45 protein-coding genes, 1 tRNA gene and 1 riboswitch (1 of these 47 running past the window's edge) are annotated in these 56,897 nt (G+C 63.7%); of the genes, 31 read left to right on the forward strand and 15 right to left on the reverse strand.

Annotated elements, in window-relative coordinates; translation table 11 throughout:
* Positions 1 to 185 precede the first annotated feature (185 nt).
* The 7 genes from AB5Y47_RS11695 to cbl all read left to right on the forward strand — a co-directional run bounded on the left by AB5Y47_RS11695 (position 186) and on the right by cbl (position 6,328).
* Positions 186 to 262: transfer RNA gene (locus AB5Y47_RS11695), tRNA-Asp, on the forward strand.
* A gap of 287 nt (positions 263 to 549) precedes the next feature.
* The gene (locus tag AB5Y47_RS11700) at positions 550 to 1,551 is read left to right on the forward strand and encodes a sulfate ABC transporter substrate-binding protein (protein WP_042864432.1); all 1,002 of its coding nucleotides are present in this window, start codon (positions 550 to 552) and stop codon (positions 1,549 to 1,551) included.
* A 39-nt stretch (positions 1,552 to 1,590) separates the two neighbouring features.
* A complete protein-coding gene (locus AB5Y47_RS11705; protein ID WP_039039453.1) occupies positions 1,591 to 2,166 on the forward strand; it encodes an alpha/beta hydrolase in 576 nt (191 codons plus the stop codon).
* A gap of 269 nt (positions 2,167 to 2,435) precedes the next feature.
* Positions 2,436 to 3,275: a sulfate ABC transporter permease subunit CysT gene (gene cysT / locus AB5Y47_RS11710; protein ID WP_049635966.1), complete on the forward strand. Its 840-nt coding sequence runs from the start codon at positions 2,436 to 2,438 to the stop codon at positions 3,273 to 3,275.
* Entirely contained in the window at positions 3,272 to 4,165 is an 894-nt protein-coding gene (cysW, locus tag AB5Y47_RS11715) for a sulfate ABC transporter permease subunit CysW (RefSeq protein ID WP_368220253.1), read from the forward strand. The genes cysT and cysW overlap by 4 nt, the downstream gene beginning before the upstream one ends.
* 31 nt (positions 4,166 to 4,196) lie before the next feature.
* A complete protein-coding gene (locus AB5Y47_RS11720) occupies positions 4,197 to 5,264 on the forward strand; it encodes a sulfate/molybdate ABC transporter ATP-binding protein (RefSeq protein ID WP_010672827.1) in 1,068 nt (355 codons plus the stop codon).
* A gap of 116 nt (positions 5,265 to 5,380) precedes the next feature.
* Positions 5,381 to 6,328, forward strand: a complete 948-nt coding sequence (cbl, locus tag AB5Y47_RS11725; RefSeq protein WP_151028621.1) for an HTH-type transcriptional regulator Cbl — start codon at positions 5,381 to 5,383, stop codon at positions 6,326 to 6,328.
* Between the two features lie 111 nt (positions 6,329 to 6,439).
* Here cbl and gbpA read toward each other — a convergent pair whose 3' ends face one another.
* Both gbpA and AB5Y47_RS11735 read right to left on the reverse strand, forming a co-directional pair.
* A complete protein-coding gene (gene gbpA, locus AB5Y47_RS11730; RefSeq protein WP_368220254.1) occupies positions 6,440 to 7,861 on the reverse strand; it encodes an N-acetylglucosamine-binding protein GbpA in 1,422 nt (473 codons plus the stop codon).
* A 60-nt stretch (positions 7,862 to 7,921) separates the two neighbouring features.
* Positions 7,922 to 8,007, reverse strand: a riboswitch (cyclic di-GMP riboswitch).
* A 229-nt stretch (positions 8,008 to 8,236) separates the two neighbouring features.
* The gene (locus tag AB5Y47_RS11735; RefSeq protein ID WP_010672830.1) at positions 8,237 to 9,916 is read right to left on the reverse strand and encodes a methyl-accepting chemotaxis protein; all 1,680 of its coding nucleotides are present in this window, start codon (positions 9,914 to 9,916) and stop codon (positions 8,237 to 8,239) included.
* Positions 9,917 to 10,210: 294 nt separating this feature from the next.
* Between AB5Y47_RS11735 and AB5Y47_RS11740 the strand changes: the two genes are divergently transcribed.
* The 7 genes from AB5Y47_RS11740 to AB5Y47_RS11770 all read left to right on the forward strand — a co-directional run bounded on the left by AB5Y47_RS11740 (position 10,211) and on the right by AB5Y47_RS11770 (position 17,090).
* Positions 10,211 to 12,061, forward strand: a complete 1,851-nt coding sequence (locus AB5Y47_RS11740; protein WP_247631578.1) for a M3 family metallopeptidase — start codon at positions 10,211 to 10,213, stop codon at positions 12,059 to 12,061.
* Between the two features lie 397 nt (positions 12,062 to 12,458).
* On the forward strand, positions 12,459 to 12,935 hold the full coding sequence (locus AB5Y47_RS11745; RefSeq protein WP_029313677.1) for a murein L,D-transpeptidase family protein: 477 nt from the start codon (positions 12,459 to 12,461) through the stop codon (positions 12,933 to 12,935).
* Positions 12,936 to 13,056: 121 nt separating this feature from the next.
* Positions 13,057 to 13,770 (forward strand): AzlC family ABC transporter permease, encoded by a 714-nt coding sequence (locus tag AB5Y47_RS11750; RefSeq protein WP_049635962.1) that lies wholly within the window; start codon positions 13,057 to 13,059, stop codon positions 13,768 to 13,770.
* Positions 13,771 to 13,772: 2 nt separating this feature from the next.
* Complete coding sequence (locus AB5Y47_RS11755) at positions 13,773 to 14,108, forward strand: AzlD domain-containing protein (RefSeq protein WP_049635961.1); 336 nt, start codon at positions 13,773 to 13,775, stop codon at positions 14,106 to 14,108.
* A gap of 122 nt (positions 14,109 to 14,230) precedes the next feature.
* Complete coding sequence (locus AB5Y47_RS11760) at positions 14,231 to 15,757, forward strand: YjjI family glycine radical enzyme (protein WP_223954152.1); 1,527 nt, start codon at positions 14,231 to 14,233, stop codon at positions 15,755 to 15,757.
* Positions 15,758 to 15,767: 10 nt separating this feature from the next.
* Entirely contained in the window at positions 15,768 to 16,649 is an 882-nt protein-coding gene (locus tag AB5Y47_RS11765) for a YjjW family glycine radical enzyme activase (RefSeq protein WP_201888878.1), read from the forward strand.
* Between the two features lie 117 nt (positions 16,650 to 16,766).
* Positions 16,767 to 17,090, forward strand: coding sequence for a DUF1820 family protein (locus AB5Y47_RS11770; RefSeq protein WP_010672837.1), 324 nt, complete (start codon positions 16,767 to 16,769; stop codon positions 17,088 to 17,090).
* A gap of 16 nt (positions 17,091 to 17,106) precedes the next feature.
* Here the strand turns inward: AB5Y47_RS11770 and AB5Y47_RS11775 are convergent, their stop codons facing one another.
* Both AB5Y47_RS11775 and AB5Y47_RS11780 read right to left on the reverse strand, forming a co-directional pair.
* Positions 17,107 to 18,039, reverse strand: coding sequence for a LysR family transcriptional regulator (locus AB5Y47_RS11775; protein ID WP_368220255.1), 933 nt, complete (start codon positions 18,037 to 18,039; stop codon positions 17,107 to 17,109).
* Between the two features lie 58 nt (positions 18,040 to 18,097).
* Entirely contained in the window at positions 18,098 to 19,294 is a 1,197-nt protein-coding gene (locus tag AB5Y47_RS11780; protein WP_201888879.1) for an amino acid aminotransferase, read from the reverse strand.
* Positions 19,295 to 19,686: 392 nt separating this feature from the next.
* Between AB5Y47_RS11780 and bcsG the strand changes: the two genes are divergently transcribed.
* Genes bcsG through bcsC form a run of 7 tightly spaced genes read left to right on the forward strand, consistent with a single transcriptional unit; the run spans position 19,687 to position 31,555 of the window.
* Positions 19,687 to 21,333, forward strand: a complete 1,647-nt coding sequence (bcsG, locus tag AB5Y47_RS11785) for a cellulose biosynthesis protein BcsG (RefSeq protein WP_368220256.1) — start codon at positions 19,687 to 19,689, stop codon at positions 21,331 to 21,333.
* Between the two features lie 14 nt (positions 21,334 to 21,347).
* The gene (gene bcsR, locus AB5Y47_RS11790) at positions 21,348 to 21,572 is read left to right on the forward strand and encodes a cellulose biosynthesis protein BcsR (protein ID WP_010672842.1); all 225 of its coding nucleotides are present in this window, start codon (positions 21,348 to 21,350) and stop codon (positions 21,570 to 21,572) included.
* Positions 21,569 to 22,231, forward strand: coding sequence for a cellulose biosynthesis protein BcsQ (bcsQ, locus tag AB5Y47_RS11795; RefSeq protein WP_049635956.1), 663 nt, complete (start codon positions 21,569 to 21,571; stop codon positions 22,229 to 22,231). Before bcsR ends, bcsQ begins: the two co-directional genes overlap by 4 nt.
* Complete coding sequence (gene bcsA, locus AB5Y47_RS11800; RefSeq protein WP_049635955.1) at positions 22,228 to 24,795, forward strand: UDP-forming cellulose synthase catalytic subunit; 2,568 nt, start codon at positions 22,228 to 22,230, stop codon at positions 24,793 to 24,795. Before bcsQ ends, bcsA begins: the two co-directional genes overlap by 4 nt.
* Complete coding sequence (gene bcsB / locus AB5Y47_RS11805; RefSeq protein ID WP_368220257.1) at positions 24,795 to 27,017, forward strand: cellulose biosynthesis cyclic di-GMP-binding regulatory protein BcsB; 2,223 nt, start codon at positions 24,795 to 24,797, stop codon at positions 27,015 to 27,017. Before bcsA ends, bcsB begins: the two co-directional genes overlap by 1 nt.
* A gap of 3 nt (positions 27,018 to 27,020) precedes the next feature.
* Positions 27,021 to 28,130: a cellulose synthase complex periplasmic endoglucanase BcsZ gene (gene bcsZ / locus AB5Y47_RS11810; protein ID WP_368220258.1), complete on the forward strand. Its 1,110-nt coding sequence runs from the start codon at positions 27,021 to 27,023 to the stop codon at positions 28,128 to 28,130.
* A complete protein-coding gene (gene bcsC, locus AB5Y47_RS11815) occupies positions 28,115 to 31,555 on the forward strand; it encodes a cellulose synthase complex outer membrane protein BcsC (RefSeq protein ID WP_368220259.1) in 3,441 nt (1,146 codons plus the stop codon). Before bcsZ ends, bcsC begins: the two co-directional genes overlap by 16 nt.
* 28 nt (positions 31,556 to 31,583) lie before the next feature.
* Here the strand turns inward: bcsC and AB5Y47_RS11820 are convergent, their stop codons facing one another.
* Positions 31,584 to 31,859 carry a metal/formaldehyde-sensitive transcriptional repressor gene (locus AB5Y47_RS11820; RefSeq protein ID WP_052814969.1) on the reverse strand — a complete coding sequence of 92 codons (276 nt, stop codon included), beginning with the start codon at positions 31,857 to 31,859 and terminating at the stop codon, positions 31,584 to 31,586.
* A gap of 71 nt (positions 31,860 to 31,930) precedes the next feature.
* Between AB5Y47_RS11820 and dmeF the strand changes: the two genes are divergently transcribed.
* The gene (dmeF, locus tag AB5Y47_RS11825) at positions 31,931 to 32,872 is read left to right on the forward strand and encodes a CDF family Co(II)/Ni(II) efflux transporter DmeF (protein ID WP_368220260.1); all 942 of its coding nucleotides are present in this window, start codon (positions 31,931 to 31,933) and stop codon (positions 32,870 to 32,872) included.
* A 15-nt stretch (positions 32,873 to 32,887) separates the two neighbouring features.
* Here the strand turns inward: dmeF and AB5Y47_RS11830 are convergent, their stop codons facing one another.
* Complete coding sequence (locus AB5Y47_RS11830; RefSeq protein ID WP_042014589.1) at positions 32,888 to 33,289, reverse strand: hypothetical protein; 402 nt, start codon at positions 33,287 to 33,289, stop codon at positions 32,888 to 32,890.
* Between the two features lie 261 nt (positions 33,290 to 33,550).
* On the opposite strand from AB5Y47_RS11830, the gene pulA reads away from it, so the two are divergent.
* Positions 33,551 to 37,603, forward strand: a complete 4,053-nt coding sequence (pulA, locus tag AB5Y47_RS11835; RefSeq protein ID WP_368220261.1) for a pullulanase-type alpha-1,6-glucosidase — start codon at positions 33,551 to 33,553, stop codon at positions 37,601 to 37,603.
* Positions 37,604 to 37,797: 194 nt separating this feature from the next.
* Here the strand turns inward: pulA and AB5Y47_RS11840 are convergent, their stop codons facing one another.
* Positions 37,798 to 40,221: a zinc/cadmium/mercury/lead-transporting ATPase gene (locus AB5Y47_RS11840; protein ID WP_368220262.1), complete on the reverse strand. Its 2,424-nt coding sequence runs from the start codon at positions 40,219 to 40,221 to the stop codon at positions 37,798 to 37,800.
* A gap of 254 nt (positions 40,222 to 40,475) precedes the next feature.
* Here AB5Y47_RS11840 and tpx point away from each other — a divergent pair, with 254 nt between their 5' ends.
* Complete coding sequence (gene tpx, locus AB5Y47_RS11845; RefSeq protein WP_010672853.1) at positions 40,476 to 40,976, forward strand: thiol peroxidase; 501 nt, start codon at positions 40,476 to 40,478, stop codon at positions 40,974 to 40,976.
* A 146-nt stretch (positions 40,977 to 41,122) separates the two neighbouring features.
* On the forward strand, positions 41,123 to 42,343 hold the full coding sequence (locus AB5Y47_RS11850; RefSeq protein WP_210556913.1) for a DEAD/DEAH box helicase: 1,221 nt from the start codon (positions 41,123 to 41,125) through the stop codon (positions 42,341 to 42,343).
* A 96-nt stretch (positions 42,344 to 42,439) separates the two neighbouring features.
* Here the strand turns inward: AB5Y47_RS11850 and AB5Y47_RS11855 are convergent, their stop codons facing one another.
* From AB5Y47_RS11855 to AB5Y47_RS11865, 3 genes are all read right to left on the reverse strand, one after another.
* Entirely contained in the window at positions 42,440 to 43,999 is a 1,560-nt protein-coding gene (locus AB5Y47_RS11855) for a methyl-accepting chemotaxis protein (RefSeq protein ID WP_368220263.1), read from the reverse strand.
* A 152-nt stretch (positions 44,000 to 44,151) separates the two neighbouring features.
* Positions 44,152 to 44,451, reverse strand: a complete 300-nt coding sequence (locus tag AB5Y47_RS11860; protein ID WP_010672856.1) for a hypothetical protein — start codon at positions 44,449 to 44,451, stop codon at positions 44,152 to 44,154.
* 110 nt (positions 44,452 to 44,561) lie between these two features.
* A complete protein-coding gene (locus tag AB5Y47_RS11865; protein WP_128318329.1) occupies positions 44,562 to 46,166 on the reverse strand; it encodes an ABC transporter substrate-binding protein in 1,605 nt (534 codons plus the stop codon).
* A gap of 174 nt (positions 46,167 to 46,340) precedes the next feature.
* Here AB5Y47_RS11865 and AB5Y47_RS11870 point away from each other — a divergent pair, with 174 nt between their 5' ends.
* Positions 46,341 to 47,048 carry a ParB-like protein gene (locus AB5Y47_RS11870; RefSeq protein ID WP_202043344.1) on the forward strand — a complete coding sequence of 236 codons (708 nt, stop codon included), beginning with the start codon at positions 46,341 to 46,343 and terminating at the stop codon, positions 47,046 to 47,048.
* A gap of 49 nt (positions 47,049 to 47,097) precedes the next feature.
* On the opposite strand, the gene AB5Y47_RS11875 is transcribed toward AB5Y47_RS11870, so the two are convergent.
* Complete coding sequence (locus AB5Y47_RS11875) at positions 47,098 to 47,772, reverse strand: CatB-related O-acetyltransferase (RefSeq protein WP_323896150.1); 675 nt, start codon at positions 47,770 to 47,772, stop codon at positions 47,098 to 47,100.
* A gap of 285 nt (positions 47,773 to 48,057) precedes the next feature.
* On the opposite strand from AB5Y47_RS11875, the gene AB5Y47_RS11880 reads away from it, so the two are divergent.
* Complete coding sequence (locus AB5Y47_RS11880) at positions 48,058 to 48,486, forward strand: DUF2753 family protein (protein ID WP_010672859.1); 429 nt, start codon at positions 48,058 to 48,060, stop codon at positions 48,484 to 48,486.
* A gap of 2 nt (positions 48,487 to 48,488) precedes the next feature.
* Here AB5Y47_RS11880 and AB5Y47_RS11885 read toward each other — a convergent pair whose 3' ends face one another.
* Positions 48,489 to 49,238, reverse strand: a complete 750-nt coding sequence (locus AB5Y47_RS11885; RefSeq protein WP_368220264.1) for an enoyl-CoA hydratase — start codon at positions 49,236 to 49,238, stop codon at positions 48,489 to 48,491.
* An 89-nt stretch (positions 49,239 to 49,327) separates the two neighbouring features.
* Here AB5Y47_RS11885 and AB5Y47_RS11890 point away from each other — a divergent pair, with 89 nt between their 5' ends.
* The 3 genes from AB5Y47_RS11890 (at position 49,328) to AB5Y47_RS11900 (ending at position 51,189) form a co-directional block, all read left to right on the forward strand.
* Positions 49,328 to 49,768, forward strand: coding sequence for a copper chaperone PCu(A)C (locus tag AB5Y47_RS11890; protein WP_052814961.1), 441 nt, complete (start codon positions 49,328 to 49,330; stop codon positions 49,766 to 49,768).
* A gap of 92 nt (positions 49,769 to 49,860) precedes the next feature.
* Complete coding sequence (locus tag AB5Y47_RS11895) at positions 49,861 to 50,490, forward strand: TIGR04219 family outer membrane beta-barrel protein (protein WP_043155850.1); 630 nt, start codon at positions 49,861 to 49,863, stop codon at positions 50,488 to 50,490.
* A gap of 18 nt (positions 50,491 to 50,508) precedes the next feature.
* A complete protein-coding gene (locus tag AB5Y47_RS11900; RefSeq protein ID WP_045523363.1) occupies positions 50,509 to 51,189 on the forward strand; it encodes an SDR family oxidoreductase in 681 nt (226 codons plus the stop codon).
* Positions 51,190 to 51,382: 193 nt separating this feature from the next.
* On the opposite strand, the gene AB5Y47_RS11905 is transcribed toward AB5Y47_RS11900, so the two are convergent.
* The 3 genes from AB5Y47_RS11905 to AB5Y47_RS11915 form a co-directional block, all read right to left on the reverse strand.
* Positions 51,383 to 52,012, reverse strand: coding sequence for a PolC-type DNA polymerase III (locus AB5Y47_RS11905; protein ID WP_210557397.1), 630 nt, complete (start codon positions 52,010 to 52,012; stop codon positions 51,383 to 51,385).
* 196 nt (positions 52,013 to 52,208) lie between these two features.
* Positions 52,209 to 53,933 (reverse strand): proline--tRNA ligase, encoded by a 1,725-nt coding sequence (locus tag AB5Y47_RS11910; RefSeq protein WP_128296422.1) that lies wholly within the window; start codon positions 53,931 to 53,933, stop codon positions 52,209 to 52,211.
* 137 nt (positions 53,934 to 54,070) lie between these two features.
* A complete protein-coding gene (locus tag AB5Y47_RS11915; RefSeq protein ID WP_319885393.1) occupies positions 54,071 to 56,080 on the reverse strand; it encodes a methyl-accepting chemotaxis protein in 2,010 nt (669 codons plus the stop codon).
* 232 nt (positions 56,081 to 56,312) lie between these two features.
* On the opposite strand from AB5Y47_RS11915, the gene ruvA reads away from it, so the two are divergent.
* Positions 56,313 to 56,897, forward strand: the 5' portion of a protein-coding gene (gene ruvA, locus AB5Y47_RS11920; protein ID WP_010672867.1) for a Holliday junction branch migration protein RuvA. 30 nt of this gene lie beyond the right edge of the window; 585 of the gene's 615 nt are visible here — the first part of the coding sequence; its start codon is at positions 56,313 to 56,315; the stop codon falls past the right edge of the window.

Consider the following 56,897-nt stretch of genomic DNA (forward strand, 5'->3'; position numbering starts at 1 on the left):
CTGACCCCATGCCGAACTCAGAAGTGAAACGCTGTAGCGCCGATGGTAGTGTGGCATTCGCCATGCGAGAGTAGGACACTGCCAGGCACCCAATTAAACGGTGATGTGAAGAATCACATGGCTGGCTGCGAGGATGACACCTCACAAACAAGCAGCAAAAGATTTAGCGAAAGCTAACCGAATGCGGAGCGGTAGTTCAGTCGGTTAGAATACCGGCCTGTCACGCCGGGGGTCGCGGGTTCGAGTCCCGTCCGCTCCGCCACTAAATTGAAAGGCCTTCCTTCACGGGAAGGCCTTTTTGCTATGCGCCTTCAGCATGCGAGTCAGCAAGCCCAGTCAACAGACTGGGCTTTTTCGTGCCTGCGATCTGACGGTGATGAGGGGAGAGTTGGGCGAGCAGGGGCATAGAGGGGGTTGAGCGAGGCTGTTAACGTGGGTTGGTGGTTGACCTAATATGCGTAAAAGAGATAAGCAAAGCGCTTTTTCTTTCTTCCTGATATATGTGGGAGGCGGCATTCTGTACTCAACCCAACGATATGGAGTATCACCATGAAACTGCGAATGACCGCTCTCACCGTTCTCTCCCTGCTGGCTCTCGGTCAGGTCCAAGCCGCCGAGGTGCGGCTGCTGAATGTCTCCTATGACCCGACGCGGGAGCTGTTCCAGGAGTACAACAGTGCCTTTGCCAAGGAGTGGAAGGCCAAAACCGGCGACGATGTGGTGGTGAGCCAGTCACACGGTGGCTCAGGCAAACAGGCTCGTGCCGTGGTGGACGGACTGGAGGCTGATGTGGTCTCCCTGGCGCTGGCCTATGACGTGGATGCGGTGGCCAAGGCAGGTCTCACCGCCAGCGACTGGGAAGGGCGTTTGGCCAACAATGCATCTCCCTACACCTCCACCATCGTCTTCCTGGTGCGCAAGGGGAATCCCAAGCAGATCAAGGATTGGGGCGACCTGGTGCGCAAGGATGTCGCCATCATCACCCCCAACCCCAAGACCTCCGGCGGTGCGCGCTGGAATTATCTGGCTGCCTGGGGCTATGCGCTGAAGAAAAGCGGCACTGAAGAGGGCGCCAAACAGTTTGTCAGCGATCTGTTCAAGAATGTGAAGGTGCTGGACTCCGGGGCACGTGGCGCCACCACCAGCTTCATCGAACGCGGGCTCGGGGATGTGTTGCTGGCCTGGGAAAATGAAGCGTTGCTGGTGCTCAATCAGCCGGGTACCAGCGACAAGTTCGAACTGGTGGTGCCCTCGGTCTCCATCCTGGCCGAGCCGCCGGTAGCCGTGGTGGACAAGGTAGCCAAGAAGCATGGTACCGAGGCCGTCTCCAAGGCTTACCTCGAGTATCTCTACTCTGACGAAGGGCAGCGCATCATCGCCAAATACCACTATCGTCCGAGCAATCCGGCGATCCTGAAGGAGACAGCGGCCCAGTTCCCCAACCTGACGCTCTTTACTGTCAAGGATCTGGAAGGCGATTGGGACAAGGCACAGAAGAAGCACTTCGCCCAGGGCGGATCGTTTGACCAGATTTACCAACCGGGCCGTTAAGAGACGCAGGCCCCTGTGACAACAGATAGGAGTACCACGATGAACAAGATCCTTCTGGTTCCCGGTCTGCACAACAGTGGGCCGGATCACTGGCAGAGCCGCTGGCACCAGCAATTTCCCCAGTGGCAGAGAATGATGGGTCTGCCCTGGGACAAGCCGGATCTCACGGTCTGGAGCGCCAAGCTGGCGAGCAAGCTCAGGAGCCGGCGCAGCCGGGTCCACTTGGTCGCCCACTCCTTCGGTGCTCTGACGGCCATCGCTGCCGCCAGACTGCAACCAGACAAGGTCTCTTCCATCTTCATCGTTGCCCCTGCCGATCCTGCCCGTTTCGGTATCCCGGATGAGGTGTTGGCGGGGTCCATCAAGGTCTCTGCCCAGTTGATCGCCAGCCGCAATGACCCCTGGATGAGTTTCGAGCGGGCAGAGTTCTGGAGCCGGCAGTGGCAGGTGCCCTTGTTCGATGCGGGGGAGGTGGGCCATATCAATGCCCAGTCCGGCCATGGGGAGTGGCACCAGGGGCTCGCTTTGCTCGGCACCCTATACCGCCGTGCCGAAATGGTGGTGGAGCCTGCTCCTGCCGAGTGGGGCAAGCAGGCTGCACTCAGTTTTCGATGAGGGCGCCTCGGATTGTCTCGGCACGATTTCCAGACAGGCTGGCAACTTGGCCAGCGTGACTGACTTTGCATGTTCCCGGTTTTACCGCTCCGTCTTTTAGGTCTTTTATTTATATAAAAGACCTTTTTTTATGCTTATCGCTCTAAAAGCCTTGTTCCACCATTGTTAGATAAAAAAGTGCTTAGCAAAGGCATTATTGGTGTTTGTTGTCCCTGGCCGCCGTGAGCAAAATCGTCACATCCAAAGTATTTATAACAAACGGATGTGTTATGCGATTAAGTTCTTATTCCGTCCTGCCAGGCCTGGGGCCAACGCTGGGCTTCAGTCTGCTCTATCTGGGCATACTGGTGCTGCTGCCGCTCTCGGCACTGGTGCTGTTTGCGGTGAACAACCTGAGCGCCGCCGAGTTCTGGCAGGTGATCGGCTCCCCCCGGGTGCTCGCCTCCTTTCGCCTGAGCTTTGGCGCCGCCTTCATTGCCGCCCTGCTCAACAGTCTGTTCGGTCTGATACTGGCCTGGGTACTGGTGCGCTATACCTTCCCCGGCCGCAGACTGGTGGATGCGCTGATCGACCTGCCCTTTGCCATGCCGACTGCCGTCTCCGGCATCGCCCTGTGCGCCATCTTTGCCCCCAACGGCTGGATTGGCCAATGGGTCGCTCCGCTGGGCATCGAGCTTGCCTACAACCCCATAGGGGTGGTCATTGCCCTGACCTTTATCGGGCTGCCCTTTGTGGTGCGTACCCTGCAGCCGGTGCTGCGGGAAGCGGAGAGCGAGCAAGAGGAGGCGGCCGCGAGCCTGGGGGCCAACCGCTGGCAGACCTTCATCCGGGTACTGTGGCCGACCCTGGTACCTGCGCTGCTCACCGGTTTTGCCCTGGCGTTTGCTCGTGGCGTGGGGGAGTACGGCTCTGTCATCTTCATTGCCGGCAACCTCCCCATGGTGTCCGAGATTGCCCCCCTGATGATCATGAGTCACCTGGAGGAGTATGACTATGCCGGAGCATCGGCCATTGCGTCCGTCATGCTGCTCATTTCCTTTGTGCTGCTGTTGCTCATTAACAAGTTGCAAGCCTGGAGCTGGGTTCGCATCGGAGGAAGCCGTATATGAACGCCTCTACTGCACATCTCGATCAGGCCCAGGAGTCCGCTCCGGCCACCTCGGCGCGTCATCCCCCGGTGACCCATGAACCGGTCTGGGTCAAATGGCTGCTGGTCACCGTCGGTCTGGGCTGGTTTGCCGCCTTGCTGCTGTTGCCGCTGGCCACCGTCTTCATCCAGGCGCTGAGCCCGGGTCTGGCCTTCTTCTGGCACGCCATCAGCGAGCCGGATGCCCTGAGCGCCCTGGGGCTGACCGCCCTGGTGACGCTCTGCTCGGTGCCCCTGAACCTGCTGTTCGGGCTGGCCGCCGCCTGGGCCATCGCCCGGTTCCGCTTTCCTGGCCGGCAACTGCTTATCACCCTCATCGATCTGCCGTTCTCGGTCTCGCCGGTCATCGCAGGCTTGATGTTCGTGCTGCTGTTCGGCAGTCGCGGCTGGTTCGGCGAGTGGCTCAGCGAGCACGACATCAAGATCATTTTCGCTACCCCGGGGATCATCCTGGCGACCACCTTCATCACTGTGCCCTTCGTGGTACGCGAGCTGCTGCCCCAGATGGAGGCGCGGGGCCCGGAGGAAGAGGAGGCCGCCATCATGCTGGGGGCGAGCGGGTTGCAGATGTTCTGGCGGGTGACCCTGCCCGGCATCCGCTGGAGTCTGATGTATGGCCTGCTGCTCTGTACCGCCCGGGCGGTGGGGGAGTTTGGCGCTGTCTCCGTGGTTTCCGGCCACATTCGCGGCCAGACCAACACGCTGCCGCTGCACATCGAGATCCTTTACAACGAGTACCAGACCGGTGCCGCCTTCGCGGTGGCCAGCCTGCTGGCGCTGTTCGGGATCTTCACCCTGCTGGGTGAGACCCTGCTGGCCAGGCTGCGCGGCCAACCGACCCAGTCCCATTGATCCCGAATTAACGGTTATAGGAGAGGCATTCATGAGCATTCAGGTTCAAGGGCTCAACAAGCATTTCAATCAGTACGCGGCGCTGGCCGACATCAACCTCGATTTTCACGACGGTGAGCTGGTCGCCCTGCTCGGCCCCTCCGGCTGCGGCAAGACCACCTTGCTGCGGATCATCGCCGGGCTGGAGCAGGCGGACAGTGGCAGCGTCATCATCCGCGGCGAGGATGCCTCGGATCTCCATGTGCGCGAGCGCAACGTTGGCTTCGTGTTCCAGCACTACGCCCTGTTTCGCCACATGACGGTGTTCGAGAACGTGGCCTTTGGCCTGAGGGTCAAGCCGCGCAGCGAACGCCCGGACGAGGCGGCCATCCGCACCCGGGTCAAGGAGCTGCTGGATCTGGTGCAGCTTAGCCATGTCGCGGCACGCTACCCGACCCAGCTCTCCGGTGGTCAGCGCCAGCGGGTCGCCCTGGCCCGGGCCCTGGCGGTGCAGCCCAAGGTGCTGCTGCTGGACGAGCCTTTCGGCGCCCTCGATGCCCAGGTGCGCAAGGAGCTGCGCCGTTGGCTGCGTGAGCTTCACGACGAGCTGCATGTCACCAGTCTGTTCGTGACCCACGATCAGGAAGAGGCCCTGGAGGTGGCGGATCGGGTGGTGCTGATGAACGCCGGCAAGGTAGAGCAGATTGGCACCCCTGCCGAAGTGTATGATCAGCCCGCCAGTGCCTTCGTGCACAGCTTCCTTGGCAGCGTGAACCTGTTTCGTGGCAGGGTGGCCGGGCAGGGGCTTGGCATCGGTGAGCAGCAACTGGGTGGCCCCATCCCCTCCCATCTGGCAGAAGGGAGTGCGGCCATCGCCTATGTGCGCCCCCACGAGCTGGAGATCCTGCCCTCGGATGCCCCCGGTGGCATTCGCGCCACCATTACCCGCCTGCTGCCCATGGGGCCGCGCATCCGGGTGGAACTGCGTGGCGATGGGGAGACGGGAGGTGCCCACTACGAGGCCGAACTGAGCAAGGAGGCCGCCCGGGCCTTTGCCCCCGGCCAGGGGGTGCGTCTGGTGGCCAGGCAGGCACAGCTCTATCCCGACTACCAGATCTGAGGTCAAGCCGCGAGGTGCGGCCCTCTTTCAGGCTTGCTGCCGGGCTATGATCCCGGCAATCCATAACAAGAGGACGGTGGCACGAGCCACCGCCACTCAGCGCAGGAGGCGATGAGGTGAACTTTCAGCAATTGCGAATCATTCGGGAGGCGGCACGGCGGGATTACAACTTGACCGACGTGGCCAATGCCCTCTTTACGTCCCAGTCCGGGGTCAGCCGCCACATTCGCGAGTTGGAGGAGGAGCTGGGGCTCGCCCTCTTCATTCGCTATGGCAAGCGTCTGCTCGGCATGACCGAGCCGGGCAAGGAGTTGCTGGTGATCGCCGAGCGTATCCTGGGGGATGCCGAAAACATCCGCAAACTGGCGAGCACCTTTGCCAATCGCGACTCGGGCCGGCTGCTCATCGCGACCACTCATACCCAGGCCCGTTATGCCCTGCCGAGGGTAGTGAAGGCGTTTCGGGAGCAATTTCCTCTGGTACAGCTGGAGCTGCGTCAGGGGAGCCCGGAGGAGATAGTGCGGCTGGTGCAGACCGGCGAGGTGGACATCGGCATCAGCAGCGAGCAGCTCGACAAGAGCGAAGGGGTGGTGGCCTTTCCCTACTACCGCTGGCACCACAATATCGTCGTGCCGGAGCAGCACCCTCTCACCGCCGAGCGGGAGCTGACCCTGGCCGCTCTGGCCCACTGGCCCATCGTCACCTATCAGGCCGGCCTCACCGGTCGGGCACGGGTGGATGATGCCTTTGCCGAGGCGGGCATAGTGCCGCAGATCCTGCTGACCGCCCAGGACTCAGACGTCATCAAGACCTATGTCGAGCTGGAGATGGGGGTGGGCATACTGGCGGACATGGCGTTCGATTCCCAGCGGGACAAGGGACTGGTGCAACTGGACGGCAGTCGGTTGTTTGCGCCGCACACCGCCTGGATTGGCCTCAAGCAGGGGCAGTTCCAGCACAACTTTGCCTGGCAGTTCATCCAGCTCTGCAACCCCGATCTGGCGCTGGCGGAGATCCAGGCCCGCGCCATGAGCAACGAGCCTCTGCTCGACTATCAGATCTGAACCGAGGGATGGATGAAAAACGGGGAGCCATGTGCTCCCCGTTTGTTTGATGTTGACCTGATCTGGCACGGGAAACGCCGAGCGGGTTCCCGCCAGGTCGGATACGTCCCATCACTGCGCTGTCCAGGCCTCCTGCCAGTGGGAGCCTACGCCCGGTTCATACTGGGTGGCCGTGCTCGCCCACTGGCTGCACCAGCCGCTGTAGGGGAAGGGTTTGCACTGATAGACCTTGCCGTTCTTCGGCTGCAGCACCCGGGTTCCGGCGGTGTAGGACTTGAGGCCGTCCGGGAAGGTGAACTGGTAATCGCCCCCGCTTGCAGGATCCTTGAACATGAGGTCCAGGGTCTGCTGCACCGCGTCACCACCGGCCTTGGGTTTGCCCTCGATCACTAGCTGATGGTGGCCTGCACTCAAGCCGGTCAGCGCCATGGAGAAACTCTGGCTGCCGTCCTTGATGTCGGCACTGCTCTGTCCCCTGGCGACACCGCCGTGGTCATAGAGGGTGTTGGTGATGGCGAGATCCCCCTGGGCCGTGACGGTGAACGTCAGGGTGAGCTTGCCGTTGTCGAGGGGGTAGTCGCTCGCCAGACCGCTCACGCTGATCCCGTTCTCAACCGGGGGCTGCTGTTGCTCAAGCTGGATCTCGACCCGTTGCAGGTTGCTGCCAGCCTTGAGGTAGACCGGGTTCTGGCCATAGACGGGGTTGAACTGGCCGTCCGTACCTTGCTGGCCCGCACGGATCTGGCTCTGCTCGGCGTTGATCTTGCTCGCCAGGGCGTGGGCCCAGTTGTTCTTCTGGCCCTGCTCAGTGCTGGCTATGGTCAGCTCGGTCTGGAGATCGGTGCGCTCGCCATTGGCATCGAACACCCGGGTTCTGGCTTTGTCACCCGCCACCAGGTCGATGGAGGGATAGATGGTCCCTCCCTGGTTCCAGGTCAGCGGTGGCTGGGTGCCATCCTTGAACCGGGCGTCGATCAGGTTGTAGAAGCTGTTGGCGGTATCCCCTACCTCCCACACCCCGAGAATGACCTGATAACCGGTACGCGGGGGCAGGGTGCACTGATGGGTCACCTGTTTGGGGGGTTGCACCATGTTGCCATCGATGACGCAGAAGGGATTGAGATCGAACGCATCCCGGGTGAGGGGCTGGTTCGGGTTCCAGTCCTGCTTGGTGAGGTAGTAGCGCCAGTTGCGGGTCACGTGGTTGGCAGTGAAGGTCCAGCTGATGGCGAAGGGGCCGGCCTGCACCTCACGTTTGGTCCAGCGATCGAGGGTCTGGGTGTTGAGCTCGCCGAATTGGGGGTGATCGGCCGAGGCTATCTGGCCGTCGGCGGGGCCGCCATCAGGGAAGCCGGAGGGGGCTTCCAGGCTCTGGGGTTCCCACTGGATGGCGCCACACTGGCTGTTGCCCCCTGTCTTGCACAGGTAGTTGCGCCCTTCGGGCTGGCTGATGTAGCCGTGAGCGAGCACGCCGCCACTGGCCAGCAGCGCCAGCGCTGCCGCGAGATGGGTGAGTCGGATATTTGCTGCCATACATTCCTCTGTTCGGTGATGTGGGCAGTCACGTTGGCAGGGGAGTTCCCCGAAACACGGTGCTGCAACCCCGCTATCCTGGACAGCTTGTCTTTAGACCGGAGGCTTTGCGTCCTGGCCTTTCAACCAGTTTGCCAAATGACTACAGAAAGGATCATGGTGCCGCCTGTGGCGACCACCCATCATGGCTATATTTTGTTAAAAAATTAAGTGTAAAAATTGACAGTGCCGTCTCATCGGAGCAGCGCATCAGCGGCAGATCGCTCCGTCGGGATCTGCGCGCTGGTTCAGTGCGAGAGGGTGGCCCGGGAGAGGCTCCCGTGGCCATGACAGGAAAGGAGCCCCTGCAAGCCTGGCAGGGGCTCATGGGGCCACTCAGTGGCGGGGTTGCATGCCTGCTCGGGAAGAGGACGCCTGGGTCGGTCGCATCATCCTGTCCTGGGCTTGGGCGTTGTCCAGCTTGAACACCGCCAGTCGCTCGTCGAGGCTTCGGGAGAGACCGGCCAGCAGTTCGCTCTCCTGGGCCAACTGGGAGGCCGCCTGGGACATCTCTAGCGCCGAGTCGTTGATGCCGCTGACGTTGCGGTTCATGTCTTCCGCCACCATGCTCTGCTGCTCTGCCGCCGTGGCGATCTGGGTCGCCATGTCGCTCACGTGCTGGATGTGATTGACGATGAGGGAGAGATCCTGCCCCGCCTTCTCGGACTGGTTGACGCTGCTCTCCGCCAGCTTGCGGCTGGCGTCCATGGCGTTGGCGGCGGTGACAGCCCGTTGCTGCAACTGGGTGATGGTACTCTGGATCTCCTCGGTGGAGTGGCGGGTACGACTGGCCAGCTGGCGCACCTCGTCGGCCACCACGGCGAAGCCACGGCCCTGCTCGCCGGCCCGGGCCGCCTCGATGGCGGCGTTGAGGGCCAGCAGGTTGGTCTGCTCCGAGATGGCGCTGATGACCGCCGTCACCTCGCTTATCTGCATCACACCCTCCTTGAGCTGGTTGACCTGCGAGGTGGCCTGATCCACCTCGGTGGCCAGCGCCTGGATGCCGTGCACGCTGGCATGGACATCCTGGTTGCCGAGCCCGGCCTCGCTGGTGGCATCCTGGGTGTCACGGGCTGTGTTTTCGGCGTGACCCGCCACGTCGGCGATGGTGGCGCTCATCTCGTTCATGGCGGTGGCGAGCTGGGCGAGCTGATCCCGCTGACTGTTGACCGCCTGGTTGGTCTGTTCGGCGGAGGCGGCGATGCGCAGGGCGGCATCCGCCACGTTGCGGGCCCCCTGGCTCGCCTCCAGCAGGGCGCGGCGGATGGCATCCAGCCCCTGGTTGGTGGAGCTGGCGACGGCGCCGAGCTCATCCCTGCCCAGCACCGGGATGCTGACCACCAGATCGCCGGCCGCGACCCGGGCCATGGCCTTGTTGATCTCGGCCAGGGGATTGACGATGGAGCGGCTGATGGCGAGTCCCAGCAGCCCCATCAACAGGATCACCAGCAAGGTGGCGCCACCCATCCACTCATATTGCGACCACATGGTAGCCTCAATGTCCTGCAACAACACACCGGAGCCCAGGATCCAGCCCCAGGGCTGGTAGCCCGTCACCAGCGACATCTTCTGGGCCGCCTCGCCGGACGGGGAGACCCACTGATACTCCAGCCTGCCCTGGTGGCCGCCCTTGCCGAGATCCACCATGTGCTGCCAGTGGGACTCGGCAGGGTTGTTGCCCATCTGCTGGCCGACCAGCTCGGGTTTGGCGGGATGCACCACCACCCGACGATCTTCATCCAACACGAACAGGTAGTTGTCCCCGTCAAAGCGCATGCTGTCGAGCATGGCCTTGGCCTGTGCCTTGGCCTGCTCCGGGGGGAGGGTGGCGGCCAGAGCCTGGATCCGGCTCATGGCCAGATCCAGCACCGCCTGCAGCCTGGCTTCCCGTTCACTCATCAGATTGCGGTGCAGGGCACTGGCCGAGATGAGCAGCAGTGCGATGAAGCCGACCAGGGCCAGTGAGAGCAGCAGCATCAGCTTGCGACTCACGGCAATATCACCGAGCTTGAACATAGTCTTATCCTTACTTTCCCATGCGGGTCTGATTGTGGCCGAACTGCCGGCCGGACCTGATTGTTATTATTTTTAACATATCATTAACTTTCAATGGGTTGCGGTGGAAAACAGCCAATTGAGCAGTTTGACAACCAGTATAGCCAGCAGACAGAAACCCTCGCTTTTGATAGCGTGATGGCGCGCATCCCGGCGCACAATTTGTCTACTCAATTTGCAAGAAGTGTGAATGGGTTGGCATTTCACCAAAAAGGAGTGGGCGCCCCGTGGTCGCCCCATAACAAGAGGGAAGTTATGAGTTCCATTGCCAGGAATTATCTCAACCAGCTCAATGCCGATTACCTGCAGGTGCACAGACGCAAGGAGGACCTGTTCTGGTCCACCTACATGGGCACCAGCGACGATCAGGCAGGCTTCACCGCGGCCGAACAGGCCTACAAGGCGTTCTGTGCCGATCCTGCCCGCCTGCCGGTGTTGCGGGAGATGCAGGCCCAGGCCGAAGAGGCGGATCTCAGGCGTGGTCTGGGGGGCTGGATCGCCTTCTTCGAGTGCAACGTCATCGAAGATCCCGGTGCCTCCGCCCTGATGGACGAGCTGGTGGCCGCCGAGGCGGATCTCTTCGCCCGTCGCAAGGGGTTGAAGCTTACCTTGCTGGACGAGCAGGGCCGCCAGGTGCCCGGCAGTCTGCCCGCCGCCAGCACGGCGCTGGCCGCCAGCAGCGACGAGGCGGTGCGCCAGAGCGCGCTCGCCATGTTCCACACCCTGGAGCAGTGGGTGGTCGACAACGGCTATCTGGCCATCGTCGCGCTGCGCAACCGCTTTGCCCGTGCCATGGGCTATCGCGACTACTTCGATTACAAGGTGCACAAGAACGAGCAGATGAGCCCGGAGCAGCTGTTTGCCATTCTTGACGACTTCATCGCCCGCACCGATGCCCGCTTGCACCAGAGTCTGGCGGAGCTGAAAGCGGCCAAGGGGGAAGCAGCCCTGCTGCCCCACAACCTGCGCTACAGCGTGAGTGGTGACGTGACCCGCCAGCTCGACCCTTACGTGCCCTTCTCCCGGGCGCTGAAGGATTGGGTCGAGAGCTTCCGCCGGCTCGGCATCCAGTACCGCGGTGCCACCCTCACCCTGGATCTGCTGACCCGGGAGGGAAAATACGAGAACGGCTTCTGTCACGGCCCGGTGCCGAGCTTCTGGCAGGATGGGGAGTGGGTGCCGGCGGTGGTCAATTTCACCAGCCTGGCCAATCCGGCCCAGGTGGGCAGCGGCTGGAGTGGGCTCAACACCCTGTTCCACGAGGGAGGCCACGCGGCGCACTTTGCCAACGTCACCGGCAACGCGCCCTGCTTCTCCCAGGAGTTTCCGCCCACCTCCATGGCCTATGCCGAGACCCAGTCCATGTTCTGCGACAGCCTGCTGGACGACGCGGACTGGCTCAAGCGCTACGCCAGAAACGCGGCGGGAGAACCCATCCCCGATGCGCTTATCCAGGCCATGATTGAAGCGCGCCAGCCATTTCGCGCCTTCAACGAGCGCCAGATCGCGCTGGTGGCCTACTTCGAGCGGGATCTCTACGCCATGGCAGATAGCGAGCGCACCCCGGCAGCCGTGCTGGCCCTGGCCCGCAAGTGGGAGCGCAAGATCCTGGGGGTGGATAGCCCGCGCCCGCTGCTGGCCATCCCACACCTTCTGAACCAGGAGTCGGCCTGCGCCTATCACGGCTATCTGCTGGCACTGATGGCGGTGGAGCAGACCCGCGCTTATTTCCTGAGGCGCGACGGCTACCTCACCGACAACCCGCGCATCGGGCCGGATCTGGCCGCCCACTATTGGGGACCGGGCAACGGCATGACCCACGACGAGACACTGCAGAGCCTCACCGGCGAGGGTTTCAGTGCGGTGCCGCTGGCAGAGGCGTGCAACCGGAGTGCCGCCGAGGCGTGGCAACAGGCGCAAGCATGCATGGCGGCCGCGCGGCAGCGCCCACCGGCAGGGGAGGGAACGCCCCTCGACGCCCATATCCGGGTGGTACACGGGGCCGAGCTCATCGCCGACAACAGCGAGTCCGAGGCGCGCATGCTGGCAGACTTCGAGGCCTGGATCCGGCGCCTTGAGACCGCCGAACCAGTGACCCTGGCCTGAGCCCTGTGTCGCACTGTCAAAAGAGCCCCATCAGGGGCTCTTTTTTGTGCGTTGAGATGGCCTGACCCCATGGCGCCAGCCTTGGATTGGTGGTGGACAGGCTCAAGTGTCCTTGACGGCGCTGCCCGCTGGTTTTTCTTCCTGCGCCATCTTCTAGGCCTTGACGATCAGCGCTGAGGCGCCCGGTTGCGGGCAATAGGCGACGCCCTGCCCTTGGCAGGGTGTCTGCATGGCGGGCTGACGGCCATTTCCCCCTGCTGGCCACAGATATGTTTCTCCCGATATATTGAGTATTCACGGCGATCCCATATCATGGCGCTCGCTCGCCACCAGAGGGTGGCGGCATTCAGATGATTTGCTAACAAGAGAGCCCAGAAGGCTCGCAGAGGGATGGATAGTGAGAGCCGTATTGCTGTGTTTGCTGGGGCTGTGGCCCGCGTTGAGTTTTGCCACTCTGTCCGCCGATATGGTGGTGGTGAAGAAGTCGAGTTACAGCCTGACCCTGATGAAGGATGGCAAGGAAGTGAAGCGCTACTGGATTGCCCTGGGCCCGGCTCCCAAGGGACACAAGCAGCGTGAAGGGGATCAGCGTACCCCGGAAGGTCGCTATACCCTGGACTACAAGAAGAGCAACTCCGGTTTCTACAAGGCCATTCACATCAACTACCCGAATCTGGACGACATCAAGCGCGCCAACGAGCTGGGTGTGAACCCGGGCGGCATGATCATGATCCACGGCCAGCGCAACAGCCTGGGGGATCGCAGGGTGCAGCCGTCCAACTGGACCAATGGCTGCATCGCGGTGCTGAACCACGAGATGGACGAGATCTGGAACGCCATCGAGCCCGGCACTCCCATCATCATCGAGCCCTGATCCTGTCTGCCAACGCCCGCTCTCATGCGGGCGTTGCATTTGTCGCAGACCATGACGTGACACTGCCTCCTGCGCCGTGCTAGTTTTTCCGGTTCGCATTGGCTGTGACAAGGATGATCCCATGATGTCGGAAACCCGCCTCCCTGTGCCCGAGCGCACGGGGGCGCTCTGGTGGCGTGCCACCCTGGATATGCTCCCGCTCTCCATTTCCGTCATCCCCTGGGGAATACTGTGTGGCGCCCTGGCGCTTCAGGCGGGTATGAGCCCGCTCCAGGCACAGCTGATGTCGCTGCTGGTCTATGCGGGGGCGGCCCAGCTCTCGGCCACCACCTTGTTCGGGGCGGGGACGCCGCTGCTGCCCATCATGGGCTCCACCATGGTGATCACCTCCCAGCATCTGCTCTATGGCTTCACCTTCCGGCGCGACGTGCTGCCGCTCTCCCTGCGCTGGCGGGCCAGCCTCGCCTTCTTCCTGACCGACGAGATGTTTGCGGTGGCGCTGAAAGACAGGGAGCGCAGCGGCGCCTTCAATCCCGCCTATGCGCTCATCGCGGGCTTTGTCTTCTATCTGTTCTGGAACCTGGCGACCCTGCTCGGCATCGCCGCCGGCCAGTACATTGACGGGTTGGACAAGATGGGGCTCGACTTTGCCATCGCCGCCACCTTTATCGCCATGACGCTCCCCGCCATGAAGAACCTGCCCATGGTGGCGGCCACTCTGGTGAGCGGCGGGACGGCGCTCGTCACCAAGCCGCTGCTGGCGGAGATCCATATCATCGTCTCGGCCCTGGCCGGCATGGTGGTGGGCTATGTATTGCACCGGATGAGGAGGTGATCATGGGCTGGCTGATGATAGGGCTGCTGGCCCTGATCACTTTCTTCAACCGTTTTGCCTTCTTCTCGCGGTTGACCCGCTATCAGCCGGGGGCCGAGATGGGGGCTTTCCTCAGCTTCTCGGCCCAGTCGGTGCTGACCGCCATCTGGCTGCCCATCGTCTTCAGCTATGAGCCCGGCCGCGGGCTGGACTGGGATCCGGACTACCTGGCCGCCACCCTGCTGGTGACGGTGCTGACCCTGCTGCGCCTGCCTACCCTGGTGGTGGTGGTCGTCGGCATGGGGGGCTTCTTCCTGCTGCGCTGGCTGGGGGGCGTGGCCCTGTTCTGGCCCTGGTGAAGGGCGTGCCGTGATCCGGTATGGCGGATGTCTTGATGGGATATCCGCCATGTTGGGAATGTCACTTCAAAAAAGGCCTCTCAAGTGTGAGGATTTTGGTTCCACCCGCCACGGAGTGAACCATGTCCTTCACCGAAACCTGCCAGCGCATCGTGCGCGACCCTCTGCTCTCACCGGCCCAGAAGGGTCGGGCCCTGGCGCTCGCCGCCGAAAACGCGTTGCCTTACCCCGAGTTGCCTGCCGCCGTGCAGGATGCCATGGCACAAGGGGTGCTGTGCGACATGTTCGAGGGGCACGCTCCCCACAAGCCGCGCTACGTGCTGCCGGATTACGAGCGGTTTTTGCGACAGGGCTCGGCCTGGCTGGAGCTGGCGCCACCGCGTGACTTCGACGAGGCCCTCGATGCCCTGCGCATCCTCTACCACCACGTGCCCTCCGTCACCAGCATGCCGGTCTGGCTGGGGCGCCTCGATCACCTGCTGCTGCCCTTCGTCGGTGAGCTGGATGATGAAACGCTCCATCGCAAGCTGAAGGCCTTCTGGATCTATCTGGATCGGGTGCTGCCGGATGCCTTCATGCACGTCAACATCGGCCCCGACGACAACCGGATCTGCCGGCTGATCCTGCGCATCGACAGGGAACTCCAGCAGGTGGCGCCGAATCTCAGTCTGTTCCACGACCCGGTGCAGACACCGGACAGCCTGTTGCTGCAAGGGGTCGAGAACATCTCGGCCTGCAGCAAGCCCCACATTGTCAACTATCCGCTGCACAGGGACACCTTCGACGAACGCGGCTTTGGCATCGTCAGTTGCTACAATGCCCTGCCCCTGGGGGGCGGTGCCAATACCCTGGTGCGCCTTTCCCTCAAGGGCGTGGCCGGGCAGAGCGCAGGGGTTGAGGATTTCATGGCGCGCACACTGCCTCACTATTGCGAGCAGGCCTCGCGGCTCATCGAGGCGCGCGCCGCCTTCCTGCACCGGGAGTCGGGTTTCTTCGACAGCTTCCTGGTGGAGGAGGGGCTGATCGAGGAGACGCGCTTCGTCCCCATGTTCGGCATCTTTGGCATGGCGGAGGCGGTGAACCTGCTGATGGAAAAGGGAGGCTTGCCGTGGCGCTATGGCCATGACGATGAGGCCAACCAGCTTGGCTATCGCATCTCGGCCCGCCTCTCCGAGTGGGTGGCCAGGAGGGGCCAGACCCATGCCTGGGGCGGCCGTGCCCTGCTCCACGCCCAGGGGGGACTCAGCGTGGACAGGGGCGTGACCCCGGGGGTACGGATCCCCTATGGCGAGGAGCCGGATCCCGCTAGTCACCTGCTGGCCCTGGCGCCCCACCACGGCTTTTATCACTCCGGGATCAGCGAGATCCTGACCCTGGATCCCACCATACGCCAGAACCCGCAGGCGCTGCTGCAACTCTGCAAGGGGGCCTTCGCCCTCGGCATGCGCGAATTCAGTGCCAACGTGGCGGACAGCGATCTGGTGCGGGTGACCGGCTATATGATCCGTAAGAGCGACGTGGCACGCTTCGCAGAGGAGGGGTCGCGGCTGCAGACCACCTGTCTTGGTGCCGAGGCGAGTGAAGTGACCGCCATTCGCCAGCGGACGCCGCGAGTGGTCGCCAATGAGTCGACAATCAGTCAGTACTGAGCCAAGTCCGATGGATGAAGCTCTGCTGACGCGCAGCGCCCTGGTGAGCAGGGTGCTGCCCTTCTCCTGCGTAGACGGGCCGGGCAACCGGCTGGTCTTGTTTCTGCAAGGGTGCAACTTCAGCTGCCCCGGTTGCCACAATCCCCACACTATCAGGCTGTGCGACGATTGCGGCGACTGCCTTGCGGTCTGCCCGAGTGGCGCCCTCGCCATGAGCGAGGGCAAGGTTCATTGGCAGGAGGCGCTCTGCACCGATTGTGACGCCTGTCTGGAGGCCTGCCCTCTCCACGCCACCCCCAAGACGCGCCAGATGTCGGTGGCCGAGGTGCTGGCCCTGCTGCGCCGCTATGGCCCGCTGCTCACCGGCGTCACCGTCTCCGGCGGGGAGGCGACCACCCAGTTGCCGTTCGTGATCGCCCTGTTCACGGCCATCAAGGCTGCGCCGGATCTGGCCCGTCTCACCTGCCTGCTCGACAGCAACGGATCCCTGGGGGAAACGGGTTGGCAGCGGCTGATGCCGGTGCTGGACGGCGCCATGATAGACCTCAAGGGGTGGCGCGAGCCTGTGCATCTGGCCCTGACCGGGCGGGGCCGCGAGCGTGTGCTGGCATCGCTGCAACTGCTGGCGCAGGCGGGCAAGTTGGCGGAGGTGCGGCTGTTGCTGGTGCCGGGGCGGAGCGATTTTCTCGATGCCACCGGCGCGCTGGAGGAAGCGTTGACGACCTTCTTGCTGTCGCTGGGGCCCGTGCCCATCCGCCTCAACGGCTTTCGCCACCACGGGGTGCGAGGGGAGGCGCTGTCATGGCCAGAAGCCGGGTCGGCTGACCTGACTGTGCTGGCCAACGCATTGAAGGCCAAGGGATTTGGGTCGGTGATGCTGCCTGCGATCTGAGCTCTGCGGCACGTAGGGAGGCTGTGACCCGATATGACGCAACTGTGAACTCTGTCTATAGGGGCTGTCCGAGGGGACGGCTAGAATGGGCAAACCGTCCATCACCAACAGATACCCATGAGTGAATCCAACGCCCTTTATCGAGTGCAGTTCATTTGTCACAGCGAGCGTTACGAAGTCTATGTAAGAGAGGTGAATCAGGGCCAGCTGTTCGGCTTCATCGAGATCGCCCACTTCGTGTGGGACAACCACACGGCGCTCATCGTCGACCCCAGCCACGAGAAGCTGAAGAGCGAATTTGCCGACGTCACCCGCACCCTTATTCCCATGCACCACGTGCTGAGGGTCGATCAGGTGCGCAAGCAGGGGGCCGCCCGCATCACCGAACTGGGCAACAACGTCACCTCTTTCCCAGGCCCCATCTATACCAAGAAGCCCTGAGTCCTGCCGCCAGGCATCATTGTGGGGCGTCCAGCTCCCGGGCCAGTTGCAGGATGCGCTGACGGAACCAGCGCAGGGCGGGATCTTCCCCCAGGGGGCCATACCACACCAGGCTGTGGGTCACGGCGCCGTAATCGAAGGGGACGGGGCGGCTCACCAGCCCCTGGGTACAAGCCCGGGTAGCCCAGCCCTTCACGGCCGTGAGAATGAGATCGCTCTGGCGCAGCAGGGCGGCGGCGCTGCCAAAATCCGGCAGGGTGGCCCCCAGTCTGCGCCGTACCTGGCGCTGGGCCAGACTCTGCTCGAAGAAGGGATCGGCCAGCTCCTGATCGCGAATGGCGATGTGGCGCCAGCTCAGGTAGGCATCGAGATCCCAGGAGCGCGTCAACGCCGGATGATCCGCGCGCATCAGGCAGACCAGCTCGTCCTCCCGCAAGGTTTCCCAGACGAGGCCGGGCTGATTGACCCCGGGCTGGCTCTGATCGTGGGGCAGGATCACGAAGTCGAGCTTGCCCGCCGCCAGAGCAGCCAGTCCCTGCTCGTCCTTGTTACGCACGACGGGCATCAGCCCCGGCACCTCCTGCATCAACTGACCCAGTACGGCCCCCATGGGCCAGATCATGCTGCTCTCCCTCATCGCCAGGTTCAGCTCCCCCTGCCAGTTGGCAGGGGCAAATCCTTCCTGGCTGGTGAGGCCGTTGAGCTCCCCCAGCAGGCGGCGCAGCGTCGGGCCGAGGCGTTCGGCAAACGGGGTCAGCAGCAACTGGTTGCCCTGGCGGTAGAGCAGTTGATCCCCCAGCAGTTCGCGCAACTGGTTGAGGGTCTTGCTGACGGTGGAGGGGGTGGTGCAGAGGCGCTCGGCGCTGCGGGTGACACTCTGGGTGTCGAGCAGCAGATGCAGGGTCACCAGGTGGCGACCGCCGAGGCGGGAGAGGGCAATGAGATCCATCACGGTTCCACGGGCAAGGGGACAAACGAAAAGCCCCGCCTGAGCGGGGCTTGCGGGCTTAGCCCTTGAGCACGGCGGCCATGGCGTCGGCCACGTAGTCGACGTTGCGGCTGTTGAGGCCCGCCACGCACATGCGACCGGAGCGAACCAGGTAGACGGCGAACTCTTCCCGAAGGCGGTCCACCTGCTCCGGCGTGAAGCCGGTGTAGCTGAACATGCCGCGTTGGTTGATGAAGTAACTGAAGTCGCGGCCCGGCACCTTGGCACTCAGCACCTCGAACAGCTTCTGGCGCATGGCCTTGATGCGGGTGCGCATCTCGGTCACCTCACCGACCCACATGGCGTGCAGGCTGGCGTCGTTCATCACCGCCGCGGTGATCTGGCCGCCGTGGGTGGGGGGGCTGGAGTAGTTGCGGCGCACGGTGGCCTTCATCTGGCCCAGCACCCGGCTCGCCTCTTCGGCATCCTGGCAGATGACCGACAGGCCGCCGCAGCGCTCGCCGTAGAAGGAGAGGTTCTTGGAGAAGGAGTTGCTGACGAAGAAGCTGACACCGGCGGCCACCATGGCGCGGATGGCATAGGCATCCTCTTCCAGCCCGTCACCGAAGCCCTGATAGGCGATGTCCATGAAGGGGATCAGGTTCTTCTCGACCACCAGGGCGATCACCTGGTCCCACTGGGCACGGGAGAGATCCACCCCGGTCGGGTTGTGGCAGCAGGGGTGCAGCAGCACGATGCTTTTCGCAGGCAGGCTGCTCAGGCAGTCGATCATGGCGTCGAACTGCACGCCGCCGGTGGCCGCATCGTAATAGGGGTAGTCGTGCACCTTGATGCCGGCCCCCTCGAACATCGCCTTGTGGTTGTCCCAGGTGGGATTGCTGACCCACACCTCGGAGGTCGGGAAGTAGCGCTTGAGCAGATCGGCACCGATCTTCAGGGCGCCGGAGCCGCCGATGGTCTGGATGGTGGCGATGCGACCCGCCTTGACCGCTTCGTGCTCGGCGCCAAACAGCAGGTGCTGCACCGCGGTGCGGTAGTTGGCGGCGCCTTCCATCGGCTGGTAGGGGCGCGGGGCCGGGGCGGCGGCGCGCTGCGCTTCGGCCTGCTGCACCGACGGCAGCAGCGGAATGCGGCCCTGCTCGTCGTAATAGAGGCCGATCCCCAGGTTCACCTTCTGCTCGCGGGTATCTTTGTGGAAGGTCTCGACTAGCGTCAGTATGGGGTCGCCAGCATAGGCATCGACGTGTTCAAACATGGGGGGTCCTTGAAGTTGACTGTCCAATTCGGCCGGCCATCAGCCGGGCCGATATGATGGCGCAATCCAGAGGTGGCCTCAAGTTGTTCGAGATGGCGACAGGGCTGACAAAGTCTGTCGCAGTGGTAAGCGCGGGGCCCTTGTCAGGATCCTGCATCCCGTCTGCACGTTCCCCCCATTTTGTCAGAGAAGGCTGCCTTATCGGGATCGTTTGGATAATATATGGATACATACGGCCCCTCTCATTCCCCTTACACCCATCCGGGGGAGTCAGGTTCAGCGCCACCTGAGACAAATTAATAGTTGCATAATAGTCAGGCTATTCTTTTGACAACCATTGCAGTGTGCCCGGCCCCTTCGGGGGGCCCACGATAACAGGTGACTCATCGCCGATGACCCGACACGTTTCTGATGCCGATTCTCCCTGGCTGGACTGGCACGGCCTGGGTGGCTGGAATGTCTATTTTCTTGCCAAGTTCGCCCTGCTCTGGGCGGGCTACCTCAATTTTCACCCGCTGATCAACCTGGTGTTTGCCGCCTTCCTGATCTTTCCCCTGCCAAGGGCCGGGTGGCGCCGTGCGCGGCACTGGCTGGCGTTGCCGGTGGGGGCGGGGATCTTCTATCACGACACCTGGTTGCCGGGGATAGAGAGCATTCTCGATCAGGGCAGCCAGGTCTTCTCCTTCACCCTGGACTACTGGCTGGAGCTGCTCGGGCGCTTCATCAACTGGGAGATGGTGGGTATCGGCTTCGTGATGCTGACCCTCTACCTCTTCATCGCCCAGTGGCTGCGCTTCACCCCCTGGATCCTGCTGGCGCTGCTCTGGCTCTGGGTCTCGCCCCAGGTGAGCAATCCCTTCGCGAGCAGCAAGGGGGCGAGCGAGCACGTCGTGAACACGTCCCGGGAGGAGACCCGCCCCTCAGTGCTGCCCATGGAGGAGCAGCTTGACCAGAGTGCCCCGCCGACCAACGAGAACCTCAACGCCTATCTCGATGACTTCTATCGGGAGGAGCAGGAGAGACTGGTGCACTTCCCGGAGAGCCTGCCAGCCCAGGCGACCCCCTTCGATGTGCTCATCATCAATGTCTGCTCCCTGGCCTGGCGTGACGTGGAGGCGAGCGGCCTGACCGGGCACCCGGTCTGGTCCCACTTCGACATTCGCTTCAACCGCTTCAACTCCGCCACCTCCTACAGCGGCCCGAGCTCCATTCGCCTGCTGCGGGCCAGTTGCGGGCAGACCAGCCACCAGGGGCTCTATGTGACGGCGCCGAAGCAATGCCTGCTGTTCGAGAACCTGGCCCAGCTCGGCTTTGCCAAACAGGTGGCCATGGATCACTCGGGGGATTTTGGCAACTACCTGACCGGCCTGCAGCAGTATGCCGGGCTGGATGTGACCCCCATGGACAAGAAGGGGCTGGCCCATGATCTCGCCTCCTTCGATGGCGAGCCCATCTATCGCGGGGATGCCCTGTTCGGCCGCTGGCTGAACGAGCGGACACAGAGTCAGGCGGCACGCAACGTCACCTTCTTCAACCTCATCGCCCTGCACGATGGCAACCGCTATGTGGCGAGCCGCCAGATAGCGCCCTACAAGGCGAGGCTCAAGACCCTGCTGGATCAGCTGGACGACTTCATGACGACGCTGGAGCAATCCGGCCGCAAGGTGGCCGTGGTGATGGTGCCTGAGCACGGCGCCGCTCTCACCGGCGACAAGATGCAGATGGCCGGGCTGCGGGACATTCCCAGCCCGAGCATCACCCAGGTGCCGGTGGGGGTTGCCCTGCTCGGTACCAAGGCGCCCCACGAAGCGACCCGCAACGTGGACACCCCCAGCAGCTTCCTGGCGGTATCAGAACTGGTCTCTAGGCTGGTGGGGAAGGATGTGTTCGGGAGCGAGACCATCGATTGGGATGCCCTGCTGGGCGACCTGCCGCAGACCCCGTCGGTGTCCGAGAACCAGGGCTCGGTGGTGATCGAATATCAGGGCAAGTACCACATCAAGCTGGGGCAGGGGGACTGGGTCCCCTATCCCCAATGAGACCGGAAGTGACGATGCGCAGCGAACGGCAATCAGACATGCAGACCCCCTTCGGCGTCCCGGTGGAGGGCACGGTGATCAATGACGTGGCCATGGTCCAGCAGGCCTTTGGTGTCAGCCTCTCCTATCAGGATATTGCCGCCAGGGAGCGGCTCGCCGCCTTGTGCGCACGCTTCCCCCTGCTGGCGGAGGTGGCAGTGAAAGGGCCCGAGGGGACTGGCGAGGGGAGGTCTGCATGAAGGCGATCGCCCTGCAGGGGATCCGGGGAGGCGTGGGGACCACCGCCATCGTGGCCGGACTGGCCCAGGCTGCCCATGAGCAGGGGGCAAGGGTGCTGGCGGTGGATCTCTGCCCGGACAACCAGCTTGGCATCCACCTTGGCCTGCCCCATGACGATCCGGGAGGCTGGAGCCGGCTGACCCAGCCGGCGCGGGAGTGGCGAGGTGCGCTTCACCGCCGGGAGGAGGGACTGGATCTGCTCTCCCATGGCGGGGGGGAGGGGGCGTCGGCCGAGTGGCTGGCGGGGATCGATGGCTATGATCTGGTGCTGCTGGATCTGCCCCTGGGCATGGCCCCCGTCATCCCCTGCAGGCGCTTGCTGGTGGTCAATGCGGATGCCAACTGCCATGTGCGGCTTCACCGCCACCCCTGGGCGGCCGATGAGCGTCTGCTGGTGACCCAGTTCTCCAGCCAGCGGGCCCTGCAGCAGGGGTTGCTGGATCTCTGGCTGGCAGGGGGGCTCCCTCTGCTCAATCTTCATCTGCACAGGGACGAAGCCATGGCGGAGGCCATGGCCGCCAAGCTGCCGGTCGGCCGCTATGCGCCCACCAGTCTGGTTGCCCACGAGCTGGCCGCTCTGGCGACCTGGTGTCTGGCAGAGGGGGAGGTGCCCCGATGAGAGTGCGGCTGCTGACGCCGGCTGCGGGCCTCTGGTGCTCGCAGCGCTATCGCGCACTGCGCGAGCGGGGGGCTTCCCGCCCGGGGGCGGCCGCATTGACCCTGGGCTGGCTGCTGGCCTGGGCTCTCTTCCCCCTCGAGCGTCATGGCTGGCAATGGGTGCTGGGCCATGCCCGGGGGCTCTATCCCCAGCTGACGCACCCCCGGGTGGGGGATCCCCTGCGCGTTCTGTTGCAGAGCCTCTGGATGATAGTGCGTCGCCCACAGCCCATCCCTCTGCGCTGGCCCGCCTCCTGGCAGCGGATCTGGCACCGGGGCACACAGACTCTCGGCGCCTTCCTGGCCCGGCAGGAGGAGAAAGGGCTGGCCGCCGCCAGGGCCACGCCCCGCGAGGCACGCTGGAAAAGCGTGCTGCTCTGCGTGGTGGCCGGGAGCCTCTCCCTGATCTGCGTCACCCAGCCGTTCACCCTGCAGGCGCAACTGGTGTTCGTCCTCCTGCTGGCGGCCATGGCCTTCATCCTGCGGGCCGTGCCGGGCCGTTATCCCATGCTGATGATGATGGTGCTCTCCCTCACCATCTCCTGCCGCTACATCTGGTGGCGCTACACCTCGACCCTCGACTGGTTCGACCCCGTCAGCCTGGCCTGCGGCCTGCTGCTGCTGGCCGCCGAGACCTATGCCTGGCTGGTGCTGCTGCTCGGCTACTGGCAGACCGCATGGCCCCTGCACCGCCCTCCGGCACAACTGCCGGCGGATCCGGCCCAGTGGCCCAGCGTGGATCTGATGATCCCCACCTACAACGAGGATCTCGCCATCGTGAAGGGGACTGTCTACGCCGCCATGGGGCTCGACTGGCCCGCCGACAAGCTGACCATCTGGCTGCTTGACGACGGGGGGCGGGCGGCGTTTCGCGACTTCGCCGAGGAGGCCGGGATCCGCTATGTGGCCCGGTCGACCCATGAGCACGCCAAGGCGGGCAACATCAATCACGCCCTCAAGATGGCCACCGGGGAGCTGGTCGCCATCTTCGACTGTGACCACCTGCCGACCCGCTCCTTCCTGCAGATGACCGTGGGCTGGTTCTACCGGGATCCCCGTCTGGGCGTGGTCCAGACCCCCCACCACTTCTTCTCCGCCGATCCGTTCGAACACAACCTGCAACGGTTTCGCAAGATGCCGAACGAGGGGGCTCTCTTCTACGGCCTGGTCCAGGATGGCAACGACATGTGGGACGCCAGCTTCTTCTGCGGATCCTGCGCCGTCATCAAGCGCACTGCCCTTGACGAGATCGGCGGCATCGCGGTGGAGACGGTCACCGAGGATGCCCACACCTCCCTGCGGCTGCACCGCCTCGGCTACACCTCGGCCTATATCCGGATCCCGCTGGCGGCGGGGCTGGCCACCGAAAGCCTCTCTGCCCACATCGGTCAGCGCATCCGGTGGGCGCGCGGCATGGTGCAGATCCTGCGTCTGGACAACCCCCTCTTCGGCAAGGGGCTCAAGCTGGGGCAGCGGCTGTGCTACTTCAATGCCATGCTGCATTTCCTCTCGGGCATACCGAGGCTCATCTTCCTGACGGCGCCGCTCGCCTTCCTTATCCTGCACGCCTACATCATCTATGCCCCGGCGGCGGCCATCGCCCTCTACATGTTGCCGCACATCTTCCACAGCGCTCTGACCAACTCCCGGTTGCAGGGCAAGGTGCGCCACTCCTTCTGGGGCGAGGTCTATGAGACGGTGCTGGCCTGGTACATCGCCAGGCCGACCACGGTGGCGCTCTTTGCACCCCACAAGGGGACGTTCAACGTGACTGCCAAGGGGGGGATGACGGAGGAGGTGTTCCTCGATCTGTCGGTCTCCCGCCCCTATCTGCTGCTGATCCTGCTCAATCTGTGCGGGCTGGGGTTCGGCCTCTGGCGCATCGGCACCGGCCCTGCCGACGAGGTGCCGACCCTGATCCTCAGCATGATCTGGACCCTCTACAACATGACCATACTGGGCGGCGCCCTGGCGGTGGCCTTCGAGTCGCGGCAGGTCCGTGCCAACCCCAGGGTGGAGATGGTGATGCCGGCGGCCATCAGGCTGGCGAACGGTCACCTCTACCCCTGTACCGTCAGGGATTACTCCAACGGGGGGGTCGGGGTGCTGCTCGAGGCGCCCCTGCCCCTGGCCGACAAGGAGAGGGTCTGGTTGCTGCTGCGCCATGACCAGCGGGAGCAGGCGTTCGCCGCCAAGGTGCAGCGGGTGTTCGGCTGCAAGCTGGGACTGGAGCTGGAGCCCATGGCGCAGGCACAGCATGTCGAGTTCATCCAGTGCACCTTCGCCCGGGCCGATACCTGGTCCCTGTGGCAGCAGCGTCTGGGCAAGGATCGCCCCCTCCACAGCCTGATCGACATTACCCTGCTCGGCTGGGGGGCTTACTGGCGTCTGGCCCGTACCTCACCCATCGGCTTTGTTTGTATCCTCCTCGAGAAGCTGGCTCGCTGGCTCCTCTCCTTCGTTCCCCGTCGCGTCTCCCCAGATTTCCGGGCCGGGACTCCGACCTCACAGACAGTGAAAGGATGATGAAACCACAACGCTACCTTATTCCTCTCCTGCTGATGGCGCAGGGTGCGACCGCCGCCGAGGCCGTCGGCCCCCTGCCGCCCGTTCCCGCTCCGGTGCGCACCCAGGGGATGAGCTTCGAACAGATGGCATCATCGCCAGGCACCCTGTCCCTGCGCGGCAATGCGCCAGACGGACTGGCCGACTTCACCGTGCGGCGGGACGAGGTGGTGACCCGGGCCACCCTGGATCTGAACTTCACGCCATCGCCCTCCCTGCTGCCGCTCATCTCCCAGGTCAAGGTCTATCTCAATGACGAGCTGATGGGGGTGACGGCCCTCAACCAGGATCAGATGGGGACGATGACCCATGCCAGCATCGAGCTGGATCCCCGCTATGCCAAGGATTTCAACCGCCTCAAGGTGAGCTTCGTCGGCCACTATCGGAAAGTGTGCGAGAACCCGGCGAGCGATACCCTCTGGCTCAACGTCAACCGGGACAGCCAGCTGACCCTGCAGTTGCAGACCCTGCCGGTGCGCAACGAGCTCTCCTTCTTCCCCATGCCGTTCCTCGATGTGCGGGACAATGGCAAGCTGACTCTGCCCATGGTGTTCACGGGCTCAGTGCCCCCGGAGCAGCAGCAGGCGGCGGCGGTGCTGGCCTCCTGGTTCGGCACCAAGGCCCAGTGGCGGGGCCAGCATTTCCCGGTGCTCATCAACCAGTTGCCGGATCGCAACGCCGTGATCTTTGCCACCAATGACGCGCGCCCCGATTTCCTGGTGGACTATCCCGAGGTGAAGGGGCCCACCATCGACATGATCAGCTCCCCCGACAACCCCTATGTGAAGCTGCTGCTGATCCTGGGGCGGGATCAGCAGGATCTGCTGACGGCGGTGCAGGGGCTGGCGCGAGGCGATGTCATGCTGCGTGGCCAGAGCGTCATGGTGGACGAGGTGAAGCCGCTCTCCCCGCGTCAACCCTACGACGCCCCGAACTGGGTGCGACTGGATCGCAAGATGCGCTTTGACGAGCTCACGGAGTACCCGGGCCAGTTGCAGGCAACGGGGCGCACGCTGTGGCCCATGAGCCTGACGCTGCGCCTGCCGCCGGATCTCTACCTGCTGGGGGAGAACGGCATCAGGACGGAGCTGAAGTATCACCACACCTCGCCCACCCTGCGCGACGGTTCCCGGCTGGATGTGGCGGTCAACGGCCAGCTCATGAAGTCGTTCACGCTCGAGCCCGGCGAGGTCAAGAGTGAGCGGTTGCTGACCCTGCCGCTCTGGTTTGCCGACGACGGCGACACCATGGCGCTGCGCATGCCCGGGCTCAAGACCACCCAGGCCAACAGCCTGAGCTTCTCGTTCGAGTATGCCCAGCAATACATGGGAGGAACGGAGGATGGCCGTTGCGACCTAGTGATGCCGCCTGCCCATCAGGTGCGCATCGACGAGGGCTCCACCATCGACTTCACCGGCTATCGCCACTTCATCGAGATGCCCGACCTCAAGGCGTTCGCCTATGCCGGCTTCCCGTTCAGCCGGATGGCGGATCTCGCCGACACCCAGATTGTCATGCCGGCCAGACCCCATCCCGGGCAGATCACCACCTTGCTCGATGCCGTCGGTGCCATCGGGGCCGAGACCGGGTATCCGGCGCTCTCCCTGCAGGTTCTGGACGACTGGGAGCGGGCGCGCACTGCGGATCGGGATACCCTGCTCATCGGCACCCTGCCGGAGGAGTTTCGAGGGGATCTGGCTCCCGACGCCCTGCTGCAATCCACGCGCAGCTGGGTCAACGAGCCAACCCGCCAGCACAAGGGGGATCTGCTGCACACCATGGCCGATCGCCAGCCCCAGGCCCGGGTGGGCATGACGGGCAACCGGGCCATCGCCGTCATCCTGGGGCTGCAATCGCCGACCCATGATCAGCGCAGCCTGGTGGCCTTGCTGGCGGATGGGCCGGCGGGGGTCACATTGCTCAATGAGGCCCTGCAGACCCGGCCCCTGCGCGATCAGGTAGCAGGCTCGGTGGCCATCATCCGGGAATCCGGGGTGAAGAGCCTGGTGGTGGGGGATCGCTACGAGGTGGGCTACCTGCCGTGGTGGGAGCGTCTCTGGCAACTGTTTGCCCGTTATCCGGTGCGTCTTGCCGGGCTGACCCTGCTCTGCATGCTGTTACTGGGCTGGGGCCTGCGGGTGCTGCTTGCCAGTGCCAGTCGCCGCCGTCTGAAGGAAGATTAAGAGATGACTCAGATGAAAAATGTCTGTGGTGCCCTGCTCCTCTGGGCCCTTTGTTCCCTCCCGGCGCAGGCCGTCTGCCACTGGCCGGAGTGGGATCACTTTCGCCAGCACTACATCAGCGAAGAGGGCAGGGTCATCGACCCTGCCGACGGGCACCGCATCACCACCTCGGAAGGCCAGAGCTATGCCCTCTTCTTCGCCCTGGTCAACGATGACAGGGAGACCTTTGCCCGCCTGCTCGACTGGACGGAGCGGCAGCTCGCCCGCGGGGATCTGACCGGCTTCCTGCCATCCTGGCTCTGGGGCAGGCAGCAGGACGACAACTGGGGCGTGCTGGACGCGAACAGCGCGTCGGATTCGGATCTCTGGATAGCCTACAGCCTGCTGGAGGCGGGTCGCCTGTGGGACAACCACAGCTACTCTGCCCTCGGCACCCTGTTGCTGCGCCGTATCGCCCGGGAAGAGGTCGCCACGCTGCCGGGTCTCGGCCCCGTGTTGCTGCCCGGGGCGAAAGGCTATGAGGGGGAGGGAAGCTGGACCCTCAATCCCAGCTATCTGCCTCCACAACTGCTGGCCAGATTCGCCTCCTTCCAGGGGCCCTGGGGCGAGATGCGGGCCCTCTTGCCCAAGCTGTTGCAGGAGAGTGCGCCCCGTGGCTTTGCCCCGGACTGGGTGGACTGGCAGGCCGACAAGGGATGGCAGGTGACGGCGGACAAGGGCGACACCGGTGGCTATGACGCCATCCGCGTCTATCTCTGGCTCGGCATGCTGAGCGAGGAGGATCCCGCCAGGGCTTCCCTGGTGGCCCATTTTGCCCCCATGCTGGCGCAGCTGACCGAATCGGGTCATCTTCCCGAGCGGGTCTCCAGCCAAAGTGGTCAGGTTCAGGGCAAGGGGCCGAGCGGCTTTGCTGCCGCCCTCCTGCCCCTGTCACGGGGCTTGCCGGCGCAGGTCACCTTGCGCAAGCAGGTCTCCGATCACGGGCTGGATGCGAATGCCTACTACGGCAGCGTGCTGACCCTGTTCGGCGCAGGCTGGGATCAGGGGCGTTATCGCTTTGCCGCCGACGGTACCCTGCAGCCGGATTGGAGCGAGTCATGTCAGGCAGAGTGACCCTGGGGTGCCTGCTCGCCTGCCTGATGAGCGGAGCCCTGGCGCAAGGGACGGTACAGCCGGTGGCCTGGCTGCTGGAGCAGGTCAGGATTGGCGAGGCTCGTGGGCGGGAAGATCTCGTCAGCAACAGCCTCTATTCTCTCTCCCTGGTGGAGCCCGATCATCCGGAGCTGCTGGCAGCCCAGGCCCGTCAGGCCCTGCGCCAGGGCAAGGTCAAGGAGGCCGGGACACTGCTGGCCCGCCTTGGCAAGCAAGACCCCGACTCTGCGCTCTATCGTCAGGGCATGGCCAACCTGGCCCTGAACGAACCGGCCAGGCGCCAGCAACTGCAACAAGCCAGGCTGCTGACCAGCGCCGGCAGGCTGGAGGAGGCCGAGCGTCTTTATCGCTCCCTGTTCTCCGGTGATTTGCCCCCCAATCTCGACGTGGCGGTGGATTATGCCCTGTTGCAGACACGGATCCCGGCCATGAAGGCAAAGGGGCTGGCGGCCCTGGAGGCACTCAACCGGCAATATCCGGGTGAGCCCAGAGTGCGGGGCGGGCTGGCTCGCCTCTATCTGGCGGAGGGTCGGCGCCAGGGGGCGCAGAACCTGTTGCGCGAGATGGCGCGAGACCCCTATCAGCGGGACGAGGCCGCCGAGATCTGGCTCGCGGACATCGAATCCCTGCCCATCGGTCCCGGGAGCATCGCTGCCTTGCAGGAGTACATGGTGCTCTTTGGCGAAGGGGATACCACCAAGGCGGAACAGCTGCTCGCTACCCAGGAGGAGAAGTGGGCCTCGCCTGCCTATCGTGCACGCCAGTCGGCGCTCGCAAGCACGGCGGGAGGTAGTGCCTCCATCTCCCGCTTGCAGCGTGCCCTGGCTGCCAACCCGGGGGATCCCGAACTCATGGGGGCCCTTGGGCAGGCCTACTCCCGCAACGATCAACGAGCGCTGGCCATCGCCCAGTTTGAACGGGTGCTGGCACACCCCGAGGTGACCGAGAAGGACAAATGGCGCAGCCTGCTGGCCACCAACCGCTACTGGCTGCTGGTGAGCCAGGGGCGCAGCGCCCTGGAACGGGAGCAGTGGGATGAGGCGGCGACCCTGTATCGCCGTGCCATCGCCCAGGATGGGCGTGAGCCCGAAGCCTGGCTGGGGCTCGGAGACAGCGAGCGTGGCCGTCATCGCGATGCCGACGCGGAGTCCGCCTATCGCAAGGCGCTCGCCATGGGGAGCGCGCGGGAGCGGGCCCTGGCCCGCCTGTTCGATCTCTACAAGGAGCAGGATCCGGCACGTGCCCTGGCCCTGCTGGAGCAGCAGGGCACCCCCGGGATGCAGGCCGAAGGGCGGCGGCTCAAGGCCGGGCTGTTGCAGGAGGAGGCCGATCAGCTTGATCGGGCCGGCAAGGTGGCGGCGGCGCTGCGCCTTCGCGAGCAGGCACTCGCGCTGACCCCGGAAGAGGTGTGGCTGGCCTATCGAGTGGCCGATACCCGGGCCCGCCTCGGGGAAGCCGGGAGCGGGGAGCGGCTCTTGCGGGAACGGCTGGCGGTGCACCCGCAGGATGCCACCCTGCGCTACGCCACCGCACTCTATCTCTCGGGGCAGGACAAGATGGTGGAGGCGAGAGGGGTGCTGGCCGCCATCCCTAGGTCCGGCTGGACACAGGACATGAATGCGCTGGATCGGCGCCTCGCCCGTGACGAGGTGCTCGCCAGGGCGAGGGCGCGTCACGAGGCCGGGGATGATGAGGGGGCCGAACGCCTGCTTCAGCCGTTGCAGCCGGATGAAGAGGCGAGTCTGATGCTGGCGGAGTGGGCCACGGATCGGGGGGCCTATGCACTGGCGGAGCAGCGCTATCAGGAGGTGCTTGCCCGCACGCCGCAACAGCCCGAGGCCAGGCTCGGCATGGCCGAACTGGCCCAGGCCAGGGGCGATCTGGCAAAGGCCCGTCACTGGCTGCCCGCCTGGCCGGTCAGCCCGCTGCCCCCGGAGGGGGCCAACTACTACCGCCGGGTAGCCAATCTCTATCAGGCGCTGGGAGAGGGCGAGACAGCCCGCGCCATCTTCACCGACTACGAACCCCTGGTGGCGATGCAACCAGCCTCCCAGCAGACGGCGCTGTTCTGGCGCGATGCCGCCCGCCAGCGCGTTGCCGAGCATGATGTGGAAGGGGCTCTGGTGCGGGATCGCAAGGGGCTGGTGGCCGCAGGTCTGGCCCCCCGCGAGGATCTGGAGGGGGGCGAGCTGACCCGGCTGGCACGCAGTCAGGATGGGGAGGGGTGGCTGGCATCCGGCCTGCGCAGCGATCTTGACAGACATTACCGGCAGAGTCAGACCACCTTCTCCCTCGACAGCGATTACTGGGGCTCCAGCGGTACCGGGGGCTACTCGGATCTGCGGGCGCTGACCCAGATGGCGCAACTGGATACGCCGCTGGCCGGTGGTACCGTCTTCGGCCGTCTTGAACTGGTCGACATGGATGCCGGAGATCTGCCGGACTCCCCTTACCGTGCGCAGTTCGGTACCTGCGCGGCCAGGGACTGTCGCGGGGACGCGCACCAGCAGAGCCGGGGCACCACCCTGGCGGCAGGCTGGCAGCGGGGGGCCTGGGCGTTCGATCTGGGGACCACGCCCCTCGGTTTCGAGGTGGTGGACTGGGTCGGGGGCGCCACCTTGACCGGTGACTGGCACACGCTGGGGTGGGGGATGACCCTCTCGCGTCGGCCCGTCAGCAGCTCGCTGCTCTCCTATGGGGGAACGGTGGATCCGGGCACGGGCATCAGCTGGGGCGGGGTGCGGGCGAACGGGATCCGCCTCGATCTCAGCCGGGATCTGGGAGGGGCAGTCGGGTTCTGGGGCAGCGCCCAGCAGCACCTGCTGACCGGCAAGAACGTGCCCGACAACTGGCGCACCCGGCTCATGGGAGGGGGCTATTACAAGTTCGTCAACGAGACCCATCGCCGTGCCAGCGTGGGGCTCAGCACCATGCTGTGGCACTACCAGCAGGATCTGGGGGGCTATACCCTGGGGCAGGGGGGTTATTACAGCCCGCAGGGGTACTTCTCGCTCTCGGTGCCGGTCAGCTACCGGCAGCGTACCCCGGACTGGTCATGGGAGCTGGGGGGATCGGGATCCTGGTCCTACGCCCGAACCGACGACAGCCGTCGCTACCCGCTGGAAGGCCTGCTGCCCGCCGGTTTGCCAGACAGAAATGCGCCTGTGAAAGGGGGCAGTAGCAGTGGATTCGGCTACACCCTGAATGGCGTGGTGGAACACAGGCTGACGGAACACTGGCGCATCGGTGGCCGGGTGGACATCCAGCAGGCGGATGACTATGCCCCCAGCCATGTCACCCTGTTCCTGCGCTACACTTTCAAGCCCTGGCAAGGGGATCTCGACATGCCGCCAAGGCCTCTCACCCCCTACGCGGACTTCGACTGACAGAGGCGCCCGTCATCACCGGGCGCCCTTATTTCAGATAGGAACGCAGTACCCTCACCACCTGATCCAGATCGTCCAGCCGTTCGGCATGGGTCGCCTCCTCGGCGCCAAGATGCTCGCGCATGTGCCCCTCCAGCACCTCCAGCATCAGGCCGTTGACGGCGCCGCGGATGGCGGCGATCTGCTGCAGGATGGCGGCGCAGTCTGTTTCCTGTTCCAGGGCGCTCTCCAGGGCGCCGGTCTGCCCCTTGATGCGCCTGACCCGTGCCAGCAGCTTCTTCTTGTCGTGAACCGTGTGTGACATGCAGGATCCTCTCGATCAATAAAACTATACTGGGGTATAGTATATAGCATCCTCGTTTTCAGGAGAAATCCATGCCATCCCTCGCCTCATCCCACTGCCACCACCCCGTCGTCCACGAAGGGAATCCCCTGGCCGAACAGAAGACCCGCTGGGCCGTGCTGCTCACCGTCGTCATGATGGTGGCGGAGATCGGTGGCGGCTGGTTCTACAACTCCATGGCGCTGCTGGCCGACGGCTGGCACATGAGCTCCCATGCCCTGGCCCTCGGCCTCTCGGTGCTGGCCTATCGCGCTGCCCGCCACTTCGCGCGGGATCACAGGTTCAGCTTCGGTACCTGGAAGATAGAGGTGCTGGGGGGCTTCAGCAGCGCCCTGCTGCTGGTGGGGGTGGCGGGGTTGATGCTGTTCGAGTCGGTGGCCAGGTTGCTGGACCCCAGCCCCATCCATTATCAGCAGGCGATCGGCATTGCCCTGCTGGGCCTGCTGGTGAATCTGGCCTGTGCCTGGCTGCTCAGGGACGATCACGGCCATCACCATGGTCACGACCACCATCACGGTCATCACGACCACTCGCACGATCACCACCACGGCCATCAGGATCTCAACCTGCGCGCCGCCTACCTCCACGTGCTGGCGGACGCGGCCACCTCGGTGCTGGCGATTCTGGCGCTGGTGGGAGGCATGTTGTGGGGGGCGGACTGGCTGGATCCCCTGATGGGCATCGCCGGGGCCGTGCTGGTGGCGGTGTGGGCCAGGGGGCTGCTGCGTGATACCGGGCGCGTCTTGCTGGATGCGGAGATGGATGCGCCCCTGGTGGACGAGATCCGCGAGGTGATCGCCGAGCTGCCTGGCGCCGAGATCCGCGATCTGCACGTCTGGCGGGTGGGGCAGATGCAGTATGCCGCCGCGATGTCGTTGCAGATGACAACCCCGGTCCCGGCACAGGTGATCCGCGAGCGCCTCGCCATCCACGAGGAGCTGGTGCACCTGACCATCGAAGTGTCTGCCGACTGACGCCCCTGGTGGGGGTCAGCGGGGAGGCTCGCTCCCCTGATCCTGCCAGAGGGAGCCCAGCATCAGCCTCAGCAGCAGTCCCGGCGGGTCGTCGAGCAGGCGGCCCGGCTCCAGCAGCAGGTGGCCGTCGGCACGAAAGCCCAGGCTGGCGTGGACCTTGCCTTCCTCGCCACACACCTGGAGGAGGCCGTTCAGGGAACCTCCCTCGCCGGGTTGACAGCGCAGCCGCAGCTCCCGTGGTTCCCCCAGCAGGGTGAAGGCGCGGGCGAGGGGCGGGCTCTCTTCATAATCCGGCCAGTTGAAGAAGTGATAGCGTTCGGCGAGCACGCCGGCCTGCTGGCAGAACTGATCGAACAACTGGGCAATGCCCTGATACTCCTGGTCCAGCCGCCTGGCCTGCTCCTCAATCCGTTTCATCACCCAGCCCCCTCTATCCATTTGATTGGACATTGATTTCGTCACTCGCTCCCCTCTTTCCGCTGGTATGGGCCGAAAGCGGTGCCAGGTCTGTGAGCGCGATCGAGTTTTCGTTATGAAAACGTTATCTTGTTGATGCGGATTGGTTTTTTTTGCCCATCCGCTCACATTTACGGCAATTCCCGCTGATTAATATGACACCGCTCGGCAATGACCGGGTACTCGGATATCGAGACTAACTACAGCGGGAATTATAAAAAAATGGATATGAAAAAGACCAAAGTGGCGCTGGTAACAGCCTCACTGCTCGCGCTTTTGTCAGGCTGTAACGACAACAGTTCTTCTGCTCCTGCCCCTCAGGATGAGCCCGTCGCTCGTCTTCCCAACGTCCAGCCCCCGGCCGAACTGCTGACGGCCGGCCCCGACGAAGCGGTCATCGCCCTGGTGGATACCCAGACCAGCGCGGCGCGCGGTGTCACCGGCCCGTTCGCCAGCCACAGCCTGCACCTGTGGAACAACGACGCCTGCAACTCGACCTCGGAGGGCGGCCTCAACACCGGTTGGGATGACAAGAGCAAGACGCCGTCCGCGGCGGACAGTTTTGGTCCGGCCTGGGTCGTGCCGCTCTCCAAGATGGAAGGCTGCATCAACTTCATCGCCCGCAACGGCGATCTCGCGAACCTGACCGGCAGCGACATGAAGGTGGTCTTCAGTGATCACCCGGATCGCACCGTGGCCATCGTCGCCGGCAAGAACGAGATCTTCGGCAGCCGGGCGGAAGCCTTCACCGCCGCCTTCGGCGTGGCGGGGGCCAGTGCCCATCTCATCGACGACAACACCCTGATTTGGCAAGGGGGCAAGGACAAGCCCTATGTGCGCCTCTACTACACAGAGTCAGGCACCATCACCGCAAACAGCGAGGGTGTATTCGATTTCCCCTACCTCAAGCTGACCCCGACCAGCCTGACCGAAGAGCAGCAGGCCAAATACCCGCACCTCAAGGATGCCGCCGCCTTCGCCCTGCCTGCGGGGAAAGATCTCAAGCCCCTGCTCAAGGGTGAGCTGGTCGCCATCGGGACCGATGCGGACGGCATCCTGCAGGGGGCGACCCTGGTGCAGAGTGCCGGTGCCCTGGATGCCCTTTACAGCGAAGCGGCCACCAAGCTGGCCTACGGCGCCGTGGTGGAGGGGGGCAATGTCACCTTCCGGCTCTGGGCACCGACCGCCAAGTCGGTCAAGCTGGCGCTGTTCGACGAGCAGCACAAGTCGCTTGGCGAGCGCGCCATGACCCTGGACGAGGCCAGCGGCAGTTGGAGCGTGCAGGGGGGCAGCGATCTTGTCGGCAAATACTACCGCTACGATATCCAGGTCTATCACCCGGTCAGCCGCAAGCTGGAATCCTATCAGGTGACCGACCCCTACTCCCTGAGCCTGGCGATGAACTCCGAGTTCAGCCAGGTGGTGGATCTCGACGATCCGGCCCTCAAGCCGGAAGGCTGGGACAGCCTCAAGGCGCCCCACAGCCAGAAGAACCCCGCCGACATCACCATTTATGAGGCCCACGTCCGGGATCTGACCGGCAACGACGAGTCGACGCCGGTGGATCACCGCGGCAAGTTCCTCGGGCTGACCGACAGCGACAGCGTGCCCGTCACCCACCTGAAATCCCTGGCCAAGAGCGGCGTCAGCCACCTGCACCTGCTGCCGGTGTTCGACATCGCCACCGTCAACGAGGATCCGGCCAAGGTGGCCAACATCGGTGATGACTTCAGCAAGCTGTGCGAGGTCAATCCCGAGGTCAAGAACTCCAGGTTTGCCAGCCACTGTGGTGGCGGCGAGACCATCGAAGCCGTGCTCGGTGATCTGCAAGCCAGCGACAGCAAGGAGAACCCCGTGGTGCAGGAGCTGTACGGCTATCTGCGCGGGGTGGACTCCTTCAACTGGGGCTATGACCCCTACCACTACACCACCCCGGAAGGCTCCTACGCCACCAATGCGGAGGGGACGACCCGGATCAAGGAGTTCCGCGAGATGGTGCAGGCCATCAAGCAGAACATCGGCATGAACGTGGTGATGGACGTGGTCTACAACCACACCAACGAAGCGGGTCTCGGTTCCAAATCCGTGCTCGACAAGATTGTGCCCTGGTACTACCAGCGCCTCAATCCGGAGACCGGTTCGGTGGAAAACTCCACCTGCTGCTCCAACACGGCGCCGGAACACGCCATGTTCGCCAAGCTGATGGATGACTCCCTGGTCACCTGGGCACGGGACTACAAGATCGATGCCTTCCGCTTCGACCTCATGGGCCATCACCCGAAAGATCAGATGGTGCAGGCACTGGCCGAGGTGAAGAAGGTCAATCCGGACATGTACTTCTACGGCGAGGGGTGGAACTTCGGCGAGGTGCAGGATGACAAGCGGTTCGTGCAGGCGACCCAGAAGCACCTGGCCGGTACCGGCATCGGCTCCTTCTCCGACCGGCTGCGTGATGCGGTGCGCGGGGGCAGCCCGTTCGACGGCGGCGAAGCCATTCGCAAGACCCAGGGCTTTGGCAACGGCGCCCTGGTGGATGCCAACGAGCTGGACGGCGTCGATCTCGCCACCGCTCTGCATCAGTCCGATCTGGTGCGCCTCGGCATGGCGGGCAATCTCAAGGAGTTCGTGCTGACCGACAAGGACGGCATTCCGAAGAAAGGCTCCGACATCGACTACAACGGTCAACCGGCGGGCTATGCCCAGGATCCGATCGAAATCCAGAACTATGTCGACAAGCACGACAACCAGACCCTGTTCGACAACCTGGTGTACAAGGCACCCGCCGGGGCCGACCTGGTGCGGATGCAGGGGGTCTCTCTGGCGACCGCCATGCTGGGCCAGGGCATTCCCTTCACCCACGCAGGTGTCGAGCTGCTGCGTTCCAAGTCCATGGAGCGGGACAGCTACGACTCCGGTGACTGGTACAACCGGGTCGACTACGGCTTAAGTGACAATAATTTTGACAAAGGGCTGCCGCGCAAGGACAAGGACGAAGCCAACTACGAGCTGATCGAGCAGGTGCTCGGCCAGCACGCCAAGCCGGGTTCGGCCGAGATGCATCAGATGGTGAACTTCTACCAGGAGCTCTCCGAACTGCGTCAATCTTCTCGTCTGCTGCGTCTTGGCAGCGGCGCCGAGGTGATCAAGCGGGTCGACTTCCGCAATACCGGCCCTGAGCAGATCCCGGGTCTCATCGTGATGAGCGTGGATGACGGGGTGGGCGCCGGTGCGGATCTGGATCCGGCCATCGACGGCCTGGTGGTGATGATCAACGCCACCAATCAGCCCCAGAGCATCGGCGATTTCCGTGACGGCAAGGATCAGCCCATCGATCTGACCGGCATGGTCCTGAGCGGTGCCCACCGTGACTCCGACAGCATCGCCAGCGGGGCGGCCAATGACAGCGGTCAGCTGACCCTTGGCGCCTGGTCGGCGGCGGTGTTCGTCAAGCCGCAGAGCGGTGCCCAGGGCGCGGGGCTGCCGGTGAGCAAGAAGACGGATCTGAGCACCTTGCCTCCCTTCGGTGACACCGAGGTGTTCGTGCGCGGTTTCCTGAATCAGTGGGATCCGGTCAACAAGATGAACTTCAGTGGCAACTTCATCTATGAGTTCACCACCGAGGTGACGGCGGATCAGCTGGGGTCGACCCAGGTGAAGATCGCTGGCAACGAGTGGAGCGGCCCCGTCAATTACGGCAAGTGCAGCGATACCGACCAGCTTGCGACCGGCCAGGTCAATACGCTCTGTGCCAATGGCGGGGATCTGCCGTTCAACGTGGAGAAGGCTGGCACCTACAAGTTTGTCTTCACCGCCATGAACAAGGACAAGCCCACCCTGAGTGTCAGCTACACCGAACCGGCGCAGAGCTGCAAGGTGCTGGATACCGTCGCGGGCAATCCGCTCGGCTTCCCGCTCTATGTGCGCGGCAGTCTGAGCGACTGGAACGCCCAGCCGGCCTACCAGCTGAGCTACAAGGGGATGGAAGGTAACCTCGCCATCTATCAGGCCGCCTTCAACTACGCGGGCAGCTTTGACTTCAAGTTTGCCAACGACGATGGCAACTGGAGCAAGCAGTTCTTCGTGAAGGATGCCGGTGGCACCCTGATCGCACTGGAGCCCGAGCAGGTTTACCCGCTCCAGCACGGCGACGGTGGCATGGGCAACAACAGCATCACGCTGGAACAGGGTCTGTGGAGCTTCCTGGTGAAGGTTGACCCGACCCAGACTTCCGGCGAGGTGGGCAGCGTCATCATCCAGGAGTGCAGCGCCAAGTAAGTCTTTCCCATCGAGCCCGGGGCTGGCTCGGCAGCCCCGGGTTGAATTCCGCCTCGCCAAGGGCGGGATAACACCGAGAGAGTAAGCAAAGCGCGACTGCCGACCGGCAGCCGCGCTTTTTCTTTGCTCGTGGGCGAGGCAATAAAAAAGCCGCCCCGTTGGAGCGGCTGTTGGTTGTACCGTTAACGGCCGGCCTAGCGTTTTCGCAGCAGGCGCAGAGCGTTGGCGGTGACCAGGGCGGTGGCGCCGGTGTCGGCTAGCACCGCAATCCACAGGCCGGTGATGCCGAGCAGGCTGGTGACCAGGAAGATGGCCTTGAGCCCCAGCGCCAGCGCGATGTTCTGGTGGATGTTGGCCAGCGCCGCGCGGGAGAGCCGGATCATGGCGGCGACCCCGCCGAGCTGGTTGTGGGTCAGCGCCGCATCGGCGGTCTCCAGCGCCACGTCGGTGCCGCCTCCCATGGCGATGCCGATGCTGGCCCGCTTCATGGCCGGGGCGTCGTTGATGCCGTCGCCGATCATCGCGACTTTCTGGCTGAGGCCGAGCTTGGCGATCTCATCGACCTTGCCCTCCGGCAGCAGGCCGGCGCGCCAGCCCATGCCGAGCTCGCCGGCGATCGCCTCGGCGGCGCGGGGGTTGTCGCCGGTCAGCATGATGCTCTGCAGACCGAGCTGGTTGAGCTCTTGCAGCGCCGCAGCCGCTTCCGGCCGGATCTGGTCGCGCAGGGCCAGCAGGGCGGCCGGGGCGGCGTCGGGCTGACCGAGCACCACGACTGTCTTGCCTTGCAGCTCCAGGGCGGCGACCCGGCCCCGTGTTGCGTCATCGAGGGAGGCGACCCGACTCGGCGCCAGCAATTGCCAGAGGGCGCCGTCGATGCGACCCTCTACCCCCATGCCGGGCAGGGCGCGCAGCTCCTGGGCTGCCGCCAGGGCAAGACCCCGCTTCCCTGCCGCCGTCACCACGGCGCGGGCCAGCGGGTGGTGGGAGCCCTGCTCGATGGCCGCCGCCAGTGCCAGCAGGTCGGCCTCAGGCTGGCCATTGAGGCTCACCAGTTCGGTCAGCTGCGGCTTGCCCAGGGTCAGGGTGCCGGTCTTGTCAAAGGCCAGAGTATCGATGTGGGCGAGGCGCTCCAGCGCGGCGCCCCCCTTGATGAGGGCACCCTGCCGGGTGGCTGCCGCCAGTGCCGAGGTGACCGCCGCCGGGGTGGAGATGACCAGGGCGCATGGGCAGCCGATCAGCAGCAGCGCCAGCCCGCGATAGACCCACTCGTCCCAGCTCTGGCCGAAGGCGAGCGGCGGTACCAGCACCACCAGCAGGGCAACCAGCATCATGGCCGGGGTATACCAGCGGCTGAAGCGGTCGATGAAGCGCTCGATGGGCGCGCGCTGGGTCTCGGCCTCCTCGATGAGATGCAGAATGCGGTCGATGGCGTTGTTGCCGGGCTCGGACACCACCTCGAGGCGCAGCACCCGATCCGCCGCCAGGCTGCCGGCGGGCACCTTGTCACCCTGATGGCGCTCCACCGGGATGGATTCGCCGGTCAGGGCGCTCTCGTCAAAGGCGCCGAGGGGGTCGAGCAGGCGGGCATCGGCGGCCAGGCGGGCGCCCGGGGCGATTTCGATGATGTCGCCGGGGCGCAGCTGGTCGGCAGCGACCTCTTCGCGCACCTCGCCCTCGGCAGTGGTGCGGATGCGCAGCGCCTTGTCGGGCACCAGCGCCATCAGGGCGGTGACCCCGGCGCGGGCGCGGCCAGCAGCGTAGGCCTCCAGATGTTCGCCCAGCATGAACAGCAGCAGCACCATGGCCGCTTCGGCGGTTTCACCGAGGAACAGGGCCCCCACGGCGGCGACCGTCATCAGGGTCTCGATGGCGAAGGGAGAGCCGCTTCTGGTCAGTGCCCACGCCTTGCGGGAGATGGGCCACAGTCCCCAGAGGGTGGCCAGGGTAAAGAGCGGCTGACCTAGCTGGGCCGGCAGCAGGGCCGCCACCCCCATCAGGCCGGCCAGCGACAGGGGCTGCCAGTATTTGCCGAGCAGGTTACTGACCCTCTGCATCAGCGGGCTGCGGCCCGGTTCGCTGCGAGCCGTGTTCTGAGCTCCCCCTTTGAGCTGGAAGCCGGCGGCCAGCACGGCGGCGGTAACGGGGTCGGGGGAGAGGCCGGGGGCCAGATCCACCACCAGCTTCTCGGTGGCGAACAGCACCCGAGCCTGCTGTACGCCCTCCACCCGGCTGACGGCGGTCTCTATCTTGCGGGCACAGCTGGGACAATCCATGCCCAGCACCTGCCAGCTATGGCGGCGGCTGTTCTGCTCGGGGGGCGTCAGCGGCGGCTCGGTCGCGGCGGCCGTGTGGGCGTGCCCCTGCTCATGATGATCGTGGTCGTGGTCGTGGGCTGTGTCGGTGGCGCAAGCGCCTCTGGGGGGCTCTTCATCACCCGGGCCGTCTGCGCCACTTTGCCCCTGATGATCGTGGCGGGTCGGGTTGGCGACACCACTGGCCTGTGCCCCGTTGTCGCAGCAGTGGCTGGTGTGGCTGTGCCCGGCCTCTGGGGTGGCGGCCTTGCTGACGGCCTTGATGGGGGCGGCGGCGTGTTGATGGCTGCAGCAGGATTTGCTCATGATGCGTTCCTCTTGAGGGATCCCGCCCCTGCGGGATCCTGGATGACTGCGCCGAGTGTAAACCTTGGTGTAAAGTCCAAGGTCAAGCCCTCTTCTCCTCTTTGTCCGGGTCCATGTCAGTGGCCGCTGATCTGCCCCTGGAGCAGGGGGGACGCAAAGGGATGCCAAATCCCTTTCATTAGCGGGTGTTTGTCATCCCGTGGCGGGCCTATACTGGGGACCCTGGATCCCACATCAATCATCAAGGACCTAACATGAGCAATACCGTCACCCTGCAAGGCAACCCCGTCTCCGTCTCCGGCCACTTCCCCGTTGCCGGTGAGCAGGCCAAGCCCTTCTCCCTGGTTGCTGGCGATCTGTCCGATGCGACCCTGGCGACCTTCGCCGGCAAGCGCAAGATCCTGAACATCTTCCCGAGCGTCGACACCCCGACCTGCGCCACTTCCGTGCGCAAGTTCAACGAGCAGGCAAGCGCCCTGAACAACACCGTCGTGCTGTGCATCTCTGCCGACCTGCCGTTCGCCCAGGCCCGTTTCTGTGGCGCCGAGGGTCTGGACAAGGTGGTGAACCTCTCCACCCTGCGTGGCGTCTCCTTCCTGCAGGACTACGGCGTGGCCTTCTCCTCCGGCCCGCTGGTGGGTCTGGCTGCCCGTGCCATCGTTGTACTGGATGAGCACGACAAGGTGCTGCACAGCGAGCTGGTGGCCGAAGTCGCCGACGAGCCGAACTACGCCGCCGCCCTGGCCGTTCTGTAAGTCGCGCCACAGGCTGATTGCCTGACGGCCTGCCCCGTTCACACGGGGCAGGCCGTTTTTATTGCGCTCCCGAACCTTTTACTTATGGGGTGGGTCTGGCTAGACTTCGCCTCCACATCCTCGTTCAGCCTGTATCTGCGATCCCCATGACGTTTGACGAACTCGCCCTTGCCCCCGCCCTGTTGCCCCTGCTGCCCGCCGCGCTGGAAAAACCGACCCCCATTCAGCAGCTAGCCATTCCTGCTGCCTTGTCAGGACGGGATCTGCTTGCCCTGGCCAGGACCGGCAGTGGCAAGACCCTGGCATTCGGCCTGCCGTTGCTGCAGAGGCTGGACGCAGCCAGTGATCGGGTACAGGGATTGGTACTGGTCCCCACCCGGGAGCTGGCAAGCCAGGTGAGCGCCGCCCTGCAGGAGATTGCCGACGGGTTGGGGGTGCGTCTCCTGACCCTGTGTGGCGGGGTGGCCCAGGAGTGGCAGGAGCGGGAACTGGCTCTCGGCCCCCAACTGCTGGTGGCGACCCCCGGACGGTTGCGAGACTTGCTGGCCCAGCAGACGCTGGGGCTGGGTGCCCTGCGCATGCTGGTGCTGGATGAAGCGGATCGCCTGCTGGAGATGGGGTTCTGGCCCGATATCCAGTGGCTGATGAAGGCGATGCCGGAGGCGCGGCAGCAGATGCTCTTCTCCGCCACCTTGCCGGTCGAGCTGGAGAGCCTGGCCTCGGGCCTGCTGCAGGATCCGGTGCGCATCGAGGCCGAGCCGCTCAACAGCCTGGTGAGCGACATCGAGGAGCGGCTCTATCTGGTCAACAGGAGCAGCAAGGTGCCTGCGCTGATCGCCCTGCTGGAGGCCGGAGAGTGGCCCCAGGTGCTGGTCTTCATCAGTGCCAGGGACGACGCGGACGGGGTGGCCAAGAAACTCGCCAGGGCTGGCATGACGGTGGCGGCCCTGCACGGAAACAAGGATCAGGCCACGCGGGAGCAGGCGCTGGCGGATTTCAAGGAGGGCAGGGTGCGGGTGCTGGTGGCCACGGACCTGATGGCGCGCGGCATCCACGTGGAGGCATTGCCCGTGGTGATCAATCTGGATCTGCCGGAGCATGCGCCCGTCTACGTGCATCGTATCGGTCGTACCGCCCGTGCCGGACAGAGCGGTCTGGCCATCTCCCTTACCTGCCACGGGGATGGGGAGGCGCTCGAGGGGATCCGGGCCCTGACCGGTCGGCCCCTGCCCTTGGCGGCGCTGGCAGGTTTCCCGGTGACCGACAAACCCGCCAGCGGGGAGAGCAAACGGGCGCCAAGAGACAAGCAGGCGAACCGTCGCACCCAGGGCAAGCGCAGCATCAAGCAGTTCAAGGGCAAATCCTGAGACGGACTTCTTGCCCCCGGCGGGAGCCTGTCGTCGTGAAGGAGAGGAGAGATCGGCAGCGCGCCCGGGGGCGCGCCAAACTACACGGCAAGGGGGTCAGTCGTGGAACTGGTTGATCAGGCGGGAGAGGTTTTGCAGCCGCTCCACCAGCAGGGTGATGCCATCGAGGGCTTGACGGCTGTTGTCCGCGGTGTGGCTCGCCAGTTGGTGGATCTGGTGGATCCCCTGATCCAGGGTGCTGGTGACATCCGCCTGCTGGCTCACCGCCTGGGCTATCTCGTCGCTGGTGTGGGTCACCCGGGCCAGCATCCGGTTGATCTGGTCGAGCACCTCGGCGGTGGCCCCCATGTGCTGCTGACAGAGCACTGATGTCTGGGCCCCCTGCTCCATGCCATCGGACAGTTGCCGGGTGCTCTGTTGCAGCGCCCCTATCATGTCGCTTATCTCGCCGGTGGAGCTGCGGGTCTTCTGGGCCAGGGCCCGTATCTCGTCGGCCACCACCGCAAAGCCGCGCCCCTGTTCACCGGCCCGTGCCGCCTCGATGGCCGCATTGAGGGAGAGCAGGTTGGTCTGATCCGCAATCTGCCCGATCACCTCCAGAATGCCGTTGATCTTCTGGCTGTCCTGGGTCAGGCGCGCCAGCACGCCCTGGCTGGCGTCCAGCTCCTGATGAAGCCTGTCGACCGAATCCCGGGTGGTGGCCAGCGCCTGCTGGCCACTGGCGGACACCTGCTGGACCTCGCCCACCAGCGCATTGGCCTGGTGGGCATTGTCAGCCACATCGCGGATGGACTGACTCATCTGGGTGATGGCCGCCGCCAGTTGCTCGCTCTGGGCCCGCTGCTGTTGCAGGTGAGTGTCTATGGTCTGGATATGCCCCCTGTCATCCTCCGCCGCCTGCAGGATCTGCTGGTTGGTGTCCGCGCTGCGACCCACCACGGCGCGCAGCTCCGCCTTCTTCATGCGCAGCAGCACTTCAAGGGCGGCCAGGCTGTCCTGACGCTTGGCATAGAGTACCTGGCAAAGGGCGCTGCCCTGCTCCTCGCCCGCCGTGGCCAGCAGTCTGGCCAGCCGCCGTTGCAGATGCCAGCCATGTCCCATCTGGGCCAGCAAGCAGAGCAGGGTGATGACTCCCCACCCCGGCTGGCCGGTGACCAGACTGGCCCCCATGCCGAGCAGGGCGGTGCCAGAGAGCAGCAGACACAGCTGCCCCGGCTCCAGGGTCAGCCGGGTCAGCCAGGGCAGTGCCTTGCCGTCACGGATCCGGGCATAGAGCTGCTCTGCCCAGGCGATGTCGTGATCCTGGGGACGGGTGCGGACAGACTGGTATTCGATGATCTGCTGCTGATCGTTGAGAATCGGCGTGACGTAGGCGTTGACCCAGTAGAACTGACCACTCTTGGCGCGGTTCTTTACCAGCCCCATCCAGCTCTTGCCTTGTTGCAGGCGGCGCCACATGTCGGCGAACGCGGCCTTGGGCATGTCGGGGTGGCGGACCAGATTGTGGGGCTCCCCTTCCATTTCGGTCGCGCTGTAGCCCGCCACATCGCAAAAGTGCTGGTTGGCATAAGTGATGTGACTGGTGGGATCCGTGGTCGAGATCAGTGATATGTGATCGGGGAAACGGATCTCCCCTTCGTGCCGGGCTGTGGTCATGTGCGCATCCTGAATGAGCCAAGTAACTGATAAAATTATTTTTTATTTTTGTGATTGTTACGGCGTCATTGTAGATGCGGACTGTTACACCACCTTGGCTTGGGTCAATAAATCAACACGGGAAAGGCTGAAAAAAGTCGTAGATGGCGGGCTCAGCCGCGGGGGGTGAAGTCGTGGATCTCCCCCGTCCTCGGCTTGAAGCGGGGGTCATTGTCTTCTGCGCTGGCGACCCAGGCCATGGCCTGGCAGAAACTCTCCTGCTTGGCGAAGGCATCCCGGGCCTGATCGATGGCTCGTTCGGCATTGCGCCGCTCCATCTTGCTGGCCTTGCGGTCGCTGAACTGCTTCTGCTGGCTCAACATCCATTCGAGGAAGGCCTGGCGGCATTCGGTTTCATCGGCGGCCTTGGCGGGAAGGGCAACAAACAGGGCAATCAAGAGCAGAGCACGCATGGCAGGATCGGATCACGGGGTTGATGAATGAAAAGAGGCGGCATTTTATGCCGGGAACTTGAACAGGAACAGTGCCAGGAGGGGTCAGATGTCCCGACCCCTCCCCGGACTCAGTGTTTGACGAGGTAGAGCTGACGGCTGTAGGCCACGTCTTCCGGGTTGTTGATGGGATACCCCTTGAGCCAGGGCTTGATGAGCCGGGCATTGGTGTACTGGTAGATGGGGGCGATGGGGGCCTCCTTCTGCAAGATGGCCTCGGCCTCATCGAACAGGCGGGCCCGTTCTGCGGGATCCTGACTGTTGGCCGCCTGCGCCAGCAGCTTGTCGTAAGCCGGGTTGGCGAACCGGGCCATGTTGCCGCTGTGGCCCGATCCCCAGAGCCCGAGGAAGGCGGAGGGGTCGTTGTAATCGGCGACCCAGGAGGAGCGGATCACCTCGAACTGGCCGCTTTGACGGCTGTCGAGATAGGTCTTCCACTCCTGATTGGTGAGCTCGACCCGGGCCCCCAGCTTCTGTTTCCACAGGTTGGCGATGGCCAGCGCCATCTTCTTGTGAATTTCTGCCGTGTTGTAGAGCAGGGTCAGCTTGAGAGGATTGCTTGGGCCGTAGCCCGCTTCTTTCAGCAGGGCTCTGGCACGCTCGTCCAGCGCCTGCTGACTGCTGGTGGAGAGCAGATTGGGCTTGGGGTCGAAGTCGGCGGTCACGTCCGGGGTGAAGTGGTAGGCCGGTTTCTCCCCGGTGCCCAGCACCTTGTCGGCAATCAGGCCCCTGTCGATGGTGTAGGAGAGCGCCTGGCGCACCCGCACATCATTGAGGGGCGGGCGCTGGGTGTTGAAGGCGTAGTAGTAGGTGCCGAGCTGTTCCGGGGTATAGACCTCCCCCGGGATCTGGGCCATCAGGCTCTGGTACTGCTCCTTGGGGAAGGATTCGGTGATGTGCAGATCCCCGGCCAGATAGCGGTGGGTGGCCGCGCTCTCCTGGTTGATGGGCACGAAGGTGACGCGGGTCAGCACCGTGTGGGCGCGATCCCAGTAGTAGGGATTGGGCGTCAGCTCCAGTTTCTCGTTCACCACCCGGTGACTCAGCACGAAGGCGCCGTTGCCCACCAGCTTGCCGGGCTGGGTCCACTGGTTGCCATATTGTTCCATGCTGGCCCGGTGCAGGGGCGACAGGCTGGGATGGGTCAGCAGGCTCAGGAAATAGGGCACCGGCTGGGAGAGGGTCACCTTCAGGGTATGGTCATCGACGGCCTCCACCCCGAGCGCATCGGGGGCCAGCTTGCCTGCCACTATGTCGTCCACCTTGTCGAAGCGGGCGAGCTGGGCGAACCAGGCGAAAGTGGCGGCTTCCCTGGGGTCAACCAGCTTGCGCCAGCCATAGACGAAGTCGGCGGCGCGCACGGGGTCGCCGTTGGACCAGCGGGCATCCGGCCTCAGGTGGAAGGTGAATGTCTGGTTCCCCTCGTTGTCCCAGCGGGATGCCACCCCGGGCAGCACCTTGCCGTCCGGCCCCTGGGTCAGCAGCCCCTCGTAAAGGTCTCTGAGGACCTGCAGCTCCGGCAGTCCCACCAGCTTGAGAGGGCTCAGGCTCGCCGGTTCATCCTTGAGATGACGGACGACGGCCTGTTCGGCGGCGAGTGGGGTGCCGGGCGGCACATCGGCAGCCTGGACGCAGGCACAGCCCAGCAGGGCCAACAGGGGGCTCCATCCTTTCATGGTGAATCCTTCAAAATGTGTGAAGCGGGGAGAAAACTCGGCGAGAATGCATCGCCGGCAGATGGGAAATCATGATATCCCCTTTGCTGGTCAGACCGCCAGCATGAGTCCCATTGATATCCGATGCGGCTGTCAACGAAGGGGCGCCGTGAGCGCCAGGAAAAGGAGAGAATGATGAGAGCATGGATCTTGTTGGTCTGCGTGCTGAGCCAGGGCGCTTGGGCGTTGGCCCCGTGCGAGAAGAGCAGCCCGGTGGGAAGCTGGTGCGAGGTGAACATAGAGGCGCTGCACCCCACCCAGGGCGGCGTGGGGCAGTTGCAGGTGGATACCACTGCCCGGGAGCTGGCGGACAAGAGCGAGAAGCAGCTCGACAAGCTGATGAAAAAGAAAGAGATCCCTATCGTCATCGCGCCGGATGGGGGTTACTGGCTGGTGGACAGGCACCACCTGACCAAGGCGCTGTGGCAGCAGGGGGTGAAGCAGGTCAGGGTCAAGGTGATTGCACGGTTGCAGGACAGGGCCAATTTCTGGAGCCAGATGCAGAACAACCACTGGGCCTGGCTCAAGGATGAACGGGGTCAACCCCTGACTCCCGAGCAGTTGCCCGGCCATATCGGTGAGTTGCCGGATTATCCCTACCGCACCCTGGCGGGGCTGTTGCAGGATGCGGGCTACTTCAGCAAGAAGGATCAGGTCTACTTCGTCGAGTTTGCCTGGGCCAGCTGGCTCGGCCAGCAGATGGCCTGGCAGCCGATCGATGAGGTCAACCTCGCGGATCGCCTCGCCGAAGCCAAACGGCTGGCGTGCAGCAGCAAGGCGGCGGATCTGCCTGGTTACCCCGGCAAGCAGTGTCGCGTCAATCCGTCACAAATTGCGAAATGAGCAAATATATTCACAAGAGAGGGCGACACTGGGTCGCCCTTTTTTGTATTCAGCGCCCAGTGAGTGGGCTCGAATGCTCTTGCCACTGCTTGGCCGCTTGCTCTAGCAGGGACACTTCCCCTTGCTGGATCCAGGGGAGCAGCGCCTGTACCTTTTCATCGGGCCAGTCCCACCAGGCCAGCGCCTGCAGTCGCACGATGTCGTCATCGCCGAAACGCATTCGCAGGACTTTGGCGGGCGTCCCTGCGACCATGGCGTAGGGGGGGACATCCTGATTGACCAGCGAGCGCGCTGCAATGATGGCACCATCACCAATACTGACTCCGGGCATAATCAGCGTGTCCATGCCGATCCAGACATCATTGCCTATGCGGGTATCGCCAGCCGGTCGATAACTGCGCTTGAGTGCCTCCATCTCCAGAAACGGATAAGTACTGATGAAGTCGGTATTGTGGGTATGGTTGCCCCCCATCAGGATCTTCACACCTGCGGCGATCTGCACGTAGTCGCCGATGTGAAGTCTGTCGATGTGCCATAGCGGTTCCCAGCCAGTGTCGGGATGGCGGCTAAAGCTGTCGCCATGTAGATAGCGTACGGCGGCGTCTTCGAACGGACCGTCCCAGGCGCCGGAGTAGTAGCTGTGCTTCCCCTTGAGACAGATGTTGGGATTGGTCACAGTCAGGTGCAGATATTCGACCTGAGACCAGTGCTTGCAGGGTTTCATCTTGGTATTCCCTCTTGTTGATGGATCTGGTTAGTGGCGTTCGATTGAGCGCAGCTAATAGATCCAGACCAGCATGCGGGGGATGCAGAGCAGGGAGCAGCCCAGCATTTGAGGGAGACGAGGCGTCATGAGTGATGCATGCAGTTGAATATCGAGGGTGAGGATCGTAATCGAGACGCCCCCAGGTAGCCAAGTGCTATAAAAACCAGCACAAAGGGTCTGGTTGATATTTGTTCTCGATTGGCCATGATACAGACTCCACTCGTGTCGGCAAAGGAGAGGAACATGGAACATCAGAACTGGCAACGTTACATGCTGGAGGCGGAGAATGCCCTTGGCATGGGGGCTCTGGGCACGGCGATCTGCCTCTATCAGCAGGCCCTGGGGGAAGTCTATGAGCTGGCCTCCGGGGATCTGGACGAACTGGCCAGCATGCGGGTCGCCACCTGTCACCGCATGGCCGACTTCTGGCGTGCCATGGAAGAGCCCGCCTATGAACTGCGCTACCTCAAGCTCGCCTCCGAGCTGGTCACCGCCCTGGTGCCCCAGTGCCCCAACCGGGAGTGCGAATCCCTCATCAGTGAGCTGGGCTGCTGCCGCGCCGCCCTGCTCTCCTTCTTGAAGCGCCACCCCAATCCGGAGATTGCCCGGCTTATTCAGGTGCAGGACAGGGTGCAGGGCTGCGAGTTGATAGGCCGGTTCCGTCTCAACTGAGTTCAGCGCCGTTTTTGCAGCTTGCTGGCGATGCGGCTTTGCGCCTCTTCCCCTTGCAGGGCCTGGGCGAAGGCGCGCGCTTCCAGGTCGATGACGAAATGCACCGCCTGTTTGAGCTCCTGCTTGAGCAGCGCCTTGCTCTTCTGGAGCGCCATCGGCGGCTTGGCCGCCAGTTTCAGTCCCTGCTCCCGAGCGAAGGGGAGCAGGTCCGCCGGGGCCAGCACCCGGTTGGCGAGCCCAAGACGCAGCGCCTCTTCTCCATCGATGGCCTCTGCCAGCAGCAACAGTTCCGCCGACTTGAGGTGACCGACGGCGCGTGGCAGCAGCAAGCTGGCGGCAAACTCCGGTACCAGCCCCAGCTCGACGAAAGGCAGCTGCAGCCGGGCGTTGTCACCCAGATAGACCAGGTCGCAGTGCAGCAGCAGGGTAGTGCCGATGCCGACTGCCGGGCCGCCCACGGCGGCGATCACCGGTTTGGGGAAGTCGGCCAGGGTGTGCAGAAATTGCAGGATGGGATCGTCCGGCTCAAGGGCGTGCTTGCCAACAAAGTCGGCCAGATCGTTGCCGGCGGTGAAGCACTCCGCCTGGCCCTGCAACAGCAGCACATGGACCTCTTCGTCCCGGGCGGCCTGGCGCAGTGCGTCGGTCAGCGCCAGATATGTCTCCGTGTTGAGGGCATTGCGCTTTTCCGGGCGATTGAAGGTCAGGGTGAGCAAGCCGTCCTGCTGTTCGGCCAGAATTGTGAGGGCCATGTCTGAATCCTTGTTGTCGGGGGCTGTCAAAAGCTTGCCACAGGGGTAAGCTTTGTCTCGTTTAACAACATCATAAAAGGATTTCAACCATGTTTAAACGTGCGTTTTATTCCACCATGGCACTGCTTCTGGCCACCCCGGCCCTGGCCAAGGTCGACGCAGTCGATGGTTATGTGCGCCTGCTGCCCCCTGGCTCGCCGAACACGGCGGCGTTCATGGTGCTCAGGAACGATGGGGACAAACCGGTGAAACTGGTGGCGGGAGCGTCCCCTGAGGCGGGCCGTGTCGAGCTGCACACCCATTTGCACGAGAACGGCGTCATGAAGATGCGCCAGGTGGAGAGCATCGAGATCCCGGCCAAGGGGGAGGCCGTGCTCAAGCCCGGCAGCCTGCACATCATGTTGTTCGACATCCATACCCTGGCCCAGGGCACGCCCTTCCCGCTGACCCTGACCCTGGACGATGGTCAGACGCTGTCACTGAGCCTGCCCGTGAAGCCGGTCGAACCCATGAAAGGGATGAAGCACTGACATTTATGGACGCTTGTTCAGCTTTTTACTCTAGGTATTCCTTGCCCAGCGGGTAAAATGATGGCCTTTCCAGTCCAAAATGGAGCGAAGTGATGAAGAAGACCCTGATTGCCGGCACTGTGATGGCTCTGCTCAGCCATGGGGCCATGGCCGCCAATGACTGGCGTTTTGCGGCGGGTGCCGATCTGTGGAATGCCCAGGGAAGTGGCCAGGTCAGCAGCGTGGGTGCCGATGGCAGCTACGACGAGAACTACAACTGGAGCGGCTACCTGCAACTGGAGCACGGCATCCTGCTGCTGCCCAACGCCAAGTTCGAAATGTCCGACTTCAGCAGCAGCGGCGGCAGCTTCAACAACGATCTGCTGGCTTACGACCTGAGCCTCTACTATCGCCTGTTCAACAACGACCTGTTCCAGATCGACCTGGGTCTGACCGGTCGTCGCTACGACGGTGATTTCAACACCCAGCACTACTCCTATGACAAGGATGTGCTGATGGCCTACACCGGCGCCGAAGTGCGCATCCCGGGGACCGGCTTTGCCGCCTTCGGCGATGCCCGCGTGCAGGATGCCGACAACTACGACTACCGTCTGGGCGGCTCCTACAAGTTCTCTTCCGTGCCGCTCAAGATCCGCGCCGGCTGGCGTGAGGCCGAGATGGACTTCGATCGCGTCGATCAGACCATCGACGGCTGGTTCATCGGTGGTGAATTCACCTTCTGATCTCCCTGAGGAGCACACATGGGCCACATCATAGTGACTGGCGCGGGGTCCGGACTGGGCCGCGCCCTGACCATAGGGCTGGTTGAACGCGGCCATCAGGTTTCCATGATGGGTCGCCGTTACCAGAAACTGCAGGAGCAGGAAGAGCTGCTCGGCAAGGCGGTGATCGGCATTGCCGCCGATCTCGCACACCACGAAGAGGTGGATGTCGCCTTTGCCGCTGCGGTGGAGTGGGGCGGCCTGCCCGACATGGTGATCCACTGTGCCGGTGTCGGCGAGTTCGGCCCGGTGGGTGTCTACACCGCCGAGCAGATCCGCCGGGTGGTGGAGAGCAATCTCATCTCTACCATACTGGTGGCCCAGCAGACGGTGCGCCTCATCGGCGACAAGGGCGGGGTGCTGGCGAATGTGCTCTCCTCCGCTGCCCAGACCGGCAAGGCCAACGAGAGCCTCTATTGCGCCTCCAAATGGGGCATGCGCGGCTTTCTCGAATCCTTGCGGGCCGAGCTGAAGAGTGCTCCCCTGCGACTGGTGAACCTCTATCCGAGCGGGATCCGCAGCGAGTTCTGGGAGAATTCGGATCACGTGGATTCGAGTGGTTTCATGACGCCGGAGGACGCGGCAGCCTACATGCTGGATGCGCTGGCCGCGAGAAGCAGCTGCCATGTGACCGATCTCTTTATCGGTCGCAATGCCTGAAGCGCCGTGAACCGGCCCCGTCGCCAGATGACAAGGAAAAAAAAGCGCGCCATTTGGCGCGCTTTTTCATTGATGTGCAGTGCTAAATTATCTGCTTGCCTGCCTCTCTTTACGCCGGGCCATCATGGATGTGAAGGCGGGTAAATTCAGTGCCGACATGGCATGAATGATTGATGATGCATGTCGGCACATATTATTTCCGAGTCGCATATTCCCGCAGGAAGGATGGAATCACCTGTTTTGGCTTCTTGCCAAGGGTCAGCAGCCATTCAAAATCCGGGTCGATGATGCCATGCCGACACGCCAACTCTTCCAACAAGGCAAGCCAGAGGTGGGCCGTCACCTCGGCATCCGCCAGGGCACGGTGAAACACCCCGTCATTGGGCAGGCTCCGGTATTGCACCAGGGTACCCAGCTTGTGATCCGGGGCATCGGGAAACAGGCGCCTTGATAGCAGCAGGGAACAGGCGAACTGGCCGCGGTATTGCGCCGGCAATCGCTCTATTTCCGCATCCAGAAAGCGCTTGTCGAAGGAGGCGTTGTGGGCGACCAGATTGTCATCACCGATAAAGTCGACGAAATCCGCTATCACCTCGTTACAGGGGGGAGCCTGTTTCAGCATGGCATTGCTGATCCCGGTATATTGCTCGATGAAGCTGCTCACGTTGAAGCCCGGATTCATCAATGCCGAGAAACGCTCACTGATATAACCATCCTTGATTCTGACGGCACCGATCTCGATGGCTCTATCCCCTTGTCCGGGTGAAAGCCCTGTGGTCTCGAAGTCGAGCACGACAACGGTATTGGCTGAGGCGATGGACATAACTTATCGGGCAAGCTGGGTAAAGAGCGCCAGTCTAGGAAATCAGCCGTGCCGTGTACAGGGCAATGCAGTTATCTCATTGGTTCACGCTGGAGACGCATTTTTGTGCATCATGGCTGAGAGCCATATAAAAAGCCCCGAGTGCCGTGGCACTCGGGGCTTTCCTATGAAAAGCGAAAGGCGGTATGTCGCGTTATCAGCGACCCAGCTTGGCCTTGAGCAGGGCAACGATCTCTTTGATCGCCACTTCCTGCTTCTCGCCGGAGCGGCGGCACTTGTACTCCACCACGCCGTTGTCGAGACCACGGTCACCGATGACGATGGCGTGGGGCACACCGATCAGCTCCATGTCGGCGAACATCACCCCCGGGCGCTCCTTGCGGTCGTCAAACAGCACGTCCACACCGGCGGCTTTGAGCTCGGCGTAGAACTGCTGTGCCTGCTCGGCCACGCGCTCGGACTTGTGCATGTTCATCGGCACGATGGCCACTTCGAACGGGGCGATGGCGTCCGGCCAGATGATGCCGTACTGGTCGTTGTTCTGCTCGATGGCGGCAGCCACCAGACGGGAAACCCCGATACCGTAGCAACCCATCTCCATGGTGACGGACTTGCCGCCTTCGTTCAGCACGCTCGCCTTCATCGCTTCGGAGTACTTGGTACCCAGCTGGAAGATGTGGCCCACTTCGATACCGCGCTTGAGCAGCAGCTTGCCCTGGCCGCACGGGCTCGGGTCGCCTTCTACCACGTTGCGCAGGTCGGCAACCTCAAAAGAGGTGATGTCGCGATCCCAGTTGGCACCGGTCAGGTGGAAACCGGTCTCGTTGGCGCCGCAAACAAAATCGCTCAGATGGGCGGCGCTGCGATCGACGATGATGCGACCGGCAAAGCCGACCGGGCCGATGGAGCCTGCATCGCAACCGGCGGCCGCTTTGATCTGCTCGTCATTGGCGAAGGTCAGCGGGTTAGCCACGCCAGAAAGCTTCTCAGCCTTGATTTCGTTCAGCTCGTGGTCGCCACGCAATACCAGGGCGATGACGGCCTGTTTGCCGTGCTCGTCTTCCTCGGCCAGTACCAGCAGGGTCTTGGCGATGGCGGTCGGCGCCACGTTCAGGAAAGCGGCCACTTCGTCGATGGTGTGGACGGCCGGGGTGGCCACCTTGGTCAGGGCTTTGGTTGCGGCAGCGCGCTCGCCAGCCGGTGCCAGGGCTTCGGCCATCTCGATGTTGGCGGCGTAATCGGATGTATCGGAGAAGGCGATCAAGTCTTCACCGCTCTCGGCCAGCACCTGGAATTCGTGGGAGCCGGTGCCCCCGATGGAGCCGGTATCGGCCTGCACCGGGCGGAAGTTCAGACCCATGCGAGTGAAGGCGGTGCAGTAGGCCGCGTGCATCTTCTCATAGGTATCGACCAGGGAGGCCTTGTCGATGTGGAAGGAGTAGGCATCCTTCATCAGGAATTCGCGGCCACGCATCACGCCGAAACGGGGGCGCACTTCATCGCGGAACTTGGTCTGGATCTGGTACAGATTCAGCGGCAGTTGCTTGTAGCTGTTCACTTCGTAACGGACCAGCGCGGTGATCACCTCTTCGTGGGTCGGCCCCAGCACGAAGGGGCGGTTGTGACGGTCGGTCAGGCGGCACAGCTCGGGGCCGTAGTCATCCCAGCGGCCGGACTCCTGCCACAGCTCGGCGGGCTGTACCACCGGCATGGACACTTCGACGGCACCCGCATTGTTCATCTCTTCGCGGACGATGTTTTCAATCTTCTTCAGGACCCGCAGGCCGGTCGGCAGCCAGGCGTACATGCCGGAAGCGAGTTTGCGGATCATCCCGGCGCGCAGCATCAGCTGGTGGCTGACAACTTCAGCGTCGGAGGGGGTTTCCTTGAGAGTGGAAAGCAGATATTGGCTGGTACGCATCGCGGTAGACCTTCGCTAGTTCGGGCCGCTTGGCCCTGGAAAATTTCAAGTGCGGAATTTTAACAGGCGAAGCCCCCCGGCCCAAGGGCTAAATTCAGCGGCGCTGGGGGGAGGGCGGGGGCCTTGCCCCTCCCGCACTAGACCCGAAATTGCGACAGCAACTGCTGTTGCTGCTGGCTGGCCTGATGGAGGGAGGAGGCCAGTTGCAGGCACTCCTGGGCTTCCTGTTCGCCCGTCTGGGCCTGCAGGCTGATATCCGAAACCTTGCCCGTGGTGTGCCCCAGGGTGTGGGAGAGCTGGCTGGTCGCCTCTGCCACCTGTTGCACCATGTCGGCGAGCTGATCGATGGCCTCTTCTACCTTGAACAGGATCTGCTTGGTGTTGTCGGAGTCCGCCATACCCGATTCCACGGTTTTCAGGTTGCGTTGCATCATCAGATAGGCCTGCTCTGTCTGCTGCTGGATGCTGTTGATCACGTCCGTTATCTCGGCACTGGAGGTGGCGGTGCGATTGGCCAGGGTGCGCACCTCGTCGGCCACCACGGCAAAACCGCGCCCCATCTCGCCCGCCCGGGCGGCTTCGATGGCGGCATTGAGTGCCAGCAGGTTGGTCTGCTCCGAGATATTGCTGATGGTGGAGATGATCTGGCCAATCTGCCCTGCCTGCTCCTTGAGGGCGTTGATGGCGGTGGCACATTCACCCACCTCCATGACCACCCGCTGCATGCCGGCGGTGGCGGAGGAGACATACTGGCTGCTTTGCGTGGTGAGCTGGCGCACCTCATTGGCGTTGTGTGCCGCCAGGTTGCAGTTGTCCGAGATGGTGGTGGCCACCTGCACCATCTGCTCGCTGTCGTGGTGCAGCGCCTGGGCATGCGCTGCGGTCTGGCGGCTGCTCTGGCTGATGGCCTGGACCCGGTTGACCGAGGTGTGCACGTGCTGGTTGATGTGCTGGTTGTTGTCCATGGTGGCGCTGATCATCTTCTGCAGCTTCTCGATGAAGCGATCCACGCTGCCGGCCAGGGAGCCAATCTCGTCGTCGCGTGAGAGGTTGATGCGGGCATTGAGATCTCCCTCCCCGGCGGCGATGTCCTGCATGCGCTTGTCGACCTGGAGTAGCGGACGAACAATGGTGCGTACCAGCCAGAAGCCGCAGCAGGTGACGATCAGCAGGCTGAGCAGCAAGCCCCCCAGGATGAGTCCCCTGGTGTAGTCGATGATGGCGTTGAGCTGGTGAACCTGATCCTCGACGGTGGCGTCCCCCTGGGCCTCGACCTCGACCAGAGCCAGCCTGAGCTGGTCGGCACTGTGTTCGTAACGGGCCAGCTGGTTCTGATAAGCGCTCAGGGCTGTGGTCCATTCACGGATCAGGCGGGCATTGTCGGCTTGCAGGGCACGATACTGGGTGGAGAGCATTTGGCCTGCAAACTCCCCGTCGCCGGGCACATCGAACTGGCCGGTTGCCAGCATGCCGTCAACCGCGTCCTGATAGAAGCGGGTGGCTTGTGCCAGCTCGGCCTGGATGGCAGGAGTGGGGCCTTCGCTCTGCATCTTCTCCAACGCATAGAGCTGGCGCAGGAATCCGATGTTGGCCTCCATGCCGCCATCGGCCGCCTGCCAGCGGGTCGCGAGGCCGCCGTTCCAGCTGATGGCCTGATCCGGTGAGCGGGTGAGGCTCTCGACGGCCTCGTCACCGATCACCTCCAGCCTGGTCGAGAGGCGTGACATGCGTTCCGAACTGGCACGCAGCGCCTCATCGGCGCTCGTGAAGGTGCGATAGAGGGTCAGCAGCTGTGCCTGCTCTTGCTGATAGGTCTGCTCATGCTGCTTCAGCGTGGTAATGGCCGCCGCATCGATGAGCCCGCCTTGCTCCACCCGGCGCAAAGCGTCGCTGGCCGCCTCTTTTGCCCGTTGCAGCTCCGGTGCGTCGAGGGGGATCCCCGAGAGCATCTTCTGGATATAGAGCGACTGGTTGCCGAGTTCGATGGAGCCCTCCATGGCACCATCTGCCGTCTGCCAGGCGGCACCCAGGACGTAGGAGAGCAGATCAGCCAGCCGCTGGCTGCCATACCAGCCGATCGCCCCCATGCCCAGGGTGCAGCCGAGCAGAATGGTGAGTCCGAGGTTGGATGTGGTGACGATTTTCATGATTCAAGCCTTCCCTGGTGCCGAACAAGACCATTTCAGTGTTCAATCAATGACGAAGATGTGCCATCCCCGATGGAAAATAAAGTGACAGACTGTGTTCTGAACGAGGGAAATGGCCGGGTATGAAGAGCTGGTCATCCCATGTTCTGCATGGACCTATGCTGGATACTTATCCAGTTATTCTTTATGCTATGACCCAATTTGCGAGAGTCTGCGTGGCGAGGAAAAGAACATGATCGGTCGCTTGAGAGGCGTCATCATCGAGAAGCAACCCCCCGAGGTGTTGCTGGAAGTCGGAGGGGTGGGATATGAGGTTCATATGCCCATGAGCTGCTTCTATGATCTGCCCGAACTCGGGAAGGAGGCCGTCATTCACACCCACTTCGTGGTGCGTGAAGATGCCCAGCTGCTCTACGGCTTCAACCACAAGCAGGAGCGGGCGCTGTTTCGCGAGCTGATCAAGACCAACGGGGTCGGTCCCAAGCTTGCCCTGGCCATTCTCTCCGGCATGACGGCCACCCAGTTTGTGATGAGCGTCGAGCGCGAGGAGATAAGCTCCCTGGTCAAGTTGCCCGGCGTGGGCAAGAAGACCGCCGAGCGCCTGGTGGTGGAGATGAAAGACCGCCTCAAGGGCTGGGTCAGCCACGATCTCTTCTCCCCGGCCGAAATCACCCTGCCCGCGAAAGAGAGCCCGCTGCGAGCCCCGGATGCGAGCGAGGAGGCGGCCAGTGCACTGGTGGCCCTCGGCTACAAGCCGCAGCAGGCCAGCCAGATCGTCAGCAAGGTGGCCGCCGACGGCATGTCGGTAGAGGAGATC

The sequence above is a fragment of the Aeromonas sp. R7-2 genome (genome assembly GCF_040908105.1).
Lineage (GTDB): Bacteria > Pseudomonadota > Gammaproteobacteria > Enterobacterales > Aeromonadaceae > Aeromonas > Aeromonas caviae.

Excerpts from the sequence above, each read along its gene's own strand:
- AB5Y47_RS11850 (WP_210556913.1), top strand. The coding sequence starts at position 41,123 with ATGACGTTTGACGAACTCGCCCTTGCCCCCGCCCTGTTGCCCCTGCTG.
- AB5Y47_RS11720 (WP_010672827.1), top strand. The coding sequence starts at position 4,197 with ATGAGCATTCAGGTTCAAGGGCTCAACAAGCATTTCAATCAGTACGCG.
- bcsR (WP_010672842.1), top strand. The coding sequence starts at position 21,348 with ATGCGCAGCGAACGGCAATCAGACATGCAGACCCCCTTCGGCGTCCCG.
- AB5Y47_RS11905 (WP_210557397.1), bottom strand. The coding sequence starts at position 52,012 with ATGTCCATCGCCTCAGCCAATACCGTTGTCGTGCTCGACTTCGAGACC.
- AB5Y47_RS11705 (WP_039039453.1), top strand. The coding sequence starts at position 1,591 with ATGAACAAGATCCTTCTGGTTCCCGGTCTGCACAACAGTGGGCCGGAT.
- AB5Y47_RS11840 (WP_368220262.1), bottom strand. The coding sequence starts at position 40,221 with ATGAGCAAATCCTGCTGCAGCCATCAACACGCCGCCGCCCCCATCAAG.
- AB5Y47_RS11740 (WP_247631578.1), top strand. The coding sequence starts at position 10,211 with ATGAGTTCCATTGCCAGGAATTATCTCAACCAGCTCAATGCCGATTAC.
- AB5Y47_RS11770 (WP_010672837.1), top strand. The coding sequence starts at position 16,767 with ATGAGTGAATCCAACGCCCTTTATCGAGTGCAGTTCATTTGTCACAGC.
- bcsC (WP_368220259.1), top strand. The coding sequence starts at position 28,115 with ATGTCAGGCAGAGTGACCCTGGGGTGCCTGCTCGCCTGCCTGATGAGC.
- AB5Y47_RS11860 (WP_010672856.1), bottom strand. The coding sequence starts at position 44,451 with ATGCGTGCTCTGCTCTTGATTGCCCTGTTTGTTGCCCTTCCCGCCAAG.
- AB5Y47_RS11765 (WP_201888878.1), top strand. The coding sequence starts at position 15,768 with ATGGATGAAGCTCTGCTGACGCGCAGCGCCCTGGTGAGCAGGGTGCTG.
- AB5Y47_RS11775 (WP_368220255.1), bottom strand. The coding sequence starts at position 18,039 with ATGGATCTCATTGCCCTCTCCCGCCTCGGCGGTCGCCACCTGGTGACC.
- AB5Y47_RS11735 (WP_010672830.1), bottom strand. The coding sequence starts at position 9,916 with ATGTTCAAGCTCGGTGATATTGCCGTGAGTCGCAAGCTGATGCTGCTG.
- pulA (WP_368220261.1), top strand. The coding sequence starts at position 33,551 with ATGGATATGAAAAAGACCAAAGTGGCGCTGGTAACAGCCTCACTGCTC.
- dmeF (WP_368220260.1), top strand. The coding sequence starts at position 31,931 with ATGCCATCCCTCGCCTCATCCCACTGCCACCACCCCGTCGTCCACGAA.
- AB5Y47_RS11755 (WP_049635961.1), top strand. The coding sequence starts at position 13,773 with ATGGGCTGGCTGATGATAGGGCTGCTGGCCCTGATCACTTTCTTCAAC.
- AB5Y47_RS11875 (WP_323896150.1), bottom strand. The coding sequence starts at position 47,772 with ATGAAACCCTGCAAGCACTGGTCTCAGGTCGAATATCTGCACCTGACT.
- tpx (WP_010672853.1), top strand. The coding sequence starts at position 40,476 with ATGAGCAATACCGTCACCCTGCAAGGCAACCCCGTCTCCGTCTCCGGC.
- AB5Y47_RS11900 (WP_045523363.1), top strand. The coding sequence starts at position 50,509 with ATGGGCCACATCATAGTGACTGGCGCGGGGTCCGGACTGGGCCGCGCC.
- AB5Y47_RS11895 (WP_043155850.1), top strand. The coding sequence starts at position 49,861 with ATGAAGAAGACCCTGATTGCCGGCACTGTGATGGCTCTGCTCAGCCAT.
- bcsG (WP_368220256.1), top strand. The coding sequence starts at position 19,687 with ATGACCCGACACGTTTCTGATGCCGATTCTCCCTGGCTGGACTGGCAC.
- AB5Y47_RS11700 (WP_042864432.1), top strand. The coding sequence starts at position 550 with ATGAAACTGCGAATGACCGCTCTCACCGTTCTCTCCCTGCTGGCTCTC.
- AB5Y47_RS11880 (WP_010672859.1), top strand. The coding sequence starts at position 48,058 with ATGGAACATCAGAACTGGCAACGTTACATGCTGGAGGCGGAGAATGCC.
- AB5Y47_RS11780 (WP_201888879.1), bottom strand. The coding sequence starts at position 19,294 with ATGTTTGAACACGTCGATGCCTATGCTGGCGACCCCATACTGACGCTA.
- cysW (WP_368220253.1), top strand. The coding sequence starts at position 3,272 with ATGAACGCCTCTACTGCACATCTCGATCAGGCCCAGGAGTCCGCTCCG.
- bcsZ (WP_368220258.1), top strand. The coding sequence starts at position 27,021 with ATGACTCAGATGAAAAATGTCTGTGGTGCCCTGCTCCTCTGGGCCCTT.
- AB5Y47_RS11760 (WP_223954152.1), top strand. The coding sequence starts at position 14,231 with ATGTCCTTCACCGAAACCTGCCAGCGCATCGTGCGCGACCCTCTGCTC.
- AB5Y47_RS11830 (WP_042014589.1), bottom strand. The coding sequence starts at position 33,289 with ATGAAACGGATTGAGGAGCAGGCCAGGCGGCTGGACCAGGAGTATCAG.
- AB5Y47_RS11890 (WP_052814961.1), top strand. The coding sequence starts at position 49,328 with ATGTTTAAACGTGCGTTTTATTCCACCATGGCACTGCTTCTGGCCACC.
- AB5Y47_RS11820 (WP_052814969.1), bottom strand. The coding sequence starts at position 31,859 with ATGTCACACACGGTTCACGACAAGAAGAAGCTGCTGGCACGGGTCAGG.
- AB5Y47_RS11885 (WP_368220264.1), bottom strand. The coding sequence starts at position 49,238 with ATGGCCCTCACAATTCTGGCCGAACAGCAGGACGGCTTGCTCACCCTG.
- cysT (WP_049635966.1), top strand. The coding sequence starts at position 2,436 with ATGCGATTAAGTTCTTATTCCGTCCTGCCAGGCCTGGGGCCAACGCTG.
- gbpA (WP_368220254.1), bottom strand. The coding sequence starts at position 7,861 with ATGGCAGCAAATATCCGACTCACCCATCTCGCGGCAGCGCTGGCGCTG.
- AB5Y47_RS11855 (WP_368220263.1), bottom strand. The coding sequence starts at position 43,999 with ATGACCACAGCCCGGCACGAAGGGGAGATCCGTTTCCCCGATCACATA.
- AB5Y47_RS11870 (WP_202043344.1), top strand. The coding sequence starts at position 46,341 with ATGAGAGCATGGATCTTGTTGGTCTGCGTGCTGAGCCAGGGCGCTTGG.
- AB5Y47_RS11910 (WP_128296422.1), bottom strand. The coding sequence starts at position 53,933 with ATGCGTACCAGCCAATATCTGCTTTCCACTCTCAAGGAAACCCCCTCC.
- bcsB (WP_368220257.1), top strand. The coding sequence starts at position 24,795 with ATGAAACCACAACGCTACCTTATTCCTCTCCTGCTGATGGCGCAGGGT.
- AB5Y47_RS11750 (WP_049635962.1), top strand. The coding sequence starts at position 13,057 with ATGATGTCGGAAACCCGCCTCCCTGTGCCCGAGCGCACGGGGGCGCTC.
- AB5Y47_RS11915 (WP_319885393.1), bottom strand. The coding sequence starts at position 56,080 with ATGAAAATCGTCACCACATCCAACCTCGGACTCACCATTCTGCTCGGC.
- bcsQ (WP_049635956.1), top strand. The coding sequence starts at position 21,569 with ATGAAGGCGATCGCCCTGCAGGGGATCCGGGGAGGCGTGGGGACCACC.
- bcsA (WP_049635955.1), top strand. The coding sequence starts at position 22,228 with ATGAGAGTGCGGCTGCTGACGCCGGCTGCGGGCCTCTGGTGCTCGCAG.
- AB5Y47_RS11865 (WP_128318329.1), bottom strand. The coding sequence starts at position 46,166 with ATGAAAGGATGGAGCCCCCTGTTGGCCCTGCTGGGCTGTGCCTGCGTC.